54 protein-coding genes and 1 tRNA gene (2 of these 55 running past the window's edge) are annotated in these 56098 nt (G+C 62.3%); 19 read left to right on the top strand and 36 right to left on the bottom strand.

Going from position 1 to position 56098, the window contains the following annotated elements; genetic code table 11:
* The 6 genes from M511_RS08485 to rmuC form a co-directional block, all read right to left on the bottom strand.
* Nucleotides 1-301 carry the 5' portion of a pore-forming ESAT-6 family protein gene (locus M511_RS08485; RefSeq protein ID WP_010394812.1) on the bottom strand. It extends 119 nt beyond the left edge of the window, so only the first 301 of its 420 coding nucleotides appear in the window; it begins with the start codon at nucleotides 299-301; the stop codon falls past the left edge of the window.
* Nucleotides 302-397: 96 nt separating this feature from the next.
* Nucleotides 398-1495, bottom strand: coding sequence for an ABC transporter ATP-binding protein (locus M511_RS08490; RefSeq protein ID WP_029371751.1), 1098 nt, complete (start codon nucleotides 1493-1495; stop codon nucleotides 398-400).
* A 53-nt stretch (nucleotides 1496-1548) separates the two neighbouring features.
* On the bottom strand, nucleotides 1549-2355 hold the full coding sequence (locus tag M511_RS08495; protein WP_010394807.1) for an ABC transporter permease: 807 nt from the start codon (nucleotides 2353-2355) through the stop codon (nucleotides 1549-1551).
* Nucleotides 2352-3221: an ABC transporter permease gene (locus M511_RS08500; protein WP_010394805.1), complete on the bottom strand. Its 870-nt coding sequence runs from the start codon at nucleotides 3219-3221 to the stop codon at nucleotides 2352-2354. The genes M511_RS08495 and M511_RS08500 overlap by 4 nt, the downstream gene beginning before the upstream one ends.
* A 114-nt stretch (nucleotides 3222-3335) precedes the next feature.
* On the bottom strand, nucleotides 3336-3761 hold the full coding sequence (locus M511_RS08505) for a secondary thiamine-phosphate synthase enzyme YjbQ (protein ID WP_085501933.1): 426 nt from the start codon (nucleotides 3759-3761) through the stop codon (nucleotides 3336-3338).
* Nucleotides 3758-5218: a DNA recombination protein RmuC gene (gene rmuC / locus M511_RS08510; RefSeq protein WP_010394801.1), complete on the bottom strand. Its 1461-nt coding sequence runs from the start codon at nucleotides 5216-5218 to the stop codon at nucleotides 3758-3760. The genes M511_RS08505 and rmuC overlap by 4 nt, the downstream gene beginning before the upstream one ends.
* A gap of 148 nt (nucleotides 5219-5366) precedes the next feature.
* Here rmuC and M511_RS08515 point away from each other — a divergent pair, with 148 nt between their 5' ends.
* Nucleotides 5367-5915: an NADPH-dependent FMN reductase gene (locus M511_RS08515; RefSeq protein WP_085501934.1), complete on the top strand. Its 549-nt coding sequence runs from the start codon at nucleotides 5367-5369 to the stop codon at nucleotides 5913-5915.
* 66 nt (nucleotides 5916-5981) lie between these two features.
* On the opposite strand, the gene rpoD is transcribed toward M511_RS08515, so the two are convergent.
* From rpoD to M511_RS08530, 3 genes are all read right to left on the bottom strand, one after another.
* Entirely contained in the window at nucleotides 5982-7964 is a 1983-nt protein-coding gene (rpoD, locus tag M511_RS08520; protein ID WP_010394797.1) for an RNA polymerase sigma factor RpoD, read from the bottom strand.
* Between the two features lie 139 nt (nucleotides 7965-8103).
* Nucleotides 8104-10029, bottom strand: coding sequence for a DNA primase (gene dnaG / locus M511_RS08525; RefSeq protein ID WP_085501935.1), 1926 nt, complete (start codon nucleotides 10027-10029; stop codon nucleotides 8104-8106).
* Between the two features lie 16 nt (nucleotides 10030-10045).
* On the bottom strand, nucleotides 10046-10654 hold the full coding sequence (locus M511_RS08530) for a TetR/AcrR family transcriptional regulator (RefSeq protein WP_010394793.1): 609 nt from the start codon (nucleotides 10652-10654) through the stop codon (nucleotides 10046-10048).
* A 101-nt stretch (nucleotides 10655-10755) separates the two neighbouring features.
* Here M511_RS08530 and M511_RS08535 point away from each other — a divergent pair, with 101 nt between their 5' ends.
* Entirely contained in the window at nucleotides 10756-11091 is a 336-nt protein-coding gene (locus M511_RS08535) for a hypothetical protein (RefSeq protein WP_010394790.1), read from the top strand.
* A 10-nt stretch (nucleotides 11092-11101) separates the two neighbouring features.
* Nucleotides 11102-12265: an alpha-hydroxy acid oxidase gene (locus M511_RS08540; RefSeq protein ID WP_010394788.1), complete on the top strand. Its 1164-nt coding sequence runs from the start codon at nucleotides 11102-11104 to the stop codon at nucleotides 12263-12265.
* 9 nt (nucleotides 12266-12274) lie between these two features.
* Here the strand turns inward: M511_RS08540 and M511_RS08545 are convergent, their stop codons facing one another.
* The gene (locus tag M511_RS08545) at nucleotides 12275-13276 is read right to left on the bottom strand and encodes an acyltransferase family protein (RefSeq protein WP_085501936.1); all 1002 of its coding nucleotides are present in this window, start codon (nucleotides 13274-13276) and stop codon (nucleotides 12275-12277) included.
* Between the two features lie 184 nt (nucleotides 13277-13460).
* Here M511_RS08545 and M511_RS08550 point away from each other — a divergent pair, with 184 nt between their 5' ends.
* The 3 genes from M511_RS08550 (at nucleotide 13461) to gluQRS (ending at nucleotide 16400) form a co-directional block, all read left to right on the top strand.
* Entirely contained in the window at nucleotides 13461-14084 is a 624-nt protein-coding gene (locus M511_RS08550) for a 50S ribosomal protein L25/general stress protein Ctc (protein ID WP_010394783.1), read from the top strand.
* A gap of 115 nt (nucleotides 14085-14199) precedes the next feature.
* Nucleotides 14200-15558: a methylenetetrahydrofolate--tRNA-(uracil(54)-C(5))-methyltransferase (FADH(2)-oxidizing) TrmFO gene (gene trmFO / locus M511_RS08555; RefSeq protein WP_085501937.1), complete on the top strand. Its 1359-nt coding sequence runs from the start codon at nucleotides 14200-14202 to the stop codon at nucleotides 15556-15558.
* Nucleotides 15537-16400: a tRNA glutamyl-Q(34) synthetase GluQRS gene (gene gluQRS, locus M511_RS08560; protein ID WP_085501938.1), complete on the top strand. Its 864-nt coding sequence runs from the start codon at nucleotides 15537-15539 to the stop codon at nucleotides 16398-16400. The genes trmFO and gluQRS overlap by 22 nt, the downstream gene beginning before the upstream one ends.
* On the opposite strand, the gene hisI is transcribed toward gluQRS, so the two are convergent.
* Complete coding sequence (gene hisI, locus M511_RS08565) at nucleotides 16382-16750, bottom strand: phosphoribosyl-AMP cyclohydrolase (RefSeq protein WP_085501980.1); 369 nt, start codon at nucleotides 16748-16750, stop codon at nucleotides 16382-16384. The two genes, gluQRS and hisI, sit on opposite strands and share 19 nt — an antisense overlap.
* Before the next feature lie 57 nt (nucleotides 16751-16807).
* On the opposite strand from hisI, the gene M511_RS08570 reads away from it, so the two are divergent.
* Nucleotides 16808-17245: an iron-sulfur cluster assembly scaffold protein gene (locus M511_RS08570; protein WP_085501939.1), complete on the top strand. Its 438-nt coding sequence runs from the start codon at nucleotides 16808-16810 to the stop codon at nucleotides 17243-17245.
* A 305-nt stretch (nucleotides 17246-17550) separates the two neighbouring features.
* Here M511_RS08570 and recG read toward each other — a convergent pair whose 3' ends face one another.
* The 4 genes from recG to sciP all read right to left on the bottom strand — a co-directional run bounded on the left by recG (nucleotide 17551) and on the right by sciP (nucleotide 23373).
* Nucleotides 17551-19665 carry an ATP-dependent DNA helicase RecG gene (recG, locus tag M511_RS08575; RefSeq protein WP_085501940.1) on the bottom strand — a complete coding sequence of 705 codons (2115 nt, stop codon included), beginning with the start codon at nucleotides 19663-19665 and terminating at the stop codon, nucleotides 17551-17553.
* Nucleotides 19641-22094 carry an NAD-dependent DNA ligase LigA gene (gene ligA / locus M511_RS08580; RefSeq protein ID WP_085501941.1) on the bottom strand — a complete coding sequence of 818 codons (2454 nt, stop codon included), beginning with the start codon at nucleotides 22092-22094 and terminating at the stop codon, nucleotides 19641-19643. Before ligA ends, recG begins: the two co-directional genes overlap by 25 nt.
* A 160-nt stretch (nucleotides 22095-22254) precedes the next feature.
* Nucleotides 22255-22971, bottom strand: a complete 717-nt coding sequence (ctrA, locus tag M511_RS08585) for a response regulator transcription factor CtrA (RefSeq protein WP_085501942.1) — start codon at nucleotides 22969-22971, stop codon at nucleotides 22255-22257.
* Between the two features lie 87 nt (nucleotides 22972-23058).
* Nucleotides 23059-23373 (bottom strand): CtrA inhibitor SciP, encoded by a 315-nt coding sequence (gene sciP, locus M511_RS08590; RefSeq protein ID WP_085501943.1) that lies wholly within the window; start codon nucleotides 23371-23373, stop codon nucleotides 23059-23061.
* A gap of 128 nt (nucleotides 23374-23501) precedes the next feature.
* Here sciP and mnmA point away from each other — a divergent pair, with 128 nt between their 5' ends.
* Complete coding sequence (mnmA, locus tag M511_RS08595) at nucleotides 23502-24671, top strand: tRNA 2-thiouridine(34) synthase MnmA (protein WP_085501944.1); 1170 nt, start codon at nucleotides 23502-23504, stop codon at nucleotides 24669-24671.
* Between the two features lie 3 nt (nucleotides 24672-24674).
* On the opposite strand, the gene M511_RS08600 is transcribed toward mnmA, so the two are convergent.
* On the bottom strand, nucleotides 24675-25082 hold the full coding sequence (locus M511_RS08600; protein ID WP_010396705.1) for a SufE family protein: 408 nt from the start codon (nucleotides 25080-25082) through the stop codon (nucleotides 24675-24677).
* Nucleotides 25083-25208: 126 nt separating this feature from the next.
* Between M511_RS08600 and M511_RS08605 the strand changes: the two genes are divergently transcribed.
* Nucleotides 25209-25715 carry a hypothetical protein gene (locus M511_RS08605; protein WP_138918340.1) on the top strand — a complete coding sequence of 169 codons (507 nt, stop codon included), beginning with the start codon at nucleotides 25209-25211 and terminating at the stop codon, nucleotides 25713-25715.
* Between the two features lie 160 nt (nucleotides 25716-25875).
* Here the strand turns inward: M511_RS08605 and M511_RS08610 are convergent, their stop codons facing one another.
* The 6 genes from M511_RS08610 to M511_RS08635 all read right to left on the bottom strand — a co-directional run bounded on the left by M511_RS08610 (nucleotide 25876) and on the right by M511_RS08635 (nucleotide 29550).
* Nucleotides 25876-26421 carry a GNAT family N-acetyltransferase gene (locus tag M511_RS08610; protein ID WP_010396709.1) on the bottom strand — a complete coding sequence of 182 codons (546 nt, stop codon included), beginning with the start codon at nucleotides 26419-26421 and terminating at the stop codon, nucleotides 25876-25878.
* Between the two features lie 110 nt (nucleotides 26422-26531).
* On the bottom strand, nucleotides 26532-26804 hold the full coding sequence (gene rpmA, locus M511_RS08615; RefSeq protein ID WP_010396711.1) for a 50S ribosomal protein L27: 273 nt from the start codon (nucleotides 26802-26804) through the stop codon (nucleotides 26532-26534).
* Nucleotides 26805-26823: 19 nt separating this feature from the next.
* Entirely contained in the window at nucleotides 26824-27246 is a 423-nt protein-coding gene (gene rplU, locus M511_RS08620) for a 50S ribosomal protein L21 (RefSeq protein ID WP_010396713.1), read from the bottom strand.
* 191 nt (nucleotides 27247-27437) lie between these two features.
* Nucleotides 27438-28499: a CaiB/BaiF CoA transferase family protein gene (locus tag M511_RS08625; RefSeq protein WP_010396715.1), complete on the bottom strand. Its 1062-nt coding sequence runs from the start codon at nucleotides 28497-28499 to the stop codon at nucleotides 27438-27440.
* Nucleotides 28500-28544: 45 nt separating this feature from the next.
* A tRNA-Val gene (locus tag M511_RS08630) sits at nucleotides 28545-28620 on the bottom strand.
* Nucleotides 28621-28665: 45 nt separating this feature from the next.
* Nucleotides 28666-29550: an NAD(P)-dependent oxidoreductase gene (locus M511_RS08635; protein ID WP_336245884.1), complete on the bottom strand. Its 885-nt coding sequence runs from the start codon at nucleotides 29548-29550 to the stop codon at nucleotides 28666-28668.
* Nucleotides 29551-29658: 108 nt separating this feature from the next.
* Between M511_RS08635 and M511_RS08640 the strand changes: the two genes are divergently transcribed.
* Nucleotides 29659-32115: a penicillin acylase family protein gene (locus tag M511_RS08640; RefSeq protein WP_085501981.1), complete on the top strand. Its 2457-nt coding sequence runs from the start codon at nucleotides 29659-29661 to the stop codon at nucleotides 32113-32115.
* 60 nt (nucleotides 32116-32175) lie between these two features.
* Nucleotides 32176-33138, top strand: coding sequence for a nucleoside hydrolase (locus tag M511_RS08645; protein ID WP_085501945.1), 963 nt, complete (start codon nucleotides 32176-32178; stop codon nucleotides 33136-33138).
* Between the two features lie 24 nt (nucleotides 33139-33162).
* Here M511_RS08645 and M511_RS08650 read toward each other — a convergent pair whose 3' ends face one another.
* From M511_RS08650 to pyrH, 8 genes are all read right to left on the bottom strand, one after another.
* Complete coding sequence (locus M511_RS08650) at nucleotides 33163-33876, bottom strand: OmpH/Skp family outer membrane protein (protein ID WP_010396728.1); 714 nt, start codon at nucleotides 33874-33876, stop codon at nucleotides 33163-33165.
* Nucleotides 33876-36212, bottom strand: coding sequence for an outer membrane protein assembly factor BamA (gene bamA, locus M511_RS08655; RefSeq protein WP_085501946.1), 2337 nt, complete (start codon nucleotides 36210-36212; stop codon nucleotides 33876-33878). The genes M511_RS08650 and bamA overlap by 1 nt, the downstream gene beginning before the upstream one ends.
* A 103-nt stretch (nucleotides 36213-36315) precedes the next feature.
* Nucleotides 36316-37641 (bottom strand): RIP metalloprotease RseP, encoded by a 1326-nt coding sequence (gene rseP / locus M511_RS08660; protein WP_085501947.1) that lies wholly within the window; start codon nucleotides 37639-37641, stop codon nucleotides 36316-36318.
* The gene (dxr, locus tag M511_RS08665; RefSeq protein WP_085501948.1) at nucleotides 37638-38810 is read right to left on the bottom strand and encodes a 1-deoxy-D-xylulose-5-phosphate reductoisomerase; all 1173 of its coding nucleotides are present in this window, start codon (nucleotides 38808-38810) and stop codon (nucleotides 37638-37640) included. Before dxr ends, rseP begins: the two co-directional genes overlap by 4 nt.
* Nucleotides 38811-38813: 3 nt before the next feature.
* A complete protein-coding gene (locus M511_RS08670; RefSeq protein ID WP_085501949.1) occupies nucleotides 38814-39668 on the bottom strand; it encodes a phosphatidate cytidylyltransferase in 855 nt (284 codons plus the stop codon).
* Nucleotides 39665-40399, bottom strand: coding sequence for a polyprenyl diphosphate synthase (gene uppS, locus M511_RS08675; RefSeq protein WP_010396744.1), 735 nt, complete (start codon nucleotides 40397-40399; stop codon nucleotides 39665-39667). Before uppS ends, M511_RS08670 begins: the two co-directional genes overlap by 4 nt.
* Nucleotides 40400-40404: 5 nt before the next feature.
* Nucleotides 40405-40968 carry a ribosome recycling factor gene (frr, locus tag M511_RS08680; RefSeq protein ID WP_010396745.1) on the bottom strand — a complete coding sequence of 188 codons (564 nt, stop codon included), beginning with the start codon at nucleotides 40966-40968 and terminating at the stop codon, nucleotides 40405-40407.
* Between the two features lie 80 nt (nucleotides 40969-41048).
* Nucleotides 41049-41783, bottom strand: coding sequence for a UMP kinase (pyrH, locus tag M511_RS08685; protein ID WP_010396746.1), 735 nt, complete (start codon nucleotides 41781-41783; stop codon nucleotides 41049-41051).
* Between the two features lie 85 nt (nucleotides 41784-41868).
* On the opposite strand from pyrH, the gene miaA reads away from it, so the two are divergent.
* Nucleotides 41869-42765, top strand: a complete 897-nt coding sequence (gene miaA, locus M511_RS08690) for a tRNA (adenosine(37)-N6)-dimethylallyltransferase MiaA (RefSeq protein WP_029372134.1) — start codon at nucleotides 41869-41871, stop codon at nucleotides 42763-42765.
* A gap of 551 nt (nucleotides 42766-43316) precedes the next feature.
* Here miaA and M511_RS19650 read toward each other — a convergent pair.
* The 3 genes from M511_RS19650 to M511_RS08705 all read right to left on the bottom strand — a co-directional run bounded on the left by M511_RS19650 (nucleotide 43317) and on the right by M511_RS08705 (nucleotide 46141).
* Complete coding sequence (locus M511_RS19650; RefSeq protein ID WP_158004474.1) at nucleotides 43317-43415, bottom strand: lipoprotein; 99 nt, start codon at nucleotides 43413-43415, stop codon at nucleotides 43317-43319.
* A gap of 814 nt (nucleotides 43416-44229) precedes the next feature.
* Nucleotides 44230-45015 (bottom strand): RlmE family RNA methyltransferase, encoded by a 786-nt coding sequence (locus tag M511_RS08700; RefSeq protein WP_010396751.1) that lies wholly within the window; start codon nucleotides 45013-45015, stop codon nucleotides 44230-44232.
* Between the two features lies 1 nt (nucleotide 45016).
* Nucleotides 45017-46141, bottom strand: a complete 1125-nt coding sequence (locus M511_RS08705) for a Ppx/GppA phosphatase family protein (protein ID WP_010396753.1) — start codon at nucleotides 46139-46141, stop codon at nucleotides 45017-45019.
* A gap of 108 nt (nucleotides 46142-46249) precedes the next feature.
* On the opposite strand from M511_RS08705, the gene M511_RS08710 reads away from it, so the two are divergent.
* From M511_RS08710 to M511_RS08730, 5 genes are read left to right on the top strand one after another with little or no spacing between them, the layout of a single operon-like run.
* A complete protein-coding gene (locus M511_RS08710) occupies nucleotides 46250-46414 on the top strand; it encodes a hypothetical protein (RefSeq protein ID WP_010396755.1) in 165 nt (54 codons plus the stop codon).
* The gene (locus M511_RS08715; protein WP_085501950.1) at nucleotides 46414-47595 is read left to right on the top strand and encodes a vWA domain-containing protein; all 1182 of its coding nucleotides are present in this window, start codon (nucleotides 46414-46416) and stop codon (nucleotides 47593-47595) included. Before M511_RS08710 ends, M511_RS08715 begins: the two co-directional genes overlap by 1 nt.
* A 27-nt stretch (nucleotides 47596-47622) precedes the next feature.
* The gene (locus tag M511_RS08720) at nucleotides 47623-48309 is read left to right on the top strand and encodes a M48 family metallopeptidase (protein ID WP_010396760.1); all 687 of its coding nucleotides are present in this window, start codon (nucleotides 47623-47625) and stop codon (nucleotides 48307-48309) included.
* A 54-nt stretch (nucleotides 48310-48363) separates the two neighbouring features.
* A complete protein-coding gene (locus M511_RS08725) occupies nucleotides 48364-49563 on the top strand; it encodes a hypothetical protein (RefSeq protein WP_085501951.1) in 1200 nt (399 codons plus the stop codon).
* A complete protein-coding gene (locus M511_RS08730; RefSeq protein WP_085501952.1) occupies nucleotides 49560-50936 on the top strand; it encodes a cytochrome P450 in 1377 nt (458 codons plus the stop codon). The genes M511_RS08725 and M511_RS08730 overlap by 4 nt, the downstream gene beginning before the upstream one ends.
* 25 nt (nucleotides 50937-50961) lie before the next feature.
* Here the strand turns inward: M511_RS08730 and M511_RS08735 are convergent, their stop codons facing one another.
* The 3 genes from M511_RS08735 to M511_RS08745 are packed head-to-tail and all read right to left on the bottom strand — an operon-like array spanning nucleotide 50962 to nucleotide 54372.
* A complete protein-coding gene (locus M511_RS08735; RefSeq protein ID WP_085501953.1) occupies nucleotides 50962-52434 on the bottom strand; it encodes a carboxypeptidase M32 in 1473 nt (490 codons plus the stop codon).
* Complete coding sequence (gene ctaA / locus M511_RS08740; protein ID WP_085501954.1) at nucleotides 52431-53576, bottom strand: heme A synthase; 1146 nt, start codon at nucleotides 53574-53576, stop codon at nucleotides 52431-52433. Before ctaA ends, M511_RS08735 begins: the two co-directional genes overlap by 4 nt.
* 55 nt (nucleotides 53577-53631) lie before the next feature.
* Nucleotides 53632-54372, bottom strand: coding sequence for an RNA methyltransferase (locus M511_RS08745; RefSeq protein ID WP_085501955.1), 741 nt, complete (start codon nucleotides 54370-54372; stop codon nucleotides 53632-53634).
* Between the two features lie 74 nt (nucleotides 54373-54446).
* Between M511_RS08745 and M511_RS08750 the strand changes: the two genes are divergently transcribed.
* Nucleotides 54447-55058, top strand: coding sequence for a thiamine phosphate synthase (locus M511_RS08750; protein WP_010396778.1), 612 nt, complete (start codon nucleotides 54447-54449; stop codon nucleotides 55056-55058).
* A gap of 79 nt (nucleotides 55059-55137) precedes the next feature.
* Nucleotides 55138-56098 carry the 5' portion of a glutamine-hydrolyzing GMP synthase gene (gene guaA, locus M511_RS08755; protein WP_085501956.1) on the top strand. 599 nt of this gene lie beyond the right edge of the window, so only the first 961 of its 1560 coding nucleotides appear in the window; it begins with the start codon at nucleotides 55138-55140; its stop codon lies beyond the right edge, outside the window.

A 56098-nucleotide genomic window follows, 5' to 3' on the forward strand; every position in this document is an offset into this window, starting at 1 on the left:
CCGACACGGTGCCTTCTTTGCCTTTGGCTTCGGCGGCGTCGCCCTTGGCGGTGTCACCGGCCGGGATCATCGCCAGCAGTTTGGTCTGAACCTCGACAGCCTTGCCGTCGATATAGCCTTTTTCCTGGCAATAGCTCAGCACACCCAGCTGGTTGCGCGCGCTTTCATAAGCAGCACCGGCGTCCTGGCCCGGGATGGCAGCAGGTGCCTCCGGGGCGGCCGGGGCAGCTTCTTGCGCCAGCGCGATGCCAGCGGACAGGCCCAGGGCCAGAGCGGACACGGTTGCGAAACGTGCGATCATCTTGATCTCCGTTGGTTGTGTTGTGCCCAAGTTGTGGCACGCGCCGAAACCGGCCGCAAATCGCGTCGGCGGATTGCCGCTTTCAGAAAAAGAGATTCAGCGGAAAAGCACCAGAGACCCGGGGGACCAGCTCACATTCGCGCGGGTCCCGACATCCTGGACCTCGCGGCCAAAAACGTTTCGCATGGCGATTCGGACCGGGCGGGCCTTGCCGTCAAAGCTGCCAGATCCATCCAGACGGACGTCGTAATAGGTCATGTCCCCGTAATAGACGACCTCGTCGATCACCCCTTCGGCAACGCGGTTTGCCCCCTGAGCCCCGGGGGCGATCAGAGACACCGCCTCGGGCCGGAACCCGACCGAAGGGCCCTCATCCCCCGGATCGGCACGGCTGACATTCGCCATGGGAATATCGACCCGCCCCAGTCCCGGAGCCTCGATCTGCACTGCATCGGCGGTTTCACCAAGCACCCGCGCCGGCAGAAAGTTCATCACCCCGATGAAATTCGCGACCCGGCGGCTGGTCGGACGGGCGTAAAGCGCCTCGGGCCCGTCAAGCTGGGCGATCTGGCCCTCGAACATGACGGCGATACGGTCAGACATGACCAGCGCCTCTTCCTGGTCATGGGTGACAAGGACAAAGGTGATGCCGACCTGACGCTGCAGCTTGATCAACTCAACCTGCATCTGCTCGCGCATCTTGCGATCCAGCGCCGAAAGCGGCTCGTCAAGCAGCAGCACCTTTGGCTTAAGGATCAGCGCCCGTGCCAGCGCCACCCGCTGACGCTGCCCGCCAGAAAGCGCGTGGCTCGCGCGCGCACCATATCCTTTCAGGCCGACCATCTCTAGCGCCTCTTCGACCGCAGCGGCCTTCTCAGTGCGCGAGCGGGGATCACGGCGCAGCCCGAAACCCACATTCTCGGCGACAGTCAGATGGGGAAAGATCGCATAGGACTGAAAGACCATGTTTGTCGGGCGGCGGTTTGCGGGCACGCCCTCCATGTCCTGCCCATCAATCAGCACCGCGCCTGAGGAAATATCCTCAAAACCCGCAATTGTGCGCAAAAGCGTGGTCTTGCCACAGCCCGAGGGGCCAAGCAGCGAAAAGAATTCGCCTGCACGAATGGTCAGGTCGATCCCCCGCAGCGCATGATAATCGCCATAATGTTTCTGCACCCCCCGGCATTCGATCATCGGCTTCGCGCCGGCTACAGAGGCGCGATGGGCGGTGGAGCTTTTCGGGGTGGTCACAGGAAGCCTCCGGTATCCTTGGCGCCGGTCCGGGCAATACCACGGCGGCGGAAATATTCGGCGATGGTCAGCAACACGACCGACAAAAGCACCAGGACCGTGCCCAGGGCCATGATCGCCGGAATCTGCTTGGGGAATCGCAGCTGGCTGAAGATATAGGTCGGCAGCGTCGGTTCATTCCCGGCGAGGAAAAAGGCGATGATGAATTCATCAAGGCTGATCGTAAAGCTCATCAGCAGCGATGAGATGATGCCCGGCATGACCAGCGGCAGGATCACCAGTCGAAAGGCGCTCCAGCGCGTCTCGCCAAGATCATAGGCCGCTTCTTCCAGCGAACGGTCAAGCGAGTTGAAGGCCGTCGACAAGATCACCGTCGCATAGGGCATGCAGATCAGCGTATGGCCGATAATGACCGTCAGCACGCTGAGCTTGACCCCAAGCGACAAGAGCACAACCAGCAGCGAGATCGAAACGATGATCTCGGGCAGGACCAGCGGCAGCATGATCAGGCCCATGATCGGCCCCTTGCCCGGGAACTCGAACCGGGTCGAGGCCCGCGCGGCAAAAATGCCAAGGCAGGTCGCAAGGACCGACGAGCTGACCGCGATGGTCAGCGAGTTGAACAGTGCGCGACGCAACGAGGCATTGCCCCACATCTGTGCGAACCATTCGGTCGTAATCCCGCGCAGCGGAAAAGCAATTACCGTACCCGAGTTAAAGGCAAAGATCGGCAACAGCAGGATCGGCGCATAAAGAAACAGCAGATAGATCAGCGCATAGGCGCGCAGGCCCCGGCCCTTCATTGCCGCACCTTCAGGAAACGCCAGTTCAGTGCAAGAAAGATCAGGCTGATCAGCGCGACAATCAGCATGGCCGTGACCGCCAGCGCCGAGCCAAGCGGCCGGTTGTCGAGATCAAGCATCTGCGCCTGGATCATATTGGCGATCATCGGGATCTTGCCCCCGCCGATCAGTGCCGGGGTGACGTAATCGCCGATGGTCGGGATAAAGACGATCAGCGACGCTGCCACCACCCCGGGCATCGCCAGCGGCAGGGTCACCCGCCAAAAGGTCATGGCCCGGCTTTCGCCAAGATCGCGCCCGGCCTCCAGCAACGAGCGGTCGATCTTTTCCAGCGCGATAAAGATCGGCAGGATCGCAAACGGGGCATAGGCATGCGCCAGCGTGATCACCATCGAATTGACGTTATAAAGGATAAAGGTCAGCGGCTGCTCGATGATCCCCAGCGTCTTGAGCCCCGAATTGATGACACCGTTATACCCAAGGATCACCTTCCACAGGAAAACCCGGATCAGGTAGCTGGTCCAGAACGGGATCGTGATCAGAAACAGCCACATCGACTTGCGTTGCGGCGCGACCACAAAGGACAGGAAATAGGCGACCGGAAAGGCAAGCACCACGGTGACCAGCGTCACCAGCGCCGCCACCACCAGCGAACGCAGCATGATGCGGTGAAAGATCGGGTCTGCCCAGACGGTGCTGTAATTTTCCAGCGTAAATTCACGGATTACCGTCAGATAGCCATCCTTGAAAAAGGAATAGGCCAGAATGGTCAGCAGCGGCGCGGCCAGAACCAACACCGCATAGGCAAACGGAGGCGTAATCAGGGTAAGGCCCTGAGCCGTCTGAGATCGGTTTCCTGAGGCCATGCCCTGCCCTGTGAATCCCTGTCGTCCAGATTACAGGTTTCCATATCCGGACCGTCAGGAAAAGGGTTTTCCCATCGCCCGGGCACCTGTCTGGCCCTGTTTGAAATAACGCTCTTACCCTGCCTGAAAATGCGCCGCCACTTCACGCAGGTGCGGGCGGGCGCGATGTTCGACAAGATAAATCCCCTGCCAGATGCCAAGCTCCATCCGGCCGTGTGCGACCGGGACCTGCAAGCTGACCGGCAGGATCGCGGCCTTAAGATGGGCTGGCATATCATCCGGTCCCTCGGCACGATGCGTCAGATAATCCATTGAGGGATGATCGGCCGAAGGCGCGATACGCTCAAGCCAAGCCAGCAGATCGCGCTGAACATCGGGGTCGGCGTTCTCTTGAATAAGCAGTGAACATGAGGTGTGGCGTACGAACAGCGTCACCACCCCGTCCCCTGCCCCAAGCGCGCGCAGCCAGGCTGCGACCTCGGCAGTGAACTCATAGCAGGCCGGCCCGTGGGTGCGGATGGCAAAGCGGGTCGCGCTCATTCCGCCGCCTCGCCGGGTGCCTCGATCAGTGGCGCCGGGCCGTCATGGTCCAGCCCGATGCGTTTTTGGGTGCGCGCGCCCAATTCGCGCAGCATCTCGGCCTGACGGATGACGTTGCCGGGACCGCGCGTCAGCCGGTCCATGGCGGTGGCGTGGCTTTTCTGCGCCCGCTCCAGCGCCGCGCCGACCTCTTCGATCGAGGAAACGAACCCGTGCAGCTTGTCGTAAAGCTGACCGGCACGGGCGGCGATCTGCATGGCATTCGTTTCACGCCGCTCGACCGTCCAGATGTGATCAACGGTACGCAGGGTCAGCATCAGCGTCGTCGGCGTGGCCAGACCAACGCGGTTTTCCATCGCGTAACGCGCAAGATCCGGATCGACGCGCAACGCCTCAGAGAAAGCACCTTCGACCGGAATGAACATCAGCACATAATCAACCGAGCCCTGATCCAGCGCCTGATACCCCTTGGCCGCAAGGCTTGCGACATGGGTGCGGACGGCCGCGACATGGCGGCGCAAGGCAGCCTCGCGCGTCGGCATATCCTCAGTGTTCACCGCCTCTTCATAGGCATTGAGCGACACTTTGCTGTCGATCACCAACAGCTTTTTCTGCGGCATTTTTACGATTACGTCCGGCCGCCACAGCTTGCCATCGGCATCGCGGTGGCTGACCTGCGTTTCGTAATGAGTGCCGGCGATCAGACCTGAGTCCTCAAGGATCCGTTCAAGGATCATCTCACCCCAGGCACCACGCTTCTGGCTGTCACCCTTAAGCGCGCGGGTCAGCGCCACCGCCTCGCGCGAGATCTCTTCGGAACGTTTGTGCAGGTATTCGATCTGTTCGCGCAGGCGGGCGCGTTCCTCGTCGGTGGCCTTGTTGCGGGCCTGAAGCTCGGTCTGGAACCGGTGCACCTGTTCGCGGAATGGGGTCAGCAGCGCCGACAGCTGTTCGCCATGCGTTTTTTGCATCTCACTTCCCTGAGATTTCAGGGTCTCGGTCGCAAGCAGGCGAAACTGGCCGGTCATCTCTTCGCGCAACTCTCGCAGGGTGGCGATGTCACGTTCGGCCGCCTCACGGTCCTTTTGCGCAGCAAGCCGGGTTTCGGCCAATTCACGCTCCAGCCGCGCAATCGTCTGCCGTTCGCCATGCAGAGCGTCGATCAACTCATCCCGCTCTTCCATCAGCTCTTGCAGGCGCTGGCTCTGGACCTCGGTCTGCGCCTCAAACCGGCTGACAGCCTGAAGTTGCGTTCGCAATTCGCCCGATTCGGCCTCAATGCGTGCAAGCAATTCCGCCTCGCGCCGGGCAGCTTGCGCCGCCGCCTCATCCGCCGAACGTCTGGCCCGCCAAAGCGAAAAAAGCGCAAAGGCCAAAATGACCAGCACCCCGATCAGGAGCAGTCGCAAATTGCCTGCATCCGCCAGCCATGTCTGGATTTTTTCCGCCTCGCCCATCGGATGCCGTGCCTTTCCGGTGCGCGGTCATGCGCCGCTTGTCGGCGACTGTTCACCTTTTTCCCCAAGAATGCAAGTGTGGGACCCTCTTTCCACAGGGCGAATACGCTCCTAGCTTAGCCTGGAAAGGCACAAGAGGAGGTCGGGAATGGTCAAGTCCGTTGCCGTTATGGTTGGCTCGCTCCGCAAAGAGTCGCTCAACCACAAGCTGATGAAAGTCCTTGAGAAACTGGCCGAAGGCCGACTGCAATTCCATTTGCTGCATATCGGAGACCTGCCCCATTACAACGAGGATCTGTGGGCCGATCCGCCCCAGTCCGTGCTGCGCCTTAAGGACCGGGCCGAGCATTCGGACGCCGTGCTGGCGCTGACGCCGGAATACAACCGCACCTATCCGGGCGTCATCAAGAACGCGCTGGATTGGGGCACCCGGCCATACGGGCAGAATTCGTGGAAGGACAAACCGGCGGCGGTGACCGGCACCTCACCCGGCGTGATCGGCGCAGCCATGGCGCAGGCACGGCTGAAAAGCGATATGGTTCATGTAGGCATGGTGATGATGAGCACCCCCGAGGCCTATATCCAATGGCATCCCGAAGCCTATGCCGCCGACGGCACCATCACCGACGAAAAGACAGACAAGTTCCTGCGCGGCTTTGTCGATTCCTTCGTGAACTGGATCGAAAAGCACGGCTGACCCGGACCAGAAACGCCAAAGGCCGCGCCCATGACAGGGCGCGGCCTTTTCCGTTGTCCTGACCGCTTACTGGTCGAGGAAGCTGCGCAGCTTGCGCGACCGGCTGGGGTGTTTGAGCTTGCGCAGAGCCTTGGCCTCGATCTGGCGGATCCGTTCGCGGGTCACGCTGAACTGTTGGCCGACCTCTTCCAGCGTGTGGTCGGTGTTCATACCGATACCGAAACGCATCCGCAAAACCCGTTCCTCACGCGGGGTCAGGCTGGCCAGAACCCGGGTCGTGGTCTCCTTGAGGTTTTCCTGAATGGCGGAATCCAGCGGCAGGACGGCGTTCTTGTCCTCGATGAAATCACCAAGCTGGCTGTCCTCTTCGTCCCCGATCGGGGTTTCAAGGCTGATTGGCTCTTTGGCGATTTTCATCACCTTGCGAACCTTTTCCAACGGCATCTGCAGCTTGTCGGCCAGTTCCTCGGGCGTGGGCTCGCGGCCGATCTCATGCAACATCTGGCGACCAGTGCGCACCAGCTTGTTGATCGTCTCGATCATATGCACCGGGATACGGATGGTGCGCGCCTGGTCCGCGATCGAGCGGGTGATTGCCTGCCGGATCCACCAGGTCGCATAGGTCGAGAACTTATAGCCGCGGCGATACTCGAACTTATCCACGGCCTTCATCAGACCGATGTTGCCTTCCTGAATAAGATCAAGGAATTGCAAGCCCCTGTTCGTGTATTTCTTGGCAATCGAGATCACCAGCCGCAGGTTCGCCTCGACCATTTCCTTTTTGGCCTGACGCGATTCCTTTTCGCCGCGCTGAACCTGCGAGACGATGCGGCGGAATTCCTCGATATCGACACCGACGTGCTGGCCGACCATGGCCATTTCGCCGCGCAGGTTTTCGACCTGAGTGCGGGATTTGTCGAACAGCGCCTGCCAGCCGCGGCCCTTGTTCTGCATCATGCGGTCAACCCAGGTCGGATCAAGTTCGCTGCCGCGATAAGCGTCGATGAACTCGCGCCGGTTGATACGCGCGGCATCGGCCAGTTTTACCATATTCGAGTCGATGGTCACGATCCGGCGGTTGATACCGTAGATCTGGTCAACCAGCGCCTCGATACGGTTATTGTGCAGGTGCAGCTCATTCACCAGCGCAACGATACGCGAGCGCAGCTCCTGATAGGCCGATTCCTGCGCGGCCGAGAAAGTCCCGTCCTCGTTCAGCGTCGCCGACATGCGGTTATCCTGCATGTGCGACAGCTCTTCATAGCCGCGGGCAATGGCTTCCAGCGTCTCAAGCACCTTGGGCTTCAGCGAAGCCTCCATGGCGGCAAGCGACAGGTTCTGACCGTCGTCCTCGTCCTCTTCGTCGTCGCTGCGGCTCATCGGGTTGCCGTCGGCGTCGAGCTCTTCTTCGTCGCGGGTGGCGGCAGTGCCGGCAGTACGCGTAGCGGTCGGAAGGACCTCTTCCTCTTCGCCCTCTTCATCCATCGAGCGGCCGAAGGTCGTCTCAAGATCAATCACGTCGCGCAGCAAGATCGCCTCTTCCAGAAGCTCTTGCCGCCACATGGTGATGGCCTTGAAGGTCAGCGGGCTTTCGCAAAGCCCGGCGATCATCGTATTGCGGCCAGCCTCGATCCGTTTGGCGATGGCGATCTCGCCCTCACGCGACAACAGCTCGACCGAGCCCATCTCGCGCAGATACATGCGCACCGGGTCGTCGGTCCGGTCCAGCTTTTCCGTCTCGGTCGTGGCGACGGCCAGCTCACGCGAGGTCGAGCCGGCAACGGTCAGCTCGCCGCCGGTCTCGGCCTCTTCGGCCTCTTCGTCGTTTTCGACCACGCGGATATCCATTTCGGACAGCATGGACATCACGTCCTCGATCTGGTCAGAACTGACCTGTTCGGGCGGCAGGACGGCGTTCAACTGGTCGTAGGTGATATAGCCGCGCTCACGCCCTTCGGCGATCATGCGCTTGACCGCGGCCTGCGACATGTCCAGCGAATGATCGTCATCCTTGGCGTCGGGCTTCTGGTCGTCGTCGTTGGCTGCCATGCTGGCTCCCTTGAAGCGGTGATTCGCGAATCAGCGAATCGGGATCGGCTGATCGGTCGGTCTTAGCCCGAATCGCGAGCGATTCAAAGCCCGCAGCCCGGAACCGGCCAAGTGATTCGGCGCAAGTGATTCGCGCCGGTCAGCGGCGCGGTTTGCGCCAGATCTCGTTTTTCAGCGCCGCATCGAGAATAGCCCGATAGGCGTCGCTGTCCTCGCCCAGATCCGAAAGGTCGGCCAGCGAAGGATGGTCGGCCTGCTGCCTTGCACGGGTGGATTGCGCCACGCGCCAGGTCAGCCCCTCATCTGCCAGCCCTTCGATCTCGGCCTCGGCGCGGGCGATTTCTTCGCGCACAGCACGCCGCGCCTCGATCCGGTCCAGGGCATTGGCAAGAATACCCGCAGCAGCATCGCCGTCATGCGGGCGCAGGATGGCTGGAGCCGTCTTCACATGGGGGTCGGCCATGATGCTTTCAAGGGCGCGCTGCCCCGCCTGCGATTGCGTGCCCGACAACAGATCATGTATCAGCGCAGCCCGGTCAGCATCTTGCGGCTCAAGCCGCTCAAGCCGGGATTCGACAGTACTGATCAGTTCGGGATGGGTTGCGCAGATAGCCAGCACCATTGCCTCGATCAGCCCTTCGGCGTCCTGCTCGTCCAGATCACCGGACGACAGGCGCGAAGCCCTGGTCGGAGGCGTCGGCGCCTCGGGCTGGAAACGGGCACCACGTCCGCGCCAATTATCACGCGGCGTGCGGGCCGTTTGCGCGGCATCGCGCCGGCGAGGGCCGAAAAGCTCCCATTTCAGGTTGCGCAGGACTGAATGGTAATGGTCGCGGGTATCCTTGTCCGGGATCCTGCCGACCGCCTCGGCCAAGGTCTTATCAAGTGCCGCGCGCCGTTCGGGACTGTCGAAAACCCGCCCCTCGGTCTCGCGCCGCCAAAGCAGATCGACCAGCGGTCGCGCCTCATCCAGAATGGCGGCCATGGCGCTGGCGCCCTTGGCGCGGATCAGGTCATCCGGGTCCAGCCCCTGCGGCAGAAAGGCAAAGCGCAGCGCCTGCCCCGGCCCCGTCATCGGCAGCGCCAGGTCAATCAGCCGTATCGCCGCGCGCAAGCCCGCCTCATCACCATCAAGGGCGATGACCGGCTCGGGCGAGATGCGCCACATCAGCCGCAGCTGATCCTCGGTGATCGCGGTGCCCAGCGGGGCAACCGCACCCTCGAACCCTGCACGGACCAGCGCGATGACATCCATATAACCTTCGGCCACGACCAGCGGCTTGCCCTTGGCCACCGCCGCCCGCGCCGGGCCGATGTTGTAAAGGTTGCGCCCTTTGTCAAACAGCGGCGTCTCGGGGCTGTTGAGGTATTTCGCCCGCGCATTTGGATCCATCGCCCGGCCGCCAAAGGCGATACAGCGCCCACGCCCGTCACGGATCGGAAAGGTGATGCGACCCCGGAAGCGGTCAAAAGGCGCGCCGCCATCATCAGGCTTGGCGGCAAGCCCGGCCTCAACAATCAGCTGTTCAGAAATCCCTTTTGAACGAAGGGCGTTGAAAAGCCCCTGTCGCTGGTCGGGGGCAAAGCCAATGCCAAAGCGTTCGCAGGCAGCCTCGTCAAGGCCGCGACGCGCCAGATAGGCACGGGCCTGTTCCGCTGTGCCGGTGCTTAGCTGCATGCGGAACCAGCGCGCCGCCTGCTCCATCACCTCGACCAGTTCGCTACGCCGGTCGGCACGCTGCACGGCGCGCTGGTCGCGTTCGGGCATGGGCAGGCCGGCCTCGGCGGCCAGGAATTCAACCGCTTCGATAAAGCCCATACCTTCGGCCTCGCGAAGAAAGGTCAGCGCGTCGCCTTTAGCATGGCAGCCAAAGCAGTAGTAAAAGCCCTTCTGATCATCGACGTGAAAGGACGGAGTCTTTTCGCCGTGGAACGGACAAGGTGCCCACCAGTCCCCCTTGGCCTGGTTCGAGCGACGCATATCCCAGACGACCTTACGGCCGATCACGCGTGACAAAGGCACGCGGGCACGGATCTCATCGAGGAACTGGGGCGGCAGGCTCATGCCCTTCTATATCGGATCAGGACTGCCAATTGAAAAGGGGATTCGCACCCACGGCCCCGCGCACGAGGTCCCAATAGACCTCAACGACCCGTTCCTGATCCAGGCGCCCACCCTCACGATACCAGTTGGTCACGCCGGTCAGCATGGCGATCAGAGCCATGGTTGCCAGCCGCGTATCGGGCACCGTCATCACGCCTTCGGCCTCTCCGGCGATCAGGATCGCCTCAAGCGCATCCTCATAACGACGGCGCAAGGCGGCAATCTCGGCCCGGTTCCCGGGCGTCAGGTTGCGCAGCTCCATATAGGACAGGAACACAGCCTCGGGCCGCTCAAGACTGGTCTGGATATGAAAACGCAGAAAGGACTCGAGCCGCTCAAGCGCCGGCCGCGCGGGGTCGTCCTGCCAGGCGGCCAGCAGCTCTTCCATATGGACGCGCAGCAGATCAGCCAGCAGCGCCTGTTTGTCCGCCGTATAGGCGTAAAGCGCACCAACCTGCACCCCGACCCCGGCCGCGATCTGGCGCATCGAAACCGCAGCATAGCCATGGCGCGCAAACAGCCTGCGCGCCGTATCACGGATCAAGGGTCCGGTAATCTCTGCCTTCGAGCCCTGCGTTCTTGCCATGCCGCCTTCTAGGCGGCGCGGGCCGCCAAGGAAAGAGCGCATCTTGCCCCTGCCGCCCCTGCGGGCCTATGGTCCCGCCCATGAATCGGCGGGGGTATGGGATGGTGCGGATCTGGGGCGCGCTGGCATTGGCGATGCTGGCAGGATGCGGCGATGGCGGGGACGACTATCCCAAGCTGATGCCCACGGATCAGGTGCTTGCCCCACCTGCCCTGCCCGGCCACGCCGCCGATGCTGCCCGCGACCCCACATCGGTCAGCGACGCGCTGAACGCGCGCAGTCAGGCCCTTGCCGGTCGCGCCGGGGTCACACCCGTTGCCAATGACGCCGATCTGCAACGCCGGGCCGACGCGCTGCGTGCACGCGCCCGCGCTTTGTCGCAGCAATCGCTTTCCGCCGACTGCCCCGAGGGCAGCCCCAATTGCCCGCCGAACTAAGGAGAGCCCGATGCCGGTCATCACCTGCATAGATGATCTTAAGGCCATCTACCGCCGCCGCGTACCGCGGATGTTCTACGATTACGCGGAAAGCGGCAGCTATACCGAAGGCACCTTCCGCGAGAACTCGGCGGATTTTCAGCGCATCAGACTGCGCCAGCGCGTCGCGGTGGACATGACCGGACGAACCACCGAAAGCACCATGGCCGGGCAAAAGGTTGCCATGCCTGTGGCCCTTGCCCCGGTCGGGATGACCGGCATGCAAAGCGCCGATGGCGAGATCAAGGCGGCGCGTGCAGCCAAGGCTTTTGGTGTGCCCTTCACGCTTTCCACGATGTCGATCTGTTCGCTTGAAGATGTGGCCGAGGCGATCCGGGCCCCCTTCTGGTTTCAGCTTTATGTCATGCGCGACCAGGAGTTCCTTGAGGCGATTATCGAACGGGCCAGGCGCGCCAATTGCTCGGCGCTGGTTCTGACGCTGGATCTTCAGATCCTCGGCCAGCGGCACAAAGATCTTAAGAACGGCCTTTCTGCCCCGCCGCGCCTGACCCTGCCGGTCATGCTGGATCTGGCGACGAAATGGCGCTGGGGGCTTGAGATGCTGCGCACCAAGCGGCGTTTCTTTGGCAATATCGTCGGCCATGCCAAGGGCGTGGGCGATCCGTCCTCTCTCGTTGCCTGGACGGCCGAACAGTTCGACCCACAGCTTGATTGGGACAAGATCGCGCGCATCCGCGACCTCTGGGGCGGCAAGCTGATCCTTAAGGGGATCAATGACCCCGAGGACGCCCGTATGGCCGCCGGTTTCGGGGCCGATGCAATCATCATCAGCAACCACGGCGGGCGGCAACTTGACGGTGCGGTCAGTTCCATCCGGATGCTGCCCGAGATCGTCAAGGCGGTCGGTGACCAGATCGAGATCCATCTCGACAGCGGCATCCGCTCGGGTCAGGACGTGCTCAAGGCGCTGGCATTGGGGGCCCATGCCACCTATATCGGGCGCGCCTTTATCTATGGGCTGGGCGCCATGGGCGAGGCAGGCGTCACCGCCGCGCTTGAAGTCATCCGCAAGGAACTGGACGTAACCATGGCCCTTTGCGGCGAGCGTGACGTCAAAAACCTTGGCCGCCACAATCTGCTGATCCCGCAAGAGTTCCTGCAGCCCTGGGCCTAGGACGCCGGTTCAAGGTGCCGGGTTGGCGTGGACATGTTCACCCTGTTCAGGCCGCCCGCCCTTTTCAAAACCGCGGATCGGCAAACGCCTCAGCACCAGTGCTGCCAGAGCCGGCAGGCCAACGGCAAAGGCCATCAGCCCGGCCAGCCCCTGCACCCCCAGCGCATGGGCAAGATGCAACGCCAGCACATGCATGAAATAGATCATCGCCGAAATCGGATCGAGCCGGATCGGAGGGCGCGGCATCGCCGTTCCCAGCACTGCCAGAAACAGTGCTGGCGCCGCGATATATGAGGTGACCGGAATATCCAGCATCACCTGATCGCTGCGCCATGCCTGCACAAACCACGCCTCTGCCATCAAAAGCGCCGCCCCGACACCGGTCAGCGCCAGTACCAGCCAACGCGGCGGCAGTCCCTGCATCCCCAGCCGCGCAACCCTGCGGCCGCAAAGACAGCCTATCGCGACAAAGGGAAAGCACATGAAAAGACCGTTCGAGAACTTCTTGACCCCGATCTGGGCGATGCCCGACAAGGCGATATATTGCAGTGTGACCCCGATCACAGCGCAAATCGCCGCCGCCGCCATAAGCAGCCGGTATTCCCGCGCGGGCGCAATCCGTCGCGCAAAGCTGCAAACCAGCAGGACCACCATCCCGGCAACCAGAATGCCGGCCATGAACCATAGGTGGAAATAACCCCAGGCCAGGGTCTTGATCAGCGAGACAGGCCCGTGCACCTCGTTCAGCCAGAAAGGCAGATATACCGCCATCCAGAACAGATAAAGCATTCCCACACGGTACAGCCACTTGCGGCCCTTGCCCCTTTCCACTGCCGAGTAAAGAAAATAGCCGGCGATGATGCAAAAGGTCGGAACCATGACGCGCATCAGACCGTTGCCGATCATGAACAGCCCTGGCGTCATATTGGTCTGTAACCAATAGGTATGCGCAAAGGCGACCAGCACCGCCAGCGCAAGCTTGAGGTAGTCAAGCGAATAGATACGATGCAACTCGAAAGGCCCCGACCTGTATCGAGAAATGCTCTGCAACCATCAGAGCCTATCTGACAAGCATTTTTCACCTAACATGCGAACGATTTTTCACTTCACTTCCCGCTGACACCGCGCTATAGGCCCGTCCTCGGCCATGCACCCTTGGAGGATGGCCGCCATTTGTAGCACAAGGATACCAACCATGGCCAAAGAGATCCCGAATCTGGTGGCCGAGGCACGCACGGGGACAGGCAAGGGGGCCGCCCGTCAAGCTCGCCGCGAAGGCAAGGTGCCCGGCATCGTTTATGGCGACGGCAAAGAGCCGCAGCCGATCGCCCTTGAATTCAACTACCTGTTGACCAAGCTGCGCGCCGGTCGCTTCATGTCCACGCTGTGGAACCTGAAAGTCGAAGGCCAGGAAGACGTCCGCGTCGTCTGCCGCGGCGTTCAGCGCGATGTGGTCAAGGACCTGCCGACGCATATCGACTTCATGCGCGTGCACCGCAACACCCGGGTGAACCTGTTCATCAACGTACATTTTGAAAACCACGAGCAGGCCCCTGGCCTGAAGCGTGGCGGTACGCTGGTCGTGGTGCGCCCCGAGGTCGAACTGATGGTGACCGCCTCGGATATCCCCGAGCAGATCACGGTTGACCTGACCGGCCGCGAAATCGGTGAATCGATCCACATCAACGACGTGCAACTGCCGCGCGGTGTGAAGCCGACCATCGACCGCAACTTTGTCATCGCCAATATCGCGGCTCCTTCGGGCCTGCGCTCCAGCGACAACGAAGAAGCTGCCGAGGAAGAGGCTACCGAGGCCTGATCGCCGGCAAGGCATCGAAACTGATCGGGCGGCTCCCCCTGCGGGTGCCGCCCTTTCTCTTGCCGTTTTGGCGCGCCATTGTTAGGACAACGCGCCTGAGGCAAAGGGGACAAGCATGGAACCGATCCACATCATTGGCGCGGGCCTTGCCGGGTCCGAGGCCGCCTGGCAAATCGCCCGCGCAGGTGTTCCGGTGGTGCTGCACGAGATGCGGCCCGAGGTTGCAACATTCGCGCATCGTACCGGCGATTGCGCTGAAATGGTATGCTCGAACAGCTTCCGCTCGGACGATGATCGCATGAATGCCGTGGGCCAGTTGCATTGGGAAATGCGCGCGGCAGACGGGCTGATCATGCGAATGGCCGCCCGTCACCGCCTGCCTGCTGGCGGCGCACTGGCCGTCGACCGCGACGCATTCTCGCAGGCTGTAACGCAGGCTCTGCGCAACGAGCCTCTGGTTTCTTTCCAGCCCGGTGAGATCCGCGAATTGCCGACCGAGGGCCGCTGGATCATCGCGACCGGCCCGCTGACCTCGGCCGCGCTTGGCCAGTCGATCCGGGGGCTGACCGGCGAGGGTTCGCTCGCCTTTTTCGACGCCATTGCTCCGATCGTCCATGCCGACAGCATCGACATGTCGATCTGCTGGCGCCAAAGCCGCTACGACAAGGGCGACACCGAGGAAGAGCGTACCGCCTATATCAACTGCCCGATGACGCGCGAGGATTACGACGGCTTCATCGACGCCCTGCTCGCCGCCGAAAAGACAGAGTTTCATGAGGGTGAGGCCGGCTCTTCGCCCGACCCCACGCCTTATTTCGACGGCTGTCTGCCCATTGAGGTCATGGCCGAGCGTGGCCGGGACACGTTGCGTCATGGCCCGATGAAGCCGGTCGGGCTGACCAATGCACACCGGCCTGAAGAAAAGCCCTATGCCGTCGTACAGCTGCGCCGCGACAATGCATTGGGAACGCTTTATAATATCGTCGGCTTTCAGACGAAAATGAAGTATGGTGCGCAAGTCGATGTTTTCAGGCGCATTCCCGGATTGCAGAATGCCAGCTTTGCCCGACTTGGCGGCATCCATCGCAACACTTTCCTGAACTCGCCTCGTCTGATCGACGACCGGCTGCGGCTGCGTTCGCATCCGAACCTTCGCTTTGCCGGTCAGGTCACCGGGGTCGAAGGCTATGTTGAAAGCGCCGCCATGGGCCTGCTTGCTGGTCGCATGGCGGCTGCCGAGGCACTGGGTCGCGACCTGCCTCCGCCCCCCGCCACGACCTCGATGGGGGCGCTGGTTAACCACATCACAGGCGGCGCGGACGCCAAGACCTTCCAGCCGATGAACGTGAACTTTGGCCTATACCCTCCGCTTGAAGATATGCGCGGTGGCCGCAAAGGGCGCAAGGATCGCTATCCGGCCTATACAGACCGAGCAAAAGCCGATTTCAACCAATGGCTTGCAGGACAGGTTTGAACCGCACGCGCTTTGCCCCCTCGCCGACGGGCCCGCTGCATCTGGGCCATGCTTTCGCGGCGCTGACAGCTGCGAAACTGGCCCACCCGGGTGAGTTTCTGCTGCGTATCGAGGACATCGACCAATCGCGCTGTCGCCCGGAATACGAGGCTTTGATCGTCGAAGATCTACACTGGCTAGGCCTTGATTGGCCCCAGCCCGTAATGCGCCAATCCGAACGGCTGTCCGCCTATCAGGCAGCGCTGGACCGACTGGCTGCGCTGGGGCTTATCTATCCTTGCCGTTGCCGGCGTGCCGATATTCGCGCCGCGCTTTCCGCACCGCAAGAAGGCGCCGAACCGGTGATCGGCCCAGACGGCCCGGTCTATCCCGGCACCTGCCGCCATCGAAACATGGCTGAAATGGGACCGGACGACGCAATCCGCCTGAACGCCGCCCGCGCCTTTGACTATCTCGACCTCGAAGAAATCGTGTTTCTGGATGAAAATATCGCCCCCGGCCTGCCACATCGGCTGGCAGCGCAGGACTTTATCTTCGGCGTCGGGGATGTGGTTCTTGCACGACGTGGCATGGGGACAAGCTATCACCTTGCCGTTGTGGTCGATGACGCCGCACAAGGAATCACGCTGGTGACACGCGGAAAAGATTTATTAGATTCAACATGGATACATGTATTACTTCAGAAATTGCTTGAGCTTCCGACGCCGCGTTATCACCACCACCGGCTGATCCGGGATGAACACGGCAAGCGCCTGGCCAAGCGCGACGATGCCCGTGCACTAAAGCTTTATCGCGACGACGGCGTTTCTGCTGCCGAGATCCGTCAACTGCTGGGATTCTGAGGTTCCATAATGATCACCTCATCCCCGCCCCGGATCGCGGTGTAAAAGCAGCTTTGCCGGTTCGTGTGGCAGGCAGGGCCGGTCTGATCGACAAGCACCAACAGGCAATCCCGATCACAATCAACCCGCAGCTCGACCAGCTTTTGGACGTGGCCCGAGCTTTCGCCCTTAACCCAGAACGCCTGACGGGAACGCGACCAATAAGTGACCTTGCCCGTGGCAAGTGTCTGCGCGACCGCTTCGGCATTCATCCAGGCCATCATCAGCACCTCGCCCGTGTGATGATCCTGCGCGATGGCCGGAATCAGACTATCGGCGTCATATTTCAGGCTGGCGGGGTCGAACATCAGCTTTCCTTTCGGCTGCACCGCACCTATCTAGACGCAGTAATCGAAAGGGAAAAGACCATGTCCGACAGTGACCTGATGCAGCTTTACTCGCGGCGCATCCTGGCGCTCGCCTCGGACATCCCGCATCTGGGCAAGCTCGACAACCCGACGGGCAGCGCGCATCGTCGGTCGCCTCAATGCGGCTCGTCGGTCACCGCCCATGTGGTAATGCAAGACGGCCGCATCGTTGATTTTTCCCAAGAGGTGCGGGCCTGTGCGCTGGGTCAGGCATCGGCCGGGGTGCTGGGGCGCACCGCGCTTGGCCGTTCGCGGGATGAGATCGCCCGGGCCCGCGACGAGCTGCAGGCAATGTTGAAAACTGATGGCCCTGCCCCCGCTGCACCTTTTGATGAGCTTGAGACGCTGCTGCCCGCGCGGGAATTCCCTAACCGCCACGCCTCCATTCTGCTGGCGTGGGAGGCTCTTTTGGGTGCGATCGACGCATCGCCTGCCTGAGAACCCGTCCCGCAAAAAGAAAAGCCGGTCCGCAAGGGACCGGCAGTTGCGCGCATGATCGACCGAGGGGAAGGTTGCAGCCCCAGGCGAAGGGCCGCCGATTGCGCGGGGCAGTGAAAGTCAGAAATCAGGCTGCCAGAATCGAAGGCAGCGAGAACAGAATGATTGCCGTCACCGAGATGGCGACCGTGCCGAGCAAGTCAGAGAGGGATTCGCGGGTCATGGGGCTCTCCACAGTTCGTTTACCGTTTGTTCTCATGACGCGAGAACAAAGTAAAGAACTTTTTAAGAACATCTGGAGAACGCTATCCTGAGTTGATCAACCGTATGGCGCGATCCTGCTCCATCAGCCACAAAAGAAGGCGAACAGCGCGTCCTCTCTCGCTTGCCATTTCGGGGTCTCGCTCAAGAAAACTTTGTGCGTCCTTGCGGGCCAGGGCCATCAGGCCCGACTGCCGCTCAAGGTCGGCGATGCGGAATCGTGGCAGACCCGATTGCGCCGTACCGATCACATCGCCCGCCCCGCGCATCGCCAGATCCTCCTCGGCGATGCGGAAACCGTCCTCAGTCTCGCGCAGGATCGAAAGGCGCCGCCGCCCCGTTTCGGAAAGCGGCTCGTGATACATCAGAAGGCAACTCGACGCGCCCGAACCACGCCCGACACGGCCACGCAACTGGTGCAATTGCGCCAGCCCAAAACTTTCAGCGCGCTCGATCACCATGATCGTTGCCTCGGGGACATCGACGCCGACTTCGATCACCGTGGTCGCGACAAGGATGTTCGCCCGGCCGGCGGCGAAGTCAGCCATTGCGGTGTCACGCTCATCCGCAGGCATCTGACCGTGAATCAGTCGGACCTGTTCGCCGAAACGGGCACGCAGTTCCTGAAAACGCGCCTCGGCGGCGGTCAGGCTGACAGCCTCACTTTCCTCGACCAAGGGGCAAACCCAATAGGCCCGTGCCCCGGCCGAGATCGCCCGGGCCAGATGTTCCACCACTTCGCCCATCCGGGAATCGGGGATCACCGTAGTCCGGATCGGCTGGCGACCAGCGGGCTTTTCATCAAGCACCGACAGATCCATATCGCCGAACTGCGCCAACGCCAGCGAACGCGGGATCGGCGTAGCCGTCATCACCAGCATATCAGGTGGTAAATGTCCGCCTTTAGCCACCAGCTCCATACGCTGATTGACGCCAAACCGATGCTGTTCATCGACAACAGCCAGCCGCAGATCGCGGAATTCGACAGTTTTCTGGATCACCGCATGGGTGCCGACGAGGATGTCGATACGCCCCTCTGCCAGATCGGTCAGGATATTCGTGCGCGCATCACCCTTATCCCGGCCCGTCAATGCCTCAAGCCGGATGCCTGCCAGCCGCGCCAAAGGTTCAAGCGCCCTGAAATGCTGACGTGCAAGGATTTCGGTCGGGGCCATCAGCACGCCCTGCCCGCCTGCCTCGACCGCGATCAGCAGCGCCAGAAAGGCGACGAGCGTTTTCCCCGCGCCAACATCGCCTTGCAGTAACCGGTTCATTCGCCGCGGCGAAGCCAGGTCGGCGGCGATCTCTTCGACCGCGCGGCGCTGCGCGTCTGTCGGCGGCCATGGCAGCCCCGCCAGCACCTTGTCGCGCAAATCTCCGCTGCCTTGCGTCACCTGCCCAGCCTGCTTGCGCCGGTCACGACGCAACAGCGCAAGCGTCATCTGATGTGCGAAAAGTTCATCATAGGCCAGCCGCGCACGCGCCGGATCGGTGGAGGACAGGTTGGCCGGCCCTGTCGGAGCATGGGCACGGTGCAGCGCCTCGGCCCAGCCCGGCCAACCCTCGCGCGCGACAAGGGCCGGGTCGATCCATTCTTCCGCTTCGGGCAGGCGGGTCAGTGCCACCTGCGCTGCCTTGTGCACGACCCCCTGGGTCAGCCGGCCCGACAAGGGGTAGACCGGTTCAAAATCCGGGGGCGGCTCTGACCCCTCGGGGCCAATATGGTCGGGATGGACCATCTGCGGCATGCCGTCGAACAGCTCGATCTTGCCCGAGACAAGCCGCCTTTCGCCCACCGGCAGCTGGCTTTCAATCCAGCCCTTGCGGGGGTGAAAGAAAACCAGCTGCAAATCCGTCCGGCCATCACTGCAGTGCACACGCCAGGGCCGTCCCTTTGCGGTTGGCTGGCTGTGACGCTGAACGGTGATCGTGACCGTGACAATCTCGGGGGGGATCGCATCGGCCAGATGGGTAATGCGCCGACGGCGGATACCCGAATGCGGCAGGTTCAGGATCAGATCGCGCAGCCGCGTCACGCCCATTTGGGCAAAGGCCTCGGCCGCGCGCGGGCCAACGCCCGGCAACGTCTCAACGCCCGCGAACAAGGGAAACAGTACCGGCGGGCGGCCCGGCGTTACCCCTGGGCGAGCGTCAGCCATTCGTCCTCATCAATGACCTTGATGCCCAGTTCAGCGGCCTTTCTCGCCTTGGAGCCTGCACCCGGGCCGGCAATCAGCAGATCCGTCTTGGCCGAAACCGAGCCCGCAACATGGGCGCCAAGCGCCTCGGCCCGCGCTTTGGCCTCAGCCCGTGTCATCTTTTCAAGCGTGCCGGTAAAGACCAGCGTCTTGCCAGCGATGGCAGTGCCGGTGGCGCGCGCCTCGGGCGGCAGGATCGAACTTAACTGCGCGATCAGCCGATCAATAGCCGCCCGTTCGCGTTCATTGGCAAAGGCATCCGACAGCGACATGGCAAGGACCGGACCGATACCATCGGCAGCAATAAGGTCGGCCCAGGCGTTCGCGGCCTCGGGCGAAAGTTCGCTCCGGGCAAGAGCCGCCCCCCGCGCCTCGGCCAGCCGGGCGCGACGGCCCTCGGCCTGCGCAGCCTCACGTTCCGCCTGTGCGGCATCCTCGGCAGCGCGATGGGCAATAGCGGCAGGGCGGGCGATGTCCAACGCAGTCTTAAGCGCATCCCAGCTGCCATAGTGGCGGGCCAGATCCTGCGCCGCGACCTCACCAACATGCCGGATCCCCAGCGCAAAAAGCAGGCGGGCCAGCGAAATCTCGCGCCGCTTTTCGATCGCCTCGAAAAGCTTGCTGGCGCTGGTTTCGCCCCAGCCCTTTACCTCGGCCAGCCGACAGGACGACAGCCTATCAAGAGCCTCGGGCAGATCATCGGATCCCTCGATCTCGACACCAAGCGGGCTCAGAAGTTCACGATAATCGGCGAGCAGGGTTTCGGCGCGTTCGATCCTGCTCTCAATCGCAAGAAAGGCGTGGGCATGGTCAGCAAGCATCTTGCGCCCCGCAGCATCACGGGCATGAAGCGTGAAGATATCGGCCGGCTCTGCAACCCAGTTCAGGCGATAGAACACCTCGATCTGCCGGGCGCCCAGACCCTCGATATCAAAGGCGGCGCGTGAAACGAAATGGCGCAGTTTTTCGACTGCCTGCGCCGGACAAATCAACCCACCGGTGCAACGCCGAACGGCATCGCCCTCTTCACGAATGGCTGGAGAGCCGCATTCAGGACAGGTGGTCGGAAAGACGTAAGGCGCGGAATCACCCAGGCGTTTGCTCAGATCCACATCGGCAACTTTAGGGATGACATCGCCGGCCCGATAAACTTCGACCCAGTCGCCGACACGAATATCCTTGCCACCCCTGATCTCGCTGCCGTCAGCGCCGCGCCCGGCGATGTAATCCTCGTTATGCAGCGTCGCGTTCGAAACCACGACACCACCCACTGTCACCGGATTCAGCCGCGCCACCGGGCTGAGCGCGCCGGTACGCCCGACCTGAATGTCAATGGCCTCAAGCCGCGTCCAGGCGCGTTCGGCGGGAAATTTATGCGCAAGCGCCCACCGCGGTGTCGTCGAGCGCATGCCAAGTCGTGCCTGATAGGCAAGATCATTAACCTTATAGACCACACCGTCGATGTCATAGCCAAGGGTCGAGCGCATCTGCTCGATCTCGGCCCAGGCAGCCAACAGATCCTGCACCGAGTTACAGATGCGTGTCAGTGGATTGGTCTGGAATCCGAAATCCCGCATCCTCTGCACCGCCCCCATCTGGCTACGGGCAAAGGGCGCGCTGACCTCGCCCCAGGCATAGGCAAAAAACCGCAAGGGGCGTGAGGCGGTCACTGCTGCGTCAAGCTGGCGCAGCGAACCCGCCGCAGCATTTCGTGGATTGGCAAAGACACGCCCGTTGTCGGATTGGTTCAGCTGTTCGAAATCCGTATGCGACATGTAGACCTCGCCACGGATCTCAAGAACCTCTGGATAGCCGTCACCAGCAAGGTGTTTCGGAATATCGCTGATCGTAAGGGCGTTAGCCGTCACATTTTCGCCTATGGCGCCATCGCCACGGGTTGCGGCCTGCACCAGTTTTCCGCCTTCGTAACGCAAGGACAACGACAGGCCGTCAATCTTGGGCTCGGCGGTAAATTCCAGCGGCACATCCGGCGCAAGGTTAAGAAATGACCGTAGCCGATGAACGAATGCCTCGACATCCTCATGACTGAAGCCGTTTTCCAAAGACAGCATCGGCAGGCGATGTGGAACCTTGGCAAAGCGCTGGTCAGGGGCTGCACCCACCTGGGCGGTCGGGCTTTCTGCATGGGAAAGCTCAGGAAAGCGGGCCTCGATCTCTTCCAGCCGACGCTTTGAGAGATCGTATTCAGCGTCGCTGATAAAGGGCGCGTCCTTTTGGTGATAGGCCAGATTGGCGCGCGAGACCTCATCGCTTAGCCGAGCATGCTCTGCGGCAGCCGCCTTGGCATCAAGACTGGCAACAGGCGGAAGATCAGCTTGTGAGGTGGCTGCCTCTGCCATGCCGGTGTGATTCTCGCCCGTTTCACCCATCTGCGTTCCACCTTCCTGCCGGGCCTATGGCCCCGTTGTCCAGAGACAGGTGATACCGGGGCGAAGGTCGAGTTGTCCAGAACAAGGCCGGACAGGCGGTCACACGCCGGAAGGAGTCCGGCGTAGCAACCTTGGACCGACGCAGCCCTTATCCGGCCAATCAGGCCTCAAGGGCCAGCCGCTCGGCATTCGGCACCGGAATGACCGGATCGCGCAGAACATACCCCCGCCCCCAGACCGTCTCGATATGGCTTTCACCATTCATTGCTGCAGCAAGCTTTTTGCGCAACTTGCAGACAAACACGTCTATGATCTTCAGCTCAGGCTCGTCCATGCCGCCGTAGAGATGGTTGAGAAACATCTCTTTCGTGAGTGTCGTGCCCTTGCGCAGGCTCAGCAGTTCGAGGATCTGATATTCCTTGCCGGTCAGATTGACCGGACGCCCGCCAACCTCAACCGAACGCGCATCCAGGTTCACCACCATCTCGCCAGTGCAAATGACCGATTGGCTATGTCCCTTGGAGCGACGGATAATGGCCTGAATACGGGCCACAAGCTCATCGCGGTTGAAAGGTTTGGTCATATAGTCGTCAGCACCGAACCCGAAACCCCGCAGCTTGCTTTCGGTATCGTCCGATCCGGTAAGGATAAGGATGGGGGTGTCGACACGCGACATGCGGATCTGCCGCAATACCTCCATGCCGTTCATGTCCGGCAGGTCCAGATCCAGCAGGATCAGATCGTAATCATAGAGCTTGGCAAGGTCGATACCCTCCTCCCCCATGTCGGTGCGATAGACATTATAACTCGCATTTGTCAACATCAACTCGATGCTGCGCGCGGTGGTGGGATCATCCTCCACAAGAAGGATTCGCATGTCTTTCCCCTGTTTAACCAACGAACCGATTAAGCTTGGACGTAAAAGGTTAATATCAGGTTACCTGCTGATTTATCAAATTTGTCTTTAACCTTCTTGTCTGAATTTTTGCAGCTGCGTGATTTTCAGCGCATTCCGACCATGCCGTGTGACGGCACCGATCCAGGCCTCCAGCTCTTCCTCAGTCAGGCTGTAGCAGCGCAGCGCCTCATCGCGCGTGATCAAACCATATTGTACGGCAGCGACCACAACCGCCTTGCGGCTGGCGACCCAGCGCGTCTGCGGCAGCGGCAGATCAGCCAGGGTCAGTATGCTGCCATCGGGCAGGGTCACAGTCCGCGGGCCAGAGGACTTTTTAAGAAACATCCGTAAATTCCCCGTCTTTCCAAACAGTTCTTCCATGATTTTCTTAATCCGAGGTGAAACCATCCCCGGTTTTGCCCGCGCCACCCTTGAGAATGGCAATAATTTCCCTATAAATATAACGAAATCCGGGGCCGGAATCTGCGCGCCTCGCGAAAGGACGATCCATGACAGTGTCAGACCCCTTGCTGCGCAGTGCTGCGCCCGTTTCAACCGTGAATTCGCTGGGCTTCGCCAAGCCTCCGGCGCAAACGCGCGTGGTTGTGGCAATGTCGGGGGGGGTCGACAGTTCGGTGGTCGCGGCGATGCTTGCTGCGCAGGGCTATGATGTGATCGGTGTGACGCTGCAGCTTTACGATCATGGCGCGGCGCTGGCGAAAAAAGGTGCCTGCTGCGCCGGGCAGGATATCCATGACGCCCGCCGTGTGGCCGAGCGTATCGGTTTTCCGCATTACGTTCTGGATTACGAAAACAAGTTTCGTGAATCGGTAATCGAGGAGTTTGCTGACGCCTATCTTGCCGGCGCAACACCGGTTCCCTGCATCCGCTGTAATGAACGCGTCAAGTTCCGTGACCTGCTTGAGACCGCGCGTGATCTTGATGCCGATTGCATGGCGACGGGCCATTATATCCGCCGCCTCGAAGGGCCGCATGGAGCCGAGCTGCATATGGCCGCTGATCCAAACCGCGACCAGAGCTATTTCCTGTTCTCGACCACGCAAGAACAGCTTGATTTTTTGCGCTTTCCGCTGGGGGGACTTGCGAGCAAGGCCGAGACCCGGGCGCTGGCCGCCCGATACGGGCTGGCGGTAGCCGACAAGCCGGATAGCCAGGACATCTGCTTTGTACCGAATGGCAACTATGCCAGCGTGATCGAAAAGCTGCGTCCCGGCGCGGCCGATCCTGGCGAGATCGTCGATATGGACGGCAATGTGCTGGGTACCCATCGGGGTGTCATCCATTACACCATCGGTCAGCGGCGCGGGCTGGGCATCGGCGGGCTGGGTGATCCGCTATACGTGGTCCGGCTTGAGCCTGAAACCCGGCGCGTCGTTGTCGGCCCCAAAGAAGCTCTGGCGACGAAAATCGTGCCGGTGACCGAGGTGAACTGGCTGGGCGATGAGCCTTTCACCGGCGAAATCGCGATCAGCGCCCGCATCCGCTCAACCCGGCCGCCCCGGCCTGCGATCCTGCGCGTGACCGGAGACCGCCGCGCAGAGATCGAGCTGCTCGCCCCCGAAGAAGGGGTAAGCCCGGGTCAGGCTTGCGTTTTTTACGCGACCGACAGCACCCGGGTTCTGGGCGGCGGCTGGATTGCACACCGCCGCGGCGGCTAACCTTCAGGCAGCCGCGGCAAGATTGCGGATACGCTCGACCATAGCGCGCAACCCGTTCGAACGCTGCGCGGAAAGATGCTCTTCGAGCCCCAGGCGGGCCAGCTCGGCGGTAGCGTTGATGCCGGCGACCTCACCGACCGGAACCCCGGAGTAAAGCGCGTGCAGAATCGCGATCAGTCCGCGCACGATCAATGCGTCGCTATCGCCCTGAAAATCGAAACGTCCGCCCTCGATCCGCGGCATGATCCAGACCTGGCTGGCGCAGCCTTCTACCTTGGTGGCCGGGACCTGCAATGATGCGTCCATCGGCGGCATCGCCTTACCCAGTTCGATAACGTGACGATAGCGATCCTCCCAGTCGTCAAGGAAATCGAAAGTCTCGGCGATCTCTTCAAAGGCTGGCGTGGCCATCGGGGCATCCTCTCGCGTGGGCGGCCATGGATAGCGCGATGACCGGACGAGGTCAAAGAGGCTTTCGCCCTCGCGCGACTTGCCCTATCACTGCCCCAAAGACTTGGAAAAGCGGGGACAGCGTTCATGCGGTCAAGAACATTAGGCATCCTTGCCTGTACAATGCTCGTGCTGGCTGGCTGCGGCCGCATGGGGGACAGCAGCTGGAACCCGATGCGTTGGTTTGGCAGTTCTTCCGAGCCGCAAACCCTTGAGCCCGAGGGGGGCTATCCGACCTCGGTTCAGGATGGACGCATCCCACTGGCCCGGGTCACCGGCGCGAAATGGGAGCCTATCTACGAAGGCCGCATGCTGGTCGTGACCGGGCTGGGCGCAAGCAAAGGCTGGTGGGACGTCGCCCTGGTGACCGAGGTGCCGATGCCCAAGGGCCGTATCCGCCCGGATGAAAACGGCGTGCTGCGCCTGCGTCTGGTCGGCAAGCCGCCACAGCCTGGCACATTTGCCGCCGTCAATCCGCCGAACCCGGCGAGCGATACAGCCACGGTCGCGCTGACCATTCCGAACGCAGTCCTGCCATCGCTCCGCGAAGTCGTGATTACCGGCGCCACCAATTCGGTTACGCTGCGGCGCTGACTTATCTGAGATGGAGCGACGAAGAGGCCGGGAATCCCGCGCCTCTTCTCTTTTTGTTCTGCGCCCCTCGCAAAATGATCAACCGGACACCACTCCCGAAGCAAAAAGGGGAAGGTCCGTCACAAGGCCCCTCCCCTAAAATCAGAAATCGGTGGCCTGCTCAGACCATTTTGCGCAGATAGGTCCAGGTCGGCACCAGCGCATTACGCGCCACCGACCAGCTTTCCGCATCGCCGAGATATTCAAAACCACAGTTGGTCAGTACCCGGGCCGAGCCGGGGTTGTCCTGAAATGCCTCGGCAAAGAGCGTGCGCGAACGATGCGGATTAGCCTCAACCAGAGCCGAGACCGCCTCGGTCGCAAAGCCGGTGTTCCAAAAACCAGCACCGATCCAGAAGCCAAGCTCGGATTGCTCTTGATCAATGCGGGTCAGTGAAACCACGCCAAGGACTTCGGCAAGCTTATTTGCCGAACCGTCGATAGCCCAGACATCCTCGTCCCGGTCATCCGACATGGCACGGCGGACATAGGATTCAGAGGCACCGGGCGGCAAGGGGTGCGGGATGGAACGGGTTCCCCCGGCTACGCGTCGGTCGGCGGTATAATGCGCGATGAGCCCCGCATCCGAGGCCCGAAGCGGCCGCAGGACAAAGCGCTCGGTCACGATCTCGATCTGCCGCGCATCCGAGGAAATCAACTCATTCATGTCACTGTTCTCCCCCTAATTACTTGCACTGATATGGGTACGAACCCCGAAAAAGCGAAGGGGACCGGCATCGGCCGATCCCCTTTTAGCATGCAAGTGTTAAACTTGGCTTACTCGGCGGCCTCTACGTTGGCAGGAAGCACGGAAATGTAAGTGCGGCCCTTGAGGCCCTTCTTGAAGGTTACCTGGCCGTCGGTCAGGGCGAACAGAGTATGGTCGCGGCCCATGCCGACATTCTGGCCCGGCCACCAGGTGGTGCCACGCTGACGCACGATGATGTTACCGGCAACGGCCTGCTGACCGCCATAAAGTTTCACACCGAGACGACGGCCAGCCGAATCGCGGCCGTTGCGGGACGAACCGCCTGCTTTTTTATGTGCCATGGTTCAGTCTCCTTTTGCCTCAGTTAGCGTCTTCGGCCGAAGCTACGGCTTCCGACTTCTTGGCTTTCGCCGGTTTGGCAGCGGCTTCCAGTTTGGTGCGCGCGCCGACGGCCGGCTTGACGTTGGTCTTGTCGCCGCCTTTTTCAAGCAGCTCGGTGATGCGGACCAGCGTCAGCTGCTGGCGATGGCCACGGGTGCGCTGCGAGGAATGTTTCCGGCGGCGCTTGACATAGGTGATGACCTTGTCGGCTTTGATCGTGTCGATGACCTCGGCCTGAACGGCGGCGCCTTTCACCAGCGGCGCACCCACGGTCGCGCCGATCATCAGCACGTCGTTGAATTGGATTTTGTCGCCGGCTTCGGCGTTCAGTTTTTCGACGCGCAGCACATCACCGGCCTGAACCCGGTACTGCTTGCCGCCCGTCTTGAGAACTGCGAACATTCCGTCTTTCCTTGCTCTGCCGCGTCCTTCGGCCCCATATTTCAGGTATTGCCGGGGTTGAACCCCGCCTTCGGACAGCGCACCCTTTGTTCTGGGTGAGATTTTAAAATGCAATACCGGCAACGGACGTAAGCCCGGCCGGTCGCGGGTATATCGCGGATTCGCCCGGCCAAGTCAACAGAAATGGCTGCTCAGCGCCACAGATTACGCGCCTGACCGACTGTCAGCTGCCGGCCCTCGCCTGGTTGTCCCGGATTGCGCGACAAAAGCGGCGCGGGACGCGGATCGTTGCCGATATGAACCCCGCGCGCGCGGTTGTGCGGATGATGCGGAGCCTCATCCATCGTCAGGACGGGTGCTGCGCAGGCATCTGTTCCCTCAAGCTCGGCTGCCCAGTCATCACGGCTGCGGGAGGCGATGCGTGCCGCCAGTATCTCGCGCAGCGCCACCCAATTTGCAGGATCAGCGCGGTCTGGCAGATCAACCCCGGCCAGACCCAGGCGCCGGATCAGCTCGGCCCAGAACTGTGGCTCTATGGCGCCAACGGCCAGAAAACCACCGCAGGCGCAGCGATAGCAGGTGTAGTAAGGTGCGCCACCGTCCAAAAGATTCGCCTGCCGTTCGACCTGCCAAAGACCGTTTACCCTTAGCCCGGTGATCATCGCCATCAGATGCGCGACGCCATCGGTGATCGCGGCATCGACGACCTGCCCCTTGCCCGTCTCACGCGCGGCAAGAATCGCGGCCAGCATACCGGCCACCAGATACATTGAGCCCGCAGCAAAATCCCCGATCAGGTTCAGCGGCGGGACCGGATGGTTCCTGGGCCCGATAGCAGCAAGCGCGCCGGTGATCGCCAGATAGGTCAGGTCGTGACCAGCGGTGTGTGCCAGCGGCCCGCTTTGCCCCCAGCCGGTCATGCGGCCATAGACAAGGCGTGGGTTTGCAGAGAAATCCTCTGGCCCCAGGCCCAGCCGCTCCATGACGCCGGGGCGCATGCCCTCGATCACAGCATCGGCGCGCAGAATCAGATCGCGCGCCAGATCTCGGCCTTGGGCGGATTTCAGGTCCAGCTCCAGCCAGTCGCGCCCGCGGTCTAGGACGTCCCGGCTTAGCGGAAAAATCTGCGGCGAACCGGGCCGCGCGATCCGCACGACCTGCGCGCCATGATCGGCAAACCACATTGCGGCAAAGGGCGTCGGACCGATGCCCGCGATTTCGACAATACGCAGGCGGGACAGCGCACCGGTCATGCCGATACCTCATCGCAGAGGCAAGACATTGAATACAAAGGGGAATGGTGGGCGGTGAGGGACTCGAACCCCCGACATTCTCGGTGTAAACGAGACGCTCTACCAACTGAGCTAACCGCCCCCGCGCAGGCTGATAGCGCGTTCACGCCGTCCTTGGCAAGCCGCATCATTTACGCAGCCGCGCAATCAGCGAAGAAGTGTCCCAGCGCCCGCCGCCCATGTTCTGCACTTCCTTGTAGAACTGGTCGACCAGAGCTGTCACCGGCAGGGTCGCGCCGGTCTCATCGGCAGTGGCAAGACAGATGCCCAGATCCTTGCGCATCCAGTCCACAGCAAATCCAAAGTCAAAGCGGTTCTCGGCCATGGTCTGATACCGGTTCTGCATCTGCCAGCTGCCCGCAGCACCCTGACTGATCACCTCGACCACCCCGGGGATCGACAGCCCGGCCTTTTCAGCAAAATGCAGCGATTCCGACAGCGCCTGCACCAGCCCTGCGATGGCGATCTGGTTGCACATTTTGGTGAGCTGGCCCGCGCCCGAGGGGCCCATAAGCTTACAGATCTTGGCATAGGCGGCAATCACCGGCTCGGCCCGGCCATAGTCATCCTCGCTACCGCCGCACATGACCGAAAGCTGGCCGTTCTCGGCCCCGGCCTGACCGCCCGAAACCGGAGCGTCGACGAAGCCCAGCCCCGCCTCAGCGGCATGGGCCGCAAGCTCACGCGTGACCGCCGCCGAAACCGTCGTGTGATCGACAAAGATCGCACCCTTGCTCATACCTGCGAAGGCCCCGGCTTCGCCAAGACAAACCTGACGCAGGTCGTCGTCATTCCCGACGCAGGCCATGACGAATTCAGCCCCTTCGGCAGCTTCTTTGGCCGAGACAGCGCGGCTGCCCTTGTGGCGCGCGACCCAGGCCTCGGCCTTGGCGGGGCTGCGGTTCCAGACCGTCACATCATGGCCCGCCGCTGCAAGATGCCCGGCCATGGGAAAGCCCATCACCCCCAACCCCAGAAACGCCACCTTTGCCATCAATTTTCTCCCTCGCATCGAAAGGCGCGTTGATCCGGCCCGCGCCCTGCCCTATTCACCCCGATGAATTTCATCACCCGGCGCGGGGGTCAACCTCTCGCGCCCAAGTTCGGGCTGCGCCTCTTCATGGTGACACTTTTCCGCTGGCTTGTGCGCCTGACCGTCGGGATGATCCTGCTAACGCTCGCCTTCGTGGTGCTGGCCTGGTATTTCGCCATCCGGTCGCTGCCCGACTACGATGGCACCTATGTCGTGCAGGGTATCTCGGCCCCGGTCGAAATCGTGCGCACGACCGAGGACGTGCCGCATATCTTTGGCAAAAGCGACCGCGACGTCTTTTTTGCGCTTGGGCTTGCCCATGCTCAGGACCGGCTGTTCCAGATGACCGTGCTGCGCCGCGCCGCCCAAGGCAGGCTGGCCGAGATCTATGGTATGGGCGCCCTGCCCGCTGACGATCTGGCACGCCGGCTCGGGATCTATCGCAATGCCCGCGCCTCGCTTCAGGCCCAGGACCCCGAGGTGACCGAAGTCCTGCGCGCCTATTCCGACGGCGTGAATGCCTGGATCCAGCAGATCAATCTTGGCGCACGTGGTCGCGGAGCACCCGAATTCTTTTTGTTCCCCGACGATATCGCCTATTGGGAGCCCGCAGATTCGCTGGCGATCCTCAAGCTGCTCGCGGCGTCTTCGACCGTACAGGTCCGCCGCGAGGTACTGCGTGCAAGGCTGTCGCTCGCCGCACCCGAGCGTGGACAGGATATGGTCGCCATGCCGGGCGAGCCGCCCATGCCGGATTATGCCTCGCTTTTCCCCGGCACGCGCTTTACCGCCCCGAAACGCGGGACCGATACGCCGGACTGGACGACGGCGCTTGCAGGCTATCTGTCGCCCTCGCTCGGGGCATCGGCCAATGGGTTTGCAGCGGCAGCACGGCGCACGGCGGCCGGGGGCGCGCTGCTTGCCAATGATCCTCAGTTTCCGCTGACCGCACCGGGGCTTTGGTACCTGGCGCGGCTTGAGCTTGGTTCAGGCGGGGTGATCGGTGGCACCATCCCCGGCATTCCGGCTGTTCTTTCCGGGCGTAACACCCGCCTCGCATGGGGGGTTACCCCGGCACAGATCGACGATCAGGACATCTTTATCGAAGAGGTTCAGCCCGGCGATCCCAACCGTTATCGGGGCCCACAGGGCTGGACCGCATTTTCGACCCGCCGCGAGATCCTGCGTGTCCGCGGCGCCGAGCCGCAAACCATCACCATGCGCGAGACCGAGAATGGGCCGGTAATCCCCGCCTCGCATCTTGGCATCGGAACCATCCTGCCGCCCGGCCACGTCGCAGTCCTGTCCTGGACCGGAGCCTTTGGCGAAGATCGCAGCATGACCGCGCTGATCGGGCTGATGCAGGCGCAGGACCGGCAGGCAGCCGCAACCACTTTGCGCAATATGGTAGCTCCGGCGCTGACCGTTACGCTTGCCGATGGTAATGGTGTGGGGCAAGTCCTTGTCGGCGCCGTGCCGCAGCGCCCCTCGGTTCATCAGACGGGGGGGCGGATGCCCGCACCCGGCTGGATTGTTCAGAACCGGTGGCAGGGCATTGCGCCTGCCCCTGCAGAGCTGACCGATCTTGCCCCCGAAAGCGGCATCGTTGCTGCCACGGGTGCGGCACTGCCAGGCATGACGGGCCTGGGCTATGACTGGGCCGACCGTTTCCGGCTGGACCGGCTGCGTCTTCTTATCAACTCGCGCGAGGTGCATTCCCGCGACAGTTTCATCGCCGCCCAGAACGATATCGTCAGTCCGGTTGCCCGCGCGCTTTTACCGCTGGTGGGCGCCGAGCTGTGGTTCACCGAAGAGCCCGCAGCCCAGGGCACGCCCGAACGGCTGCGTCAGGACGCCCTCGCCCTGCTTGCAAATTGGGACGGCGCGATGAGCGAGCATCTGCCCGAGCCGCTGATCTATGTTGCATGGATGCGCGCCTTGCAGGACCGGCTGGTCCGGGATGATCTTGGCCCGCTTGCCGACGATCTGAACGAGCTTTTTCCCGAATTCATCGACCGGGTGTTTCGCAATATCGACGGCGCGGCCGTCTGGTGCGATATCCGCCAGTCCGCACCGGTCGAAACCTGCACGCAAATCGCCCGGCAGGCGCTTGACGCAGCCCTGCTGGATCTGGTCGCCCGTTTCGGCCCGGATCTGGCAAGCTGGCGCTGGGGGGACCTGCACCGCGCCCGCCACGTTCATCCGGCGCTGGGGGATATGCGTGGCATTTCCTATATCGTGAACCTGATCCAGCCGACCTCGGGCGGAGAGGCGACGATTGCGCAGGCGGGCTTTCTTGGCACCGGCCGCAACCCCTGGCTGAACGTGACCGGCGCGACTTATCGCGGCGTCTATGATCTTGCCGACCCGGACAGCTCGGTCTTTATCATCTCGACCGGTCAGTCGGGACATCCCTTCTCGCGCCATTATGACGACATGGCCGAGCTGTGGCGACGCGGTGAATATGTGGTCATGTCGCTGGACCCTGCCCTTGCCCGGGCGGCGGCGGCGGGCATCACCCATCTGCAACCGGCAGGGGACTAGGGGCTTGCATCCTGCGCCCGGCCGGGCTTCCCTGCCAGGGAAACGATCAAAGGGGTAATCATGGCGCGCAAGATCATCATCGACACCGATCCCGGACAGGACGACGCCGTCGCCATCCTGCTGGCCTTGGCCAGTCCCGAGCTTGAGGTTCTGGGTCTCAGCGTCGTCGCAGGCAACGTCCCGTTGCATCATACCGAGCGGAATGCACGTATGCTCTGCGAACTTGCAGGCCGGCCGGATCTGCCAGTCTATGCCGGCTGCGACGCGCCTTTGCAGCGCAAGCTGGTCACGGCCGAACATGTCCATGGCAAGACCGGTCTTGACGGCGTCACCCTGCCCGAGCCGACCATGCCGCTTGCCCCCGGCCATGCCGTCGATTTCCTGATCGAGACCCTGCGCCGCGAAGAGCCGGGCACCGTCACGCTGGTTCCGATCGGTCCCCTGACGAATATCGCCGCCGCTTTCCAGCGCGCGCCCGATATCATCCCGCGCGTGCAGGAAATCGTGCTGATGGGCGGCGCCTATTTTGAGGTCGGCAACGTCACTCCCACCGCCGAATTCAACATCTATGTCGACCCCGAGGCCGCCAAGATCGTGTTCGCCAGCGGTGCGCCCCTGACGGTCATGCCGCTTGACGTCACCCATCGCGTGCTGACCAGCCGCCCTTGGGTGGAAACCATGCGCGCAATGGGCCGCGTCGGCCAGGCGGTCGCCAGCTGGACCGACTTCTTTGAACGGTTCGACCGTGAAAAATACGGCAGCGAAGGCGCACCGCTGCACGATCCCTGTACCATCGCATGGCTGCTGAAACCCGATCTGTTCAGCGGCCGCTTCATCAATGTCGAGATCGAGACGCAGGGTGAATTCACCCAAGGCATGACCGTCGCCGACTGGTGGCGGGTCAGCGGTCGTACGCCAAACGCAACCTTCATCCGCGACGTGCAGTCCGATGCCTTCTTTGCACTGCTGACCGAACGGATCGGCAATCTCGACCGTCAGGTCGGCCAGGCCCGCTCTTTTTGATCCGGCTGCCTGGGGCGGCCAGAATTACTGCCCCGATTGCTCGGCAGCCGGCTCGGTCGGCTGATCGGGCTGAGCATTGGTTGTCGACGCAGCGGGCGCAGCATCGGGTTTCTCTTCCGCATCAGGCTGGACAGGACCAGCGCCGATCTCACGGTCTATCCGAGCGATAAGGTCGTCGGTCACGTCGATGGATTGCGAAGCGACAAAGATTGCGCGGTGCTCCAGAACCACCACCGCACCCCTTTCGCGCATCAGCGACGCAAGGATCGGCAGCGCAGTGTCCAGGAAAGCTCGCCGCTCTTCTTCGGCCTCAATCTGCAACGCGCGCACTTCGGTATCCCGTTCGCGGCGAACCTCAACAACACGCTTATCGAACTCATCAGCGCGCTTGCGAAACTCATCAGGCGGCAGCGTCCGGCGCAAAGCGGTCAGCTCTTGCTCTTCCGAGGCGAATTGCTCGGCCAGCCGATCATTCTCGGCCGCAATTTCGCGTCGGCGCTGTTCGATCTCTTCCTGCACGCGCTGTCCCCATTGCGAGCGCGCGTATAGCATGTCCTGATCAATGGTCAGGACTGGCAGCACAGCCTGACCATTCGGCAGCGGAGCTTCGACGACGATCGGCATCACCGGCCGTTCGGTTCCATCGTTCATCGTCGGCAGGGGCTGGGCCAGCGCGGCAGAGCCCACCGCCAGAACGGCGGTGGCAACCGATGCCGCGATGCCCTGTTTGTCCACCATCAGAACTTGGTCGAAATGGTCAGGTCAAAGGACTGTTCTTCGTCATAGTCCTCTTTCTTCAGCGCCTTGGCAAAGTTAAAGCGCAGCGGACCAATAGGCGTCGTCCAGAAGATCGAGGCCCCGACCGAAGCGCGGATCTTCATGCTGTCATCCACCTCGGTTTCATTCGCACCGATACGGTTGTCGAGCCCCCAGACCGAGCCGGCATCGGCGAAAAGACCGCCGGTGATGCCGTATTCTTCGGGCAGACCCAGCGGGAATTGCAGTTCGGTGCGCAGCGCCCAGAAATAGTTGCCCCCCAGCGCGTCCTGGTTCGGTGCCTCAAGGTCGCGCGGACCAAAGCCGTTCGGCTCAAACCCGCGGATCTTGCTGTTCCCGGTAAAGCGGCTCATGAACCGGCTGTTCTGATCGTCCAGCATATGGACGGCCCCCGCCTCGAACTCGGCCAGCATGGTCACGCTGGGACGCCAGGCCCGGCTTTCGATCCCGGCATAAAGTGTGCTGGTGACGGATTTCACATCCCCGCCCACACCGGCAAAATCCTGACTGAACCGCAGCCGATAGCTGGTCAGCGGATCAAGACCGGCGATGCGGCTGTCATAGCTGTAGGTATAACCAAGCGCCGAGGTGAAGAAGCCGCCCTGCTCGCTGAAGAGAATGGGCGATGAGCCGACGACCTCGCCGCTTTCGGGATCGACATGAGGCGGTTCAACGTCGAACAGCGTATCCTTGCTAAGCTTGTAACGCAGCTCAAGCCTGCCGTTTTCCGAAATCGGGAACTCGATCCCCGTCAGCAGACCGACGGTCCGGGTATTATAGTCCGAATTCAGCCGGTCAGTGGTGTTGTACCACAGCTGGGCCCGCGCCTTAAGGTTGCGGCCAAGGAAATACGGCTCGACAAAGGTCAGGCCCGAGCTTTTCGTCCCCGAGCCGGTCGCAAATGACAGATCGACCTGCTGACCACGGCCAAGGAAGTTCTTTTCGGACAGCGAAGCGTTGAAGCCAACGCCCGAATTCACGCCGTAGCTGACACCAAAGTTCAGGCTGCCGGTCGGCTGTTCTTCTACGTTCACGTCAACGACGACCTGTTCGGGCGACGAGCCGGGACGGCTTTCGGCCTGAACGTCCGAGAAATAGCCAAGCGCGCGCAGCCGTTCAGCCGAATTGCGGATCTCACGCGGGTTAAAGGGGTCGCCTTCGACCGTAGAGAACTGACGGCGGATCACCTCGTCCAGCGTGGTGGTGTTACCCTCGATGTCGATACGCTCGACAAAGACGCGCGGGCCGCGTGTCAGGGCAAAGGTCAGGTCCAGCGTCTGGTTGCGCTCATTGCGGGTGACGCGCGGCTCGATGCTGACAAAGTTCAGCCCCTTGCGCAGCGCCAGCGCCTCCATGCGGCGAATCGTGGTTTCGATGATCGTGGGGTTATAGACCTCGCCCCGACGAACACGGTTCTGCTGCTGGAACTCGGCCGCATCCACGCCGGGGACTTCGCTGATCGTGGTGATATTGCCAAAAGTATAACGCGGGCCTTCATAGATCTGGAAGGTGATGTAGAAGGCATCCCGTTCGCGTGCGAGTTCGGGGGCAACGGCCTGAACGCGGAAATCGGCATAGCCGCGCGAGCGGTAAAAATCGGTCAGCAGCTTTTCATCGACCGGCACACGGTCGGGGGCAAAGGTGTCGCGGCGGATAAAGGTGCGCAACATGCCCGCCTGCTTGGTTTGCAGAACGTTGCGCAGCCGGCGGTCCGAAAATGCGCGGTTGCCGACAAAGCCGATACGCTCGATCTCGGTCACATCGCCTTCGCGGATCTCAAAGACCAGATCGACGCGATTGCCGCTGCGGCGGATGATGCGCGGATCGACCCGGGCGGCCAGACGCCCCTGCGAGGCATAGACTTGGCTGATCGCGGCGGCGTCTGCCTCGGCCTGGGCTGGCGAATAGACGCGGCGTGACTGCGATTTGACAATCTCGGACAAATTCGCATCCTTGAGACGCTTGTTGCCTTCGAATGCGATTGTGTTGATGGTCGGATATTCGGCGACCCTGACGACCAGCGTCCCGCCCGAGGGCACCAGCTCGACGCTTTCAAACAGGCCCGAACTCTGCAGCCGTTGTAGAGCGTCGTTCAGGGTCCCGGCGGATACGTCCTGGCCGCGCGGAAGATCCAGATAAGACAGGATCGTCTGTGGCTCGATTCGCTGGTTTCCTTCGATGCGCACATTGCTGAAGACATAGGCTGCGACTGGGGTTGCCCCCATTCCTACCGGCACAGCCACCGCCAGCGCCGAGATCAGCGCCAGCGCGCCCTTGCCGAGTTTCCTGTCCGTCATCGCCGCCCCTCGCGAAAAATGCGTTGCCTGGCAGGTTGACCCCACCGGATTTGCCACGATGGATACAGCGAAGCATGCGCTACTGTCAAAAGGTCAGGGCCGATCAGGGGCAGAAAAGATCGTTGGTGAGGCCCAGCACCATCAGCGACAGGACCGCAGCAAGGCCCAGAGCGGACAGAATGTCCATCACCCGGTCCGACGGCCGCCGCCTTGTGACCGCCTCATAAAGATAGAACATCAGATGCCCGCCATCGAGCATCGGGACCGGCATCAGGTTCAGAAAACCGATGGCTGCCGACAGCACCGCGATCCACCAGATGAAGTTTCCGCCCCCCGCCGAGGCAGCCTGCGCCGTCGTCTCGGCAATCGAGATCGCGCCACCCAGATTACAGCTGCCGATCTGACCAGTAATCATCGCCCACAGTCCCGAAACCGACGAGGCAATGATATCCCAGGTGCGGCTGACACCGATGCCGGCAGCCTCACCCAGACCAGCGGGTCGGGTCGCGGGATCAAAATAAGTGCCGGCGCCAGTGACGCCGATCAGCCAGCGCCGGGTATAACCATCCTCGGTTGGCAAGTCCTGCTCACGCGCGGCAAGGGTATAGTCCGCAACGCCCGCGCCCTCGCGCCAGACCTTCAGCAGCACCGGACGCCCGCCAGCCTTGGCAACATGTTCGCGCAATTCGTCAAACCGGAATACGGGCGCACCGTCGATCGCCAGAATCACATCGCCCGGCTTCAGCCCCGCCGCCACAGCCGCGCTGCGCGGAGCAACCCCCGCAATCAGCGGCGGCATCGGATCAGGACCTGATACAGTGATCCGGGTCCCGTCCCGTTCGACCGTCCAGTCATGACTTTCACGCGCCGGCAGCTCTGCAGCCAACCGGCCAAGATCGCGCCAGTCAGAGACGGGCGCACCATCCACTGCAACCACCCGGTCGCCGGTCTGCAATTGCATCTCGACCCCGGGCGGGGTCGGATGCAGGCGGCCGACCCGCACCTCATCGACCGGCAGCCCCTGCCAGATCGCCATTCCAGCAAAAACCAAAACTGCCAGAATAAAGTTAAACACCGGCCCCGCAGCGACAGTGGCAAATCGCGCCCAAAGCGGTGCTCCGGTCAGGCTTTGACGGGTCCGGGCAGGATCAACGGGCACCGATCCGGCGCTCGCAGCGTCAGCATCGCCCAGAAAGCGCACATAGCCACCCAAGGGAATCGCCGCGATCTGCCACAGCGTCCCCCGTTTGTCGCGGCGGGAAACCAGCCTTGGACCGAAACCCAATGAAAAGACCTCGGCCCGGATACCCGAAAGACGCGCGACGATATAATGGCCGTATTCATGCACAGTCACGATGATCGACAGCGCCACGATAAAAGAGGCCGCCGTCCATAGAAAACCGCCCAGCATGTCCAAAAGCACGCTCATGCTGCCCCCTGCCATTGCGCAGCGGCACGGCGCGCGAAACCGTCCCAATGCAGCACTTCTTCCAGGTCGCGCGGGCTTTGGGAAAAGCCGGATTCGCGGGCGGCAAGTGCCAGCGCATGTTCAACCGCCGGAGCCATTTCGGTAAAGCGGATGCGGCCTGCAATGAAATCGTCCAGCGCCTGCTCTTTTGCGGCATTCAGAACCGCCCCCGCCGCGCCGCCCGCCGAAATCGCCTCGCGCGCCAGACGCAAAGCGGGCCAGCGGGCCTCATCAGGCTCGGCAAAAGTCAGGCTGCCGACTGCGGCCAGATCCAACGCAGGCACCGGCAAGGCCGCGCGTGCAGGCCAGTTCAGCGCGTAACCGATTGCATGGCGCATGTCCGGCGCACCCATATGCGCAATCGAACCGCCGTCGCGATGCGTCACCATGGCATGCACGATGGATTGCGGATGCACGAGCACGCGCAAGCGATCAATGCCCAGCCCAAAGAATTCATGAGCTTCAATGACTTCCAGCGCCTTATTGAACATACTTGCGCTGTCGATAGTGATGCGCTGGCCCATTGACCAATTCGGATGGCAACTCGCCTCGGCCACGGTTGCCTGCGCCAGACGCTCAAGCGGCCAGTCCCGGAACGCCCCGCCCGAGGCAGTGATCGTCACATGCCTGACAGTTTCAAGGTTTTCTCCCTGAAGCGCCTGAAAAATCGCGGAATGTTCAGAATCAACAGGCAGGATCTGCGCGCGCCTGTCCTGTGCCCGCGCCATCACAAGCGGACCCGCAGCGACCAGCGTTTCCTTATTCGCCAGCGCAAGGGTGCCGCCCCGGTCCAGCACTGCAAGGCCGGGCGGCAGACCCGCCGCACCCACGATAGCCGAAAGCGTCCAGTCCGCCGGACGAGCGGCAGCCTCGGCCACGGCAGCTGTACCCGCCGCCGCCTCGATCCCGCTACCGGCAAGGGCGGAACGCAGCTCATCCAACCGCTCGGGCCACGCGGTCACGGCAATCTCGGCCTTCAGTGCCCGCGCCATCTCGGCCAAACGGGCGATATTGGCGCCGCCGGTCAGGGCAATGGTGCGAAAGCTCTGCGCGCCTCCGGCCCGCATAAGCAGATCGAATGCGCTTTCACCGACCGACCCGGTCGCGCCCAGCACCGATATGCTGCGCATCCTTCAGCCTCCGATCACTGGCAACAGATTGGCAATCAACAGCAAAAGCGCCACGAGCAGGCTGCCCGACATGGCATCGAACCGGTCCATAAAGCCGCCATGGCCCGGGATCAGGTCCGAGCTGTCCTTGACCCCCACACGACGCTTGAGCCAGCTTTCAGCGATATCGCCGAACTGCCCGGCAACCGCAAGCAGCGGCCCAAGAATCACCACCGGCCACGACGCCTGCCCCACGATCATCAGGATCAACGCCAGCACAAAGGCGCCAAGCCAGCCGGCGACGGTACCGCTCCAGGTCTTTTTGGGGCTGATCGCAGGCCAAAAGCGGGGGCCGCCAATGCGGCGGCCGACAAAATAACCCAGCACGTCGGAAAGGACCACGGTCCCGACGATCCATGCCAGTGTCGGCAGACCCATCACCTCGCGGATCACGACCAGTGCATAGCCAGCGCCGAAAATTGCAAGCGTGAACATCAGATAGGCCGGGCGCTCATGCTCATGCGTACCGTGCCAGCCGGCAATCATCGGCACCAGAACAAGTGTCAGCGGCCAGTCACCTGGCAGCACCAGCATCGCAAGCATCACGAGACCCGAAAGGATCCCGATCAGCACCGGATGGCGCGGGCTATGAAACTCGGGGTGACGCCAGCCGGTCAGGCGGGCAAGTTCCCACATCATCAGCCCGACCACCAAAGCCGCACCGAAACGAATCCAGATCCCGGTCGAGATCAGCAGCACCAGCCCCACAACCGCCAGCGCCGCGCCCGAAAGCACGCGTGGCCAGAGATCGGCCCATTTGTCGCGGCCGCGCCTCAGGGCGCCACGCAAACGGCTCGGTTGTTGATCGGTGCTGTTCATGCCCCGCCAAAGCGCCGCTCGCGCATCCCGTAGCGATCCAGTATCTCTGCCAGATGTGCGGGGGTGAAATCCGGCCAAAGCGTCGAAGTGAATTCATATTCCGAATAAGCCGCCTGAAAAGGCAGGAAGTTCGAGGTCCGGGTCTCACCACTGGTGCGAATCACCAGATCCGGATCGGGATGACCGGCAGTATCCAGACAATCGGCAAAGTCGGCCTCGGTCGGATTCGAGACCTCACCCCGGGCGATACGCTCGGCCAGACGTGCCGACGCGCGGGTCAGTTCGTCCCGGCCACCGTAATTGATCGCAACCGTCAGATTCAAACGGGTATTGACGGCGGTGCGCGCCTCGATCCCCGCCATCAGACGCTGCAGTTTGGGCTCAAGCCGTTCACGCCCGCCAATAAAGCGCATACGCACACCCTCTGCGGACAGCGCATCAGCCTCACGCTCAATATAGCGGGCGAAAATGCCCATCAGGCCCAACACCTCTTCGGTCGAACGCTTCCAGTTTTCGGTCGAAAAAGCATAGACCGTCAGCCAGTTGACCCCGAGATCGGGACAGGCGCGGACGATCTGTTTGACGCGCTCGGCCCCGCGCCGATGCCCGACCAGACGCGGCCAGCCCCGGTTCTTGGCCCAGCGACCATTGCCGTCCATGATGATGGCGACATGACGGGGCCGCTGTCCCTGCCCTGAGGGCTTTGCAAGGCTGGCTGCGCTCTCGGCCATATGCGTCAGACCTGCATGATTTCGGCCTGTTTGGCCTCAAGCGCCTGATCCACGGCCGCAATCATCTTGTCGGTCAGCTCTTGCACGGCGGTTTCCCAGAACTTCTGGTCATCCTCGGACATGCCCGAGGCTTTGGCCTTTTTGATCTGGTCCATCCCGTCGCGGCGCACGTTGCGGATGGCAACACGGGCGTTTTCGGCATATTGCGCGGCCACGCGTGTCAGTTCCCGGCGGCGTTCCTCGTTAAGTTCGGGGATCGGCAGCATGATGATGGTGCCGTTGAGCTGGGGGTTAATGCCCAGACCCGATTCGCGGATAGCCTTTTCAGCTTTGCCGACCAGGGCCTTGTCCCAGATATTGATGGTCACCAGCCGCGGTTCGGGCACGTTCACCGTACCGATCTGGTTGATCGGTGTGAGTGAGCCATAGGCATCCACCATGATCGGTTCGACCATGGTGGCCGAAGCACGGCCAGTGCGCAGCGAGGAAAATTCATGGCGCAGGGACTCCATCGCGCCTTTCATGCGGCGTTCCAGGTCGTCGGTGTCGATCTCTATGTCGTCGGACATGCTCGGTCATGGCCTCTGTGTTGTGGTTTTCGCAGCTTTTAACCGAGCGACGCCCACATAGCAAAGCCTATGCAGCAATTTCAGCCGTGAACGCGCGTATAGGTGCCGCTGCCCGCCAGAATTCCGCGGAAGCCGCCGGGCTCATCCAGCGAAAAAACAATGATCGGCAAGTCGTTGTCCCGCGCCAGTGCAATGGCCGAGGCATCCATGACCCCCAGATGCTTTTGCAGGACTTCGTCATAAGTGACGTTATCATAGCGCTGAGCATCGGCGAATTTCTGCGGGTCCTTGTCATAGACGCCGTCAACCTTGGTGCCTTTGAAAATCGCCTCGCAGTTCATCTCATTGGCGCGCAAAGTCGCTGCGGTATCGGTGGTGAAATACGGGTTGCCCGTACCAGCGGCGAAAATGCAGACCCGTTTTTTCTCAAGATGGCGGATGGCGCGGCGACGGATATAGGGCTCGCAGACCTCGTCCATACGGATGGCCGAGATGACGCGGGTATGGATGCGCAGAGCCTCCATCGCGGCTTGCATCGCCAGCGCGTTCATCACCGTGGCAAGCATGCCCATATAGTCAGCGGTCGCGCGCTCCATTCCCTGTGCACTGCCTTGCAGTCCGCGGAAGATATTGCCGCCGCCGATGACCATGCAGATCTCGACGCCCATGTCGTGGACGGATTTGACCTCTTGCGCGATGCGGGCGACAGTCGGTGGGTGCAGACCGTAGCCTTGATCACCCATCAGCGCCTCCCCCGAAATTTTCAGCATGACGCGCGAGTATTTTCCGGGAGTCTTGGACGCGCTATCCGACATGGGTTCACCTTTTCGCGGCTGTTTCATCAGCGCGCAAAATGTCGCAAACAGGGCCCATGTTCAACCGCCGCCTTCCAAAGTCGCTATGACTGAGCGTCATCCCATCCTGAATGAGCTCGATCCCGGGCGTCATGTGCTGATCGCAGGCCCTACCGCCAGCGGCAAATCCGCGCTCGCACTGACAATTGCAGAACAGCAGGGCGGCATCGTCGTCAATGCCGATGCGCTGCAGGTCTGGTCATGCTGGAACCTGCTGACCGCCCGCCCCTCGCCCGAGGATGAGGCCCGCGCGCGCCATGTGCTTTACGGTCACATAACCCCTGATCGCGCCTATTCGGTCGGAGAATGGCTGGCCGAGGTCGCAGAGCTGATCAAAGCCCGTCAGACCCGGCTGATCATCGTCGGGGGTACCGGACTTTATCTCAGCACACTGACCCGGGGTCTGGCCGCGATTCCCCCGACCCCGCCCCGGATCCGCGCTCAGGCCGACCAGATCCTGCGCGAACCAGGCGGGCTGGCGCAGTTGGTCAGTGAGCTTGATCCGGCGACCCGCGCCCGGATCGACCTGCAAAACCCGGTGCGGGTCCAGCGCGCATGGGAGGTCTTGCAGGCGACAGGTCGCGGCATTGCCTTGTGGCAGGCCGAGACGCCACCGCCGCTGATCTCGCCCGAGGCAGCGCATCTTTTGGTCCTGCAGGCAGACCGCGACCGGCTGGCCGAACGTATTGCCCGACGCTTTCATCAGATGATCGCGCAAGGTGTGCTTGATGAGGTCCGTGCGGTCCTGCCCGACTGGAATCCCGGCGCGCTCTGGGCCAAAGCCATCGGCGCGCCCGAGCTTGTCGCCCACCTGCAAGGCCAGCTCAGCCTCGAAGAGGCAACTCGGCTCGCCATTATCGCCACCCGTCAATATGCCAAGTCGCAGCGCAGCTTTTTCCGGGGACGGATGCGGGACTGGCGCCGGATCGAAAGCAATATCTGAGCAGTGCCATTTCAACCTTTGCGATATTTATTAACCTTTTCGCAACTTTTCAGAAATATCGTTCGCACAACGACACGCGTGACAGAAACGGGATCTCTGGATGAAATTGTTGCAGGTTGCTCATGGCAAGCCAGCTTGGCGTTTCACTGAACCGCACGATCCGGTCGTGGCAAGGCTGCACGCCGCCGGCATCAACCTAGGAACGATCATGGACCCGGGGGAGCACGATCCGCGCCTCCCTCCGCTCGCCGGGCAGCCACCTGACCCCCAGTCACGGTAGGACCGACCGCCACCACCGAACCATCCGCACCCGCCGGATCACGCCTCAGGCGGGTGGGCTTGGCGAACCGGCCCACTCTCTCTCTGCTGCCCGCATGCGCCAGGGATAGCTTGCGCCTTATTCCTCTTGCTGGTCTGCATTGGGGCGGCCCGACACGGGTACACAGCGCGCCGCCTAATCCAAGTATGCGTGGCGACTATCGTACGTTGCACCCGATCAGGGGGCTCGGGACCAGGAGCGGCCGCGGGGCCTCCTTATTCCCGGAAACTACTCACTGAATCATGCACCAACTGTACCACCTGCTGCAGCCATGGCTGTTACAGGATGACAGGACGACAGTCGCAAGGACAAGGAGAATAAATTTTTTCATGCCAGCCACTTAACCGTCATACAGCAGCTTGTCCAGCCTGCCTCACCGGCGGGCTTTGATCTTTCCGCGCCATGATCGTGTGCTGCTGCCCGGCCGTACCGCCCTCATCCCCACCGACACCGTCTTTACCGCCAGACCGTCAGCCGATGTTGAGGGCATGGCACACCGATTCCACCCGGTTGTTGCCGGGACCTGACGCTACCGGCTATTTTCAACTGCTGTATGCTTACACCAGAGCTCTTGACGAAGGCGCTAATTGCTCTGGGCGCGAGCAACGATTCGGGGGATATCACGGCCTCATCTTGGTCGGGACCAATCACTACAACACTATTACGACCCGATGCGAGCCTGACCCATCGCAAAGCCACTATCACCGGGACAGCCAGCGCGCGCGTGCCGGCCGAGAAGCATCTCTCCCGCTCAGGGCTGCATCCCGATCAGGCGATATCTGAAATTCCGGGGCAACCAGACTGCGCGCTGACGGAGCTTGGCAGCAGCTGCTTGCGACAAGCGTGGCGTCGAAATCGCTATCCGGCACGGCTATAGCGGGTTGGGATATTTCATCCGCAGCTTGACCGCTGCCATCGGATGCAGGTTCGAAAACTATCGTGAGATGATGCGCCAAAAGCGCGCTGAAGAAACACCGGTCACGGTTTCCAGCGCACCGTCAGCGCAACCGTCAGCGCACAAGATGAGCCAAGCGTGGAAATCAGGCACCACCACATACGGTCGTCGCCTCGTTTTCCAAGGAAATGCAGAGAGACCAGCCCACCGTCAGCCTATGCGCTGTCCTCTGGCGATCGCCGCATATGGCTCAGCCCTGATCGCTCAGCGCATCGCCCTCATCCTCGTCATTGGCACGCTCGGTTTCGTCCCGCCCACGGAAACCTTGCGCAACAACAAATTTTTCCGAGGAATCCGAACGGCTTGCAGGCGGCTTTACATTCGCGACCTTGCTGAAATTACGCTTGAGCATGACCTGCATTTCAGCCTCGGCCCCGCCAGCCAGAACTTTGGCGACAAAGGTGCCACCGGGTTCGAGCACGTCAAAAGCCAACTGCGCTGCCGCCTCTACCAGCGCAACGATGCGCAGGTGATCGGTCGCCTTGTGTCCCGATGAGGCAGCCGCCATGTCCGACATCACCACATCGGCCCGACCGCCCAGCCAAGCCTTGACCAGATCGTCCGCGCCATCCGACAGAAAGTCCAGTTGGTGAATCTCGGCGCCCGGAATGGGATCGACCTCTTGCAGATCGACTCCAAGCACCCGGCCCACCTTTTTGCCGGACCGGTCGCCAAGGGCGTTCACCCGTGAAACCGCGACCTGACACCAGCCTCCGGGCGCACAGCCCAGATCGACCACCCGCGCGCCGGGGACAAGAAAGCCGAACTTGTCGTCAAGCTCGATGATCTTATAGGCAGCGCGGCCACGATAGCCCTCGCGCTTGGCGCGGGCGACATAAGGGTCGTTCAGCTGCCGCTCAAGCCAAAGCGTGCTGGAAAGCTTGCGCCCCTTGGCGGATTTCACCCGCACCCGCAATTCACGCTGCCCGCGGCCCGAGCTTTTGCGCCCTTCCCCCGGTTTTTTGTCCTGTGCCATCTTATGCTACCCCGTTCAAACCATCCGGGGCCAGCACCCCATCCTTGACCATCTGCGCGTATAGCAACCCTTCGCGCAGGCCGCGATCAGCGACCGACAAACGCGTCGTTGGCCAGACCCGCATCAGCGTCTGCAAGATCGCCGCCCCGGACATGATCAGCGCATGCCGCTCGCGCCCGATTCGGGGATCGGCGCGGCGGCCGTCCGGCCCCAGGGACAGATAGTCCCGGATCACCCTGTCGATCTGTGCCGAGGTCATGATCAGCCCATCCACCTTGGTCCGGTCATAGCGACGCAAGCCCAGATGGCTGGCAGCAACCGTAGTGACCGTGCCCGAAGTGCCGATGATCTGGAAGCCGTCCTCCATGGTCGAGGCCAGCGAATAGGGCGCGAAATCCGCCAGCATCTCTTCGAAATGCCAGGACATCAGCGCGAAACGACCCTGATCATCCTCGACATCCTCGAACTGGTCACGCAGCGTCGCCACGCCAAGGGGCACGCTGATCCAGTCAACAACCCGCGCGCCCCCGGGCCGCGAGTCCCGAAACCCGTTGCCCAGCTGCATGATCGCACGGGGCCGCTCTTTCGGCTCGACATCCTCAAGGTCGATCCAGACCAGTTCAGTCGAGCCGCCCCCGATATCGACGACCAGCAATTGTTCGGTCCGCAGACAGACAAGCGGCGCGCATGAAATCACCGCAAGCCTCGCCTCTTCCTCGGCATCAATGATCTCGACCGGCAACCCGGTTTCACGCCGGATCATGCGTAGAAAATCGCGGCTGTTGCGGGCCCTTCGACAGGCCTCGGTCGCGACAAGACGCATGCGCGTGACCTTATGCGCCTCAAGCTTGCGCCGGCACACCTGCAAGGCATGAACCGTCCGCGCCATGGATGAGCGCGACAGCCTGCCTGACGCCTCGAGGCCCTGGCCCAGCTGGACCGGCTTCGAGAAGCTGTCAACCACCTGAAACTGACTGCCCGCAGGGCGGGCAATCAGCATCCGGCAGCTGTTCGTGCCAAGATCCAAAGCCGCATAAAGCGGCCCGTCCTCGGCCGGGCGGGTGGCGAAAGGCTCGACCGTTTTTCTCGGGAACGCGTCCGCACCCGCAGGACGCCTGGGCGTCATGGTCACGCCCTCCGATATCAAGTTGAACCAAAAGTAACCTGCCCCCGGCAGGCGTTCAAGGGGGCGTGCCTCTCGACAGTGTCGCTGGCGCGGGCTATGCCCTGATCCATGATCGTGATCGCCGCATTCATTATTGGCGCAGCGATCGGCTGGATGCGCGCCGTGAAAGCCGGTGGCAGCCGCGCCGACAAGCTGCAATATGCCGCCGCCCACGCCCTGGCACTGACCGTGCTGGGTGTGTTCCTGACCGTGCTGATTTCCCGGATGACGTGATGTTTCGGCCCTTTCTCGACAGTCTGCGCAGGCACGGGGTGCCAGCCAGCCTGCGGGAATACCTGGACCTGCTGGCCGGGTTGCAGGCAGGGCTGTCGGACTGGTCGCCCGAAGGATTCTATCACCTTGCCCGCGCCACGCTCATCAAGAACGAGGCGCATATTGACCGATTCGACCGCGCCTTTTCCGAGGCCTTCTCGGGTCTTGAGGAAATCCCGGTCGAGGCGCTGGTGAATGAGGTCTCGATCCCCCATGAATGGCTGGAAAAGCTGGCCGAAAAGCTGCTGACCCCCGAAGAGCGCGCCGCCGTCGAAGGTGCCGGTTCCTTTGAAGAGTTGATGAAGCGCCTGCGCGAACGTCTGGCCGAACAGCGCGAGCGCCATCAAGGCGGTAGTAAATGGATCGGTACCGCCGGAACCTCACCCTTTGGCGCCTATGGCTACAACCCCGAAGGGGTGCGTATCGGCCAGCACGAAAGCCGCCACCGCCGCGCGGTCAAGGTTTGGGATAAGCGCGAGTTTCGCGACTTTGACGATTCGGTCGAGCTTGGCACCCGTAACATCAAGGTGGCGTTGAAACGGCTGCGGCAATGGGCCCGCCACGGCGCCACCGAAGAGCTGGACTTGCCCGGCACCATCCGTGCCAGCGCCGAGCACGGCTATATCGACGTCCAGACCCGGCCCGAACGTCACAATGCTGTCAAGGTACTGCTGTTTCTGGATGTCGGCGGCTCAATGGATGATCACACGCGGCTTGTCGATGAGCTGTTCTCGGCCGCCCGGGCCGAGTTCAAGCATCTTGAACATTTCTACTTTCACAACTGCATCTATGAGGCACTGTGGAAGGACAATCGCCGACGCTGGACCGAGACCACCCCGACATGGGAGGTCATCAACCGCTTTGGTCGCGATTATAAGGTGATTTTCGTCGGTGATGCCTCGATGTCGCCCTATGAAATCGCCATCCCAGGCGGCGCAAATGAGCACTGGAACCCCGAATCGGGCGAAGTCTGGCTGAAGCGGCTGCGTGAAACCTGGCCCGATCATGTCTGGCTGAACCCGGTGAAGCGGGCGGATTGGGACTATACCCGCTCGATCACCATGATCCGCGAGATATTTGAGGACCGCATGCAACCCCTGACCCTTGAGGGGCTGACTGAGGCGATGCGCCTTCTTGGCTGATCCGGCAGGGCGCTTCATACTGGTGCCATGCTGAAGTTTCTGCCGATCCTGCTGATTCTGCTGTACGCCCTTGCGATGTGGTTCTTTTCCACATGGCGGCTAAGGGCGATGCTGAACGCCCAGTCCACCCCGCTGACCGATCCCCGGCTGTTGCCTTTGCTTGAGCGGCTTGGGCGGGCGATGGATCTGCCCCGCATTCAGGCCCATGTCTATGAAGTCAGCATCGTCAACGGTTTGGCCGCACCAGACGGGCGCATCTTTCTGACCCGCGGTTTTCTGGACCGACTGGATCGCGGAGAGGTCACCGAGGCAGAGCTTGCCTCGGTCGTCGCGCATGAACTGGGCCATGTCGCCCACGGCCACACCCGGCGACGCATGATTGATTTTGCCGGTCAGAACGTCGTGCGAATGATGCTGGCGGGTATTCTGGGTCGGATCGTGCCCATCATCGGGGTATGGATCGCCAACCTTGTTACCAGTGCCATCGTCGCCCGCCTGTCGCGCAAAGACGAGTTCGAGGCCGATGCCTTTGCCAGCGCCCTGATGGTCAAGGCTGGCCTCGGCACCGAGCCGCAAAAGAACCTGTTTCGCAAGCTGCGCAGGCTGACCGGGACCGATACTGGCACCGCGCCCGCATGGCTGTTGTCCCATCCGCCGACCGAGGCGCGCATCGCCGCCATAGAAAAACTTGAGGCGCGCTGGGGCGTCAGTTGACTTGCCGCCCGTAGGGAATGGGATATTCTGCGAACACAAGCAAAAGTTTAGTTCATGACCCGACCCTTGCGCCGTCGCGTGCTTTACATCCCGGGCTATGACCCGATCCCGCCCCGCCGCTATCGCGAGCTGTACAAGCGCGAAGGCACGGAACAGGCGCGCATTTCGGGTTATGAGCTTGGTTTCGGCGCACGCCGCGACCGTAAGAATTTTGGCTGGGGCGTCACCGGCCAGTTCGGTGACCAGCGGATCGAAACCGAATTCGAGGTCCTTGTCTGGGCTGATATCGTGCAGGGCTCGATGGGTCAGGGCATCCTGACCACTTATGGCCAGCTTCTCCGCACCGCCTGGGCCTATATCGGCTCGGGCGCGCTATTCAGGCTGATGCGGCTGCGGCGCGGGCCGGTCATCGCCGCGCTTTATCCGGTTGTGGTGCTGCTCGTGCAACTGCTGGTTTCGGTCCTTGCCGGGGTGCTGGTCGGTTGGGGGCTTGGGCACCTGACGACCCTTGGCTGGTGGCTGGGTCTGCCGGTGGCGCTGGCGCTGACCTGGGGCGGCCTGCATCTATGGCGGCGCTTTGATGGCAAGATCTTTGCCTGGTATCTGATGCATGACTATGCGTTTACAGCGCAAAATCAGGGGGCTTACCCCCCGGCACTGGAAAAGCGCATTACCCGGTTCGCCGACCGCATCGCCGAGGTTCTGGCCGATGACTGGGACGAAGTTCTGGTCATCGGCCATAGCTCGGGGGCCTATCTTGGCATCTCGGTTCTGGCGGACCTGATCCGCTCGGGCCGGGTGCCAAAGGGGGGGCCGCAGCTTTCTTATCTGTCGCTTGGCCATGTCGTGCCCATGGCTTCGTTCCTGCCGCGTGCGAACCGGTTACGCGCCGATCTGCGCTATCTTTCGGCACGGGATGAGCTGGACTGGATCGACGTGACCGCTCCGGGCGATGCCTGTTCCTTCGGGCTTTGCGATCCGGTTTCGGTCTCGGGGGTCGAGCCGGCCGACCGCCGCCACCCGCTGATCCTTTCCGCAGCCTTTGCCCAGACCCTGTCGCCGGAAAAGCGGCGCGAGCTGCGCGGTCGCTGGTTCCGGCTGCACTTTCAGTATCTCTGCTCCTTCGACCGGCCCGGAGATTACGACTATTTTGCCATCACCGCGGGGCCGCTGACGCTTGCACAGCGATTTGCCGGGCGCGGGCATTCGCCCGGCCGCATCGCGCGCGCCGTCAATCGCTGGACCAAGACATGATTCCACCAAAACCAAAGGGGCGGCAGGGCCGAGGCTCGGTCTGGCGCTTTATCCGGGATTTTCGCCGCGACATCCTGTCCGCGCAATCTGACCGTCTTTATCGCGGATGGATGGCCGAGTTCCGCGGTCCCTTCGTCCACAGCTTTACCTGCAACGACCCCGCGCTGATCGACCTGATCCTACGCAAGCGGCCGATGGATTTTCCGAAATCGCCGCGTATGGCCGCTGGTCTGCAACCGCTGCTTGGCAATTCGACCTTCATTTCGAATGGTGAGACATGGCTGCACCAGCGCCGCATCATCGACCCTGCCTTTGAGGGCGGCCGCCTGCGCGAGACATTCCCGGCGATGTGGGACGCGACCCAGGCCGGCGTCGCACGCCTTGCCCCCCTGGCCGACGGGGCAGATATCGACATCGAGCCCCAGACCAGCCATATCGCCGCCGATGTGATCTTTCGCACGCTGTTTTCGATCCCGATCGAAGATCAGATCGCAGCGCAGGTTTTCCAGGCCTTTCGCGAACATCAGGATGCTCAGCCCATGGTCAATCTGGGCGGGCTGATCGCCCTGCCCCGTTGGGCACGGTTCCACAGCCGTCAGGTGCGCGAAACGGCGCGTCGCATCCGTGGCCTGATACGTCAGCTTGTCTCGGCCCGCGCGGAACAGATCGACGCAGGCACTGCCCCGGATGATCTGGCGACCAAGATCATGACCACGCCCGATTCGCAGACCGGCCGCATCTTTTCGCAGGCCGAAATGATCGACGAGGTCGCAACCTTTTTCCTGGCCGGGCATGAAACCAGCGCCTCGGCTCTGGCCTGGGCGCTTTACCTTCTGGCCGAGCACCCGGACTGGCAAGAGCGTCTGGCCGAAGAAGCGCGCCAGAACCTTGCCCCCGATTTCTCTGCCATCCGTAGTCTGCCGCTTGCCCGCGCCGTATTTCGCGAGACGCTGCGGCTTTATCCCCCGGTCGCCATGACAGTGCGCCAATGCCGCCGGCCCGAGACGCTGCGCGACCGCAAAGCTCCGAAAGGGGCGCAGCTGGTGCTGTCGCCCTGGCACCTGCATCGCCATGAACGGTTGTGGGACGACCCGGACGGTTTCAACCCCGCACGCTGGGAGACCGAGAACGGCAAGACCTGTCTGCGTGACGCCTTTATCCCCTTTTCGGCCGGGCCACGCGCCTGTCCCGGCGCAGGTTTTGCCATGATCGAAGGGCCGTTGATCCTGTCGGCACTGTTACGCGCCTATCGGCTGGAGCCGGGGCAAGAGCGGCCGGTCCCGATCATGCGCCTGACCCTGCGGGGTAAAAACGGCATCCACATCCGCCTGACGCCACGAGAGGCAAAAGAGAGGACGGCGAAACAGGCCTGAAGCCCCCTCGCCCCCGCATCTGCGATCAAAGCCGGTAGATCGCCGAGAACTTGTCCTCAAGATAGTCCAGCAACGGCTTTTCGCTGATCTCGGCACCGGTGGCGCGCTGCAGCAGCTCGCGCGGCGGATAAAGGCCGCCATGGCGCTGCAAGTTCTCGCGCAGCCACTCGACGGCGGGGTCGGCCTCGCCGCGCGCCAAGGCCTCGTCCAGATCCGGTACCGCCGCACGCAGCGCGGCATGCAGGCACCCGGCATAGACGTTGCCCAACGCATAGGTCGGGAAATAGCCGAACAGCCCGACAGCCCAATGCACGTCCTGCAAGACGCCGTTTGCAGGACGGTCCACCGCCACCCCGAAATCATTAAGGAAACGGGCGTTCCAGGCCTCGACCAGATCCTCGACATCCAGCCGGCCCGAAATCAGGTCACGCTCAAGATCAAAGCGCAGCATGATGTGCAGGTTGTACTGGATCTCATCTGCCTCGGTCCGGATAAAACCGGGGGTGACGCGGTTCGCGGTCTCATAAAAGGCATCGGCGTCGGACACCGACAACCCGCCAAAGGCATCCGACATGCGCTGATAGAGCCAGCCGGTAAACGCACGGCTGCGGCCCAGCTGGTTCTCATAGATCCGGCTTTGGCTTTCATGCACGCCCATCGAGACGCCGCGCCCCAGCGGGGTAAAGGCGTGATCGCTGTCAATGCCCAGCTCATAACTGGAATGGCCGACCTCGTGGATGGTCGAATACAGACAGTTGAACGGGTCGGATTCAACGACGCGTGTCGTAATACGGCTGTCCTGCCAGCGCCCCGAGCTAAAAGGATGCACGGCGATATCCAGCCGCCCGCAGGTCCAATCATAACCAAAGGCAGTTGCACAGGTCCGCGCCAGCCTCATCTGGGTCTTAAGCGGAAAGTGCCCGGTCAGCGGTTCGGGCTGATGGGCCGCGCCCAGCACATCCTCGCGCAGCGCGACAAGACGCGGGCGCATGGCGTCGAAAAGCGCCGCGATCTCGGCCTGTGTGGTGCCGGGTTCGTAATCGTCCAGCAGCGCATCATACAGATCACCGCCATCGGCAAGCGCAGCCGCCTCTTCGCGCTTGAGCATCAGGATGTCGTTCAGAACCGGCAGGAAATCTTCTGGCGCGTCCTTGGCGCGGGCGTCGGCCCAGATCCCCTGCGCAAGCGAAGTCTGCCGCGCCAGCTCGGTCGCCAGACGTGACGGAATGCGCGAGGCGCGGCGATAGTCGCGTCCGATCAGTTCAAGGATGCGGGCATCCTCATCGTCCTCAGCCTCGGCCCGATCCAGCCATTCGCCGATGCGCGGGTCGGTGCGGCGCTCGTGCAGAACGGCCTCCATCGCCGCCATTTCCTCGGCGCGCTGCTCGACCGCGCCGCGAGGCATGACTGTTTCCTGGTCCCAGCCAAGGCGCTCGGCGACCGAGGACAGCGCCTCAATCTGGCGCTGAAATGCGAGAAGATCGTCAAAAGCGCTCATCGGACAGTCCCCCGGACCGAAGTTTCATAAGGATAGCGCGCATGGTGACGCGCACGCAGGATCAGCGTGAACAGTGCCACGGCACCGATCTGATGCGCCAGCGCCAAAGGCAGGGGCGAGGCATGCATGACATTCATGATGCCCAGAAGCACCTGTACCGCCAGCGCGACGATCATCACCCCGTAGGCGCCGCGGGTTGTCGGATGGGGCGAACGGCGGGCCCGCAGGAACACCACCACGGCAAACACCGTCAGCAGATAGGCGACCATACGGTGGATGAATTGCACCAGCGCCGGATTTTCAAAAAAGTTGCGCCAGCCAAGCGTCTCATTCCAGATCTCGGCGGGGATCCATTCGCCACCCATGGTCGGCCAGCCGGTGTACATGCGGCCCGCATCGATACCGGCAACCAGAGCACCCAGAAGGATCTGGACAAAAGCCAGATGCATCAGCCCGGTGGTCATCGAAAAAAGCTTGACCTCGCCCGCACGGCGAGCCCTGAGCAACGCGGCCTCGCTGCGCGAAAGGGACAGCACCAGCCAAGCGATCAGGCCAAGGATGGCAAAGGCCAGGCCCAGATGCACCGCCAGCCGGTATGACGCGACGCGCACCACGTTGCCCGACAGGCCCGAATGCACCATCCACCAGCCGATCGCACCTTGCGCGCCCCCCAGAACACCAAGCAACAGCAGGCGCGGTGTCCAGCCCGCCGGAATGCGCTGCGTCGCCAGAAAGATCAGAAAACCGGTCGCCCAGATCAGGCCCACCAGCCGCCCCAACAACCGGTGCGACCATTCCCACCAATAAATGTGTTTGAATCCCGCCAGATCCATATCGGGGTTTTCGATCCGGAACTGGGGGATCTGCTGATATTTGTCGAACTCAGCCTGCCATGCGGCCTGATCCATGGGTGGCAGCGCACCCGTCACCGGCTTCCATTCGGTGATCGACAGACCCGAACCTGTCAGCCGCGTCGCCCCCCCCAGCGCGATCATTGCCGCGACCAGGATGAAAAGCACGATCAGCCAGGCGCGGATCGCACCGCGCGCGCCCCGGGGGCCGGCGTCGATCATACCGCCCGCCGGCGGCGTGCTGCGCGGGGTCGTCTCGGTGACTTCCTGAAAGACGGGACGTCTTGCCATGTCAGCTTCCTTCTCGATCGGGCGCGACCTTGACCCGCGCGCGCCCGGAAATCAATCAGCCGCGGCGGATCAATTGCCGCAGCATACCGTGAAAGATACGGGTGTCGGCACGGGTCAGCGGCAGGCGCGACCACATGTTGCGCAATGTCAGCTTCATCGCTGGTGCCTTTTCGGGCGGAAAGAAGAAACCGGCGTCAGCCAGACGTTCCTCCCAGTGGTCCGCCAGCTTCTCGATCTCAAGCCGCGTCGCGGAAACCTCGCCATCCGGCCGCCGGCCATGGGGCGCTGGTTCAGGCGGCAGGCTGTCGCGCGCCCATTCATAGCCGGTCAGCAGCACCGCCTGCGCAAGATTGAGCGAGGCGAACTCGGGGTTCACCGGCACGGTGATGATGGCATTGGCCCGCGCCACATCCTCATTTTCCAGCCCCGCACGTTCCGGGCCAAAGATCACCGCGACCCGGCCACCCTGCCCCACGCGACTGCGGGCATCGGCCATTGCATCTGCCGGCGTCAGCACGGGCTTGGTCAGTTCGCGCCCGCGTGCGGTGGTGGCATAGGCGTAATCCACATCCTCCATCGCCTCGGCCAGCGTCGCAAAGACCCGTGCGCGGTCAAGCACCCGCCCCGCCGCGCCCGAGGCCATAGCCACGGCACGCGGGTTCGGCCAGCCGTCGCGTGGCGCGACAAGGCGCATGTCCGTCAGGCCGAAATTCAGCATGGCGCGCGCTGCTGCGCCGATGTTTTCGCCCATCTGCGGGCGCACGAGAATGATCGCCGGTTCCATGGTCGCGGCCATAACCTTCTGCGCAACTACTGGCAAGGCGCGCAGGGCTGCGCTATCTGCTGTCGAAACTGAGGGATGACAGCGCCATGACAGACCAGCCCAATACGCCGCAACTCTACCTGATCACCCCGGTCGGCGCGGCCGCCTCGACGCTGGGGCCGCTGCTGGCCGAGGTCATGGACCGCTTTCCGGTCGCCTGCCTGCGCATCCCCGGCGCGGGCACCGAAGAAGAGCTGGGCCGCATCGCCGATCTTGCCCGCGAGATTGCCCATGCCCGCGATGTCGCCGTGGTGATCGAAGATCACGTCCTGCTTGCGCAGCGCCACGGCCTTGACGGTGTGCATCTGACCAATGGTGCGCGCGGTGTTCGTCACGCCCGCAAAGAGCTTGGTCAGGACGCAATCGTCGGCACCTTTTGCGGGGCGTCGCGCCATGACGGCATGAACGCGGCCGAGGCGGGCGCGGATTATGTCAGCTTTGGCCCCTGCGGCGCCACCGCGCTTGGACATGGGGAACTGGCGCCGCTGGACCTCTTTCAATGGTGGTCCGAGATGATCGAGATCCCGGTTGTTGCCGAGGGCGCGCTGACCCCTGCGCTGATCGGCCAGCTTGCCCCCGTCACCGATTTCATCGCGCTTGGGGCCGAGATCTGGTCGCAGCCGGACCCGGTCGAAACGCTGGGCAATCTCTGGCGCTGAGGGGGCATGGCGGGCTCTGACCCGCTTGCGGTCAAGCCTGCCTCTTGCGCAGCGCCATGACGCGGCCTAAAGGCTGGCCATGACCCAGCATCAGCGCCTTCTCATCATCGATTTCGGCTCCCAGGTCACGCAGCTGATTGCGCGCCGCTTGCGCGAGCTGAACATCTATTGCGAAATTCACCCGTTCAACGCGGTCGATGACGCCTTCCTGAAAAATTTCGCCCCGCAGGCGGTAATCCTGTCGGGCGGCCCCTCCTCGGTCACCGAGGCCAATTCACCCCGTGCACCGCAAAGCCTGTTCGATACGGGCGTGCCCGTCTTTGGCATCTGCTACGGCCAGCAGGTGATGATGGAGCAGCTTGGCGGGCGCGTCGAATCGGGCCACCACGCCGAATACGGCCGCGCCTTTATCACCCCGGCCGAGGGGCATCGCGATGACGGGATCTTTGCGGGCCTGTTCTCTTCGGGCCGTGAAGAGGTCTGGATGAGCCACGGTGACCGCGTGACGCAGATCGCGCCTGGCTTTGAGGTGATAGGCACCTCGCCCAACGCGCCCTACGCGATGATTGCGGATCAATCGCGCAAATTCTTTGCCGTCCAGTTCCACCCCGAAGTGCACCACACCCCGAACGGGCGGCAGATGCTGGAAAACTTTGTCCGCATGGCGGGCTTTACCGGCGACTGGACGATGGCCTCGTACCGGCAAGAAGCGATCCGCAAGATCCGCGAGCAGGTCGGCGACCGCAAGGTCATCTGCGGCCTTTCCGGCGGCGTCGACAGTTCAGTCGCAGCGGTGCTGATCCATGAGGCGATCGGCGACCAGCTGACCTGCGTCTTTGTCGATCACGGGCTTTTGCGGCTGAACGAGGCCGAAGAAGTCGTGAAAATGTTCCGCGACAATTACAATATCCCGCTGATCCATGCCGATGAGAGCGAACTGTTCCTGTCTGCGCTTGAAGGTGTCAGTGACCCCGAGGTCAAGCGCAAGACCATCGGCAAGCTCTTTATCGACGTGTTCCAGAAATACGCGAGCCAGATCG

The sequence above is a fragment of the Paracoccus sp. J56 genome, assembly GCF_019633685.1.
Classification (GTDB): Bacteria; Pseudomonadota; Alphaproteobacteria; order Rhodobacterales; family Rhodobacteraceae; genus Paracoccus; species Paracoccus kondratievae.

Excerpts from the sequence above, each read along its gene's own strand:
- M511_RS08530 (WP_010394793.1), bottom strand. The coding sequence starts at position 10,654 with ATGGCAAGAACGCAGGGCTCGAAGGCAGAGATTACCGGACCCTTGATC.
- trmFO (WP_085501937.1), top strand. The coding sequence starts at position 14,200 with ATGGAACCGATCCACATCATTGGCGCGGGCCTTGCCGGGTCCGAGGCC.
- M511_RS08735 (WP_085501953.1), bottom strand. The coding sequence starts at position 52,434 with ATGAGCGCTTTTGACGATCTTCTCGCATTTCAGCGCCAGATTGAGGCG.
- M511_RS08605 (WP_138918340.1), top strand. The coding sequence starts at position 25,209 with ATGCGGTCAAGAACATTAGGCATCCTTGCCTGTACAATGCTCGTGCTG.
- M511_RS08505 (WP_085501933.1), bottom strand. The coding sequence starts at position 3,761 with ATGAGCGCGACCCGCTTTGCCATCCGCACCCACGGGCCGGCCTGCTAT.
- M511_RS08635 (WP_336245884.1), bottom strand. The coding sequence starts at position 29,550 with ATGCGAGGGAGAAAATTGATGGCAAAGGTGGCGTTTCTGGGGTTGGGG.
- M511_RS08715 (WP_085501950.1), top strand. The coding sequence starts at position 46,414 with ATGTTTCGGCCCTTTCTCGACAGTCTGCGCAGGCACGGGGTGCCAGCC.
- M511_RS08610 (WP_010396709.1), bottom strand. The coding sequence starts at position 26,421 with ATGAATGAGTTGATTTCCTCGGATGCGCGGCAGATCGAGATCGTGACC.
- M511_RS08650 (WP_010396728.1), bottom strand. The coding sequence starts at position 33,876 with ATGGTGGACAAACAGGGCATCGCGGCATCGGTTGCCACCGCCGTTCTG.
- ctrA (WP_085501942.1), bottom strand. The coding sequence starts at position 22,971 with ATGCGAATCCTTCTTGTGGAGGATGATCCCACCACCGCGCGCAGCATC.
- M511_RS19650 (WP_158004474.1), bottom strand. The coding sequence starts at position 43,415 with ATGAAAAAATTTATTCTCCTTGTCCTTGCGACTGTCGTCCTGTCATCC.
- M511_RS08540 (WP_010394788.1), top strand. The coding sequence starts at position 11,102 with ATGCCGGTCATCACCTGCATAGATGATCTTAAGGCCATCTACCGCCGC.
- recG (WP_085501940.1), bottom strand. The coding sequence starts at position 19,665 with ATGGCTGACGCTCGCCCAGGGGTAACGCCGGGCCGCCCGCCGGTACTG.
- M511_RS08670 (WP_085501949.1), bottom strand. The coding sequence starts at position 39,668 with ATGAACAGCACCGATCAACAACCGAGCCGTTTGCGTGGCGCCCTGAGG.
- M511_RS08730 (WP_085501952.1), top strand. The coding sequence starts at position 49,560 with ATGATTCCACCAAAACCAAAGGGGCGGCAGGGCCGAGGCTCGGTCTGG.
- gluQRS (WP_085501938.1), top strand. The coding sequence starts at position 15,537 with ATGGCTTGCAGGACAGGTTTGAACCGCACGCGCTTTGCCCCCTCGCCG.
- rplU (WP_010396713.1), bottom strand. The coding sequence starts at position 27,246 with ATGTTCGCAGTTCTCAAGACGGGCGGCAAGCAGTACCGGGTTCAGGCC.
- mnmA (WP_085501944.1), top strand. The coding sequence starts at position 23,502 with ATGACAGTGTCAGACCCCTTGCTGCGCAGTGCTGCGCCCGTTTCAACC.
- M511_RS08720 (WP_010396760.1), top strand. The coding sequence starts at position 47,623 with ATGCTGAAGTTTCTGCCGATCCTGCTGATTCTGCTGTACGCCCTTGCG.
- M511_RS08500 (WP_010394805.1), bottom strand. The coding sequence starts at position 3,221 with ATGGCCTCAGGAAACCGATCTCAGACGGCTCAGGGCCTTACCCTGATT.
- rpmA (WP_010396711.1), bottom strand. The coding sequence starts at position 26,804 with ATGGCACATAAAAAAGCAGGCGGTTCGTCCCGCAACGGCCGCGATTCG.
- rmuC (WP_010394801.1), bottom strand. The coding sequence starts at position 5,218 with ATGGGCGAGGCGGAAAAAATCCAGACATGGCTGGCGGATGCAGGCAAT.
- uppS (WP_010396744.1), bottom strand. The coding sequence starts at position 40,399 with ATGGCCGAGAGCGCAGCCAGCCTTGCAAAGCCCTCAGGGCAGGGACAG.
- M511_RS08550 (WP_010394783.1), top strand. The coding sequence starts at position 13,461 with ATGGCCAAAGAGATCCCGAATCTGGTGGCCGAGGCACGCACGGGGACA.
- dnaG (WP_085501935.1), bottom strand. The coding sequence starts at position 10,029 with ATGAGCCTGCCGCCCCAGTTCCTCGATGAGATCCGTGCCCGCGTGCCT.
- M511_RS08745 (WP_085501955.1), bottom strand. The coding sequence starts at position 54,372 with ATGGCCGCGACCATGGAACCGGCGATCATTCTCGTGCGCCCGCAGATG.
- M511_RS08640 (WP_085501981.1), top strand. The coding sequence starts at position 29,659 with ATGGTGACACTTTTCCGCTGGCTTGTGCGCCTGACCGTCGGGATGATC.
- M511_RS08570 (WP_085501939.1), top strand. The coding sequence starts at position 16,808 with ATGTCCGACAGTGACCTGATGCAGCTTTACTCGCGGCGCATCCTGGCG.
- ligA (WP_085501941.1), bottom strand. The coding sequence starts at position 22,094 with ATGGGTGAAACGGGCGAGAATCACACCGGCATGGCAGAGGCAGCCACC.
- M511_RS08750 (WP_010396778.1), top strand. The coding sequence starts at position 54,447 with ATGACAGACCAGCCCAATACGCCGCAACTCTACCTGATCACCCCGGTC.
- frr (WP_010396745.1), bottom strand. The coding sequence starts at position 40,968 with ATGTCCGACGACATAGAGATCGACACCGACGACCTGGAACGCCGCATG.
- M511_RS08700 (WP_010396751.1), bottom strand. The coding sequence starts at position 45,015 with ATGGCACAGGACAAAAAACCGGGGGAAGGGCGCAAAAGCTCGGGCCGC.
- M511_RS08490 (WP_029371751.1), bottom strand. The coding sequence starts at position 1,495 with ATGATCGAATGCCGGGGGGTGCAGAAACATTATGGCGATTATCATGCG.
- sciP (WP_085501943.1), bottom strand. The coding sequence starts at position 23,373 with ATGGAAGAACTGTTTGGAAAGACGGGGAATTTACGGATGTTTCTTAAA.
- rseP (WP_085501947.1), bottom strand. The coding sequence starts at position 37,641 with ATGAGCGTGCTTTTGGACATGCTGGGCGGTTTTCTATGGACGGCGGCC.
- miaA (WP_029372134.1), top strand. The coding sequence starts at position 41,869 with ATGACTGAGCGTCATCCCATCCTGAATGAGCTCGATCCCGGGCGTCAT.
- rpoD (WP_010394797.1), bottom strand. The coding sequence starts at position 7,964 with ATGGCAGCCAACGACGACGACCAGAAGCCCGACGCCAAGGATGACGAT.
- dxr (WP_085501948.1), bottom strand. The coding sequence starts at position 38,810 with ATGCGCAGCATATCGGTGCTGGGCGCGACCGGGTCGGTCGGTGAAAGC.
- M511_RS08725 (WP_085501951.1), top strand. The coding sequence starts at position 48,364 with ATGACCCGACCCTTGCGCCGTCGCGTGCTTTACATCCCGGGCTATGAC.
- M511_RS08710 (WP_010396755.1), top strand. The coding sequence starts at position 46,250 with ATGATCGTGATCGCCGCATTCATTATTGGCGCAGCGATCGGCTGGATG.
- M511_RS08600 (WP_010396705.1), bottom strand. The coding sequence starts at position 25,082 with ATGGCCACGCCAGCCTTTGAAGAGATCGCCGAGACTTTCGATTTCCTT.
- ctaA (WP_085501954.1), bottom strand. The coding sequence starts at position 53,576 with ATGGCAAGACGTCCCGTCTTTCAGGAAGTCACCGAGACGACCCCGCGC.
- pyrH (WP_010396746.1), bottom strand. The coding sequence starts at position 41,783 with ATGTCGGATAGCGCGTCCAAGACTCCCGGAAAATACTCGCGCGTCATG.
- M511_RS08625 (WP_010396715.1), bottom strand. The coding sequence starts at position 28,499 with ATGACCGGTGCGCTGTCCCGCCTGCGTATTGTCGAAATCGCGGGCATC.
- M511_RS08645 (WP_085501945.1), top strand. The coding sequence starts at position 32,176 with ATGGCGCGCAAGATCATCATCGACACCGATCCCGGACAGGACGACGCC.
- M511_RS08495 (WP_010394807.1), bottom strand. The coding sequence starts at position 2,355 with ATGAAGGGCCGGGGCCTGCGCGCCTATGCGCTGATCTATCTGCTGTTT.
- M511_RS08535 (WP_010394790.1), top strand. The coding sequence starts at position 10,756 with ATGGTGCGGATCTGGGGCGCGCTGGCATTGGCGATGCTGGCAGGATGC.
- M511_RS08515 (WP_085501934.1), top strand. The coding sequence starts at position 5,367 with ATGGTCAAGTCCGTTGCCGTTATGGTTGGCTCGCTCCGCAAAGAGTCG.
- M511_RS08705 (WP_010396753.1), bottom strand. The coding sequence starts at position 46,141 with ATGACGCCCAGGCGTCCTGCGGGTGCGGACGCGTTCCCGAGAAAAACG.
- bamA (WP_085501946.1), bottom strand. The coding sequence starts at position 36,212 with ATGACGGACAGGAAACTCGGCAAGGGCGCGCTGGCGCTGATCTCGGCG.